Origin of the sequence: Mesorhizobium sp. LNJC405B00 (assembly GCF_000502615.1) — a bacterium.
GTDB lineage: Bacteria > Pseudomonadota > Alphaproteobacteria > Rhizobiales > Rhizobiaceae > Mesorhizobium.
This window is the reverse complement of the sequence record NZ_AYWC01000002.1, coordinates 507,241-564,911: the sequence shown is the minus strand read 5'-3', so window position 1 is coordinate 564,911 and position 57,671 is coordinate 507,241. Positions and strand designations below refer to the sequence as shown.

Sequence of the window (57,671 nt, the reverse complement as noted above, 5' to 3'; positions counted from 1 at the left end):
TCCGGGCGGCCTCGAGATAGAAGCGCAGATTTGGCGGAGCAGCGTCCCACAGCCATGCAGGGCGAGCCATAACCAGGGCGCGAACGCGGCGCGGCGCGATCACGGCAATACGCAGTGCTATTGCCGCTCCCATTGAAATTCCGCCGACGGCGAACTGCTCGATGCCGCGGGAATCGGCGAAGGCCAGGACGTCCTCGGCGAACACAGCAATGGCAAAACCTTCGGAAGGTCCCGGCTCCGAGCGCCCATGCCCGCGGCACTCGAGCGTCAGCCGCCGATAGCCGGGAAGGAGTGGAAAAACCTCCGCGACCTGCAAGTCGCTGGCGCCAAGGCCATGCTGGAAAATGACGGCCGGCCCGGACCCTTCGTCCACGCCGCTCAACACGGCATCGTCTCGTACGATCAGGTGCCGGCTCATGACTCCGCCCCCTCGCCACCTTGGAGGATGCCCGAGAGGTACCTGGCCACTTCGCCAGCCTCGTCAGATGCGAGGCCGTGCGTCACAAGGGGGCCATCAAATCCGACATGCTTCAGCTGGGAGATGAAGTCCCGAAAATCGACCACGCCCTTGCCGGCGGCTGCGAACGATCCATCCAGGCCACGATCCTTAGCGTGGGCTATGGCGATCCGGTCTCCGAGCAGATCAACCGCCGAGGCGATGATAGACTTGGGGTCTTGTCGGCTGGCGCACTCAAACAGGTTTGCAGGATCGAGGACAACAACAAGCCTCGGCGAGGCAAGGGCATCGATCAGCTGGCGCGCGCGCTCCGGCGTCGAGACGACATTCGCCAGTTCGGGCTCGATCGCGAGATCCACGCCATGCGTCTCGGCAAGGACAAGGGCCTGCTTCATCGAAAGGATGAGGTCGCGCCAGGCAGACGAATCCTCATTTTCAGGATGATGACGCCATTGGTCATCGGGATCCCGGGTTCCGGTGCACAACGTCACCAGGCGCGTGCCCATGCGAGGCGCGGCGGCGATTATCGCGCAGAGACGCTGCAGGCCATCCCGGCGCACCGAGGCGTCGGGATGGATCATGTTGTAGGTGCCGGATAATGCTGCGATCTTGACGCCGGTCTGGGAGCTTGCGCTCACGATCCGGTCGATTGCTGCGTCGTCGATCTGGCGGGGCAGCGAAGGAAGGCCGGCGCATGCCATATTGAATTGAACACAGGCATAACCCGCGTCCCTCGCCTGGGCGAGCACCGAGAGCGGATCGCCGCCCGGAAATGTTTTCGCGAAAATTCCAAGCTGCATCACACTGGCCCTGAAACATCGGCGAGGGCCACCGGGCACCTGGTTGCAACAGATCTTTCTATCGCCGCCATCGCCCTGACGGATGCGACACCGTCGTCGATGCTCGCCCCAACCATCTGCTTGCCATGGAGTACGACGTCGGAAAATGCCTCGACCTGGCGGCGATAGAAATGACCGTCCGCGCCCAGAGGACGATAGCTGGTCGCGTCGCTTTCACGGAAAATCTCGACATCGCTGGTCTTGAAGTACCAGGGGTTGTAGGTCTTGCCGACAACGCTTCCGTGCTCGCCATAGATTTGGAACCCTTCGTGCCAGTCCATGCGGACGGCCACGGTCAAATCGAGATGGCCAATGACACCGCTGGCAAAGGCCACATCGACGAACCAGCAATGGGCACCAAATCGTTCGTTGAGACGTGCTTCCACCTCAACGATATCCCCGGCGAAAAACCGCGCGGTGTCTACCAGATGACTGCCATGCGCAAGCATGAAGTAGCGCCTGAGATCGGCCTTGGGATTTTCCGTCGGTTTTCTGGCGAACGCGCTTTTCACCAGGAGCGGCTGCACTGCATCAGTCGTCGCATAGCGGTGGGTCGAGTCGCAGTACCAGGCCTTGAGCGCGAGAAGCTCGCCCATTTCGGTGTCGATGAAGGACTTAGCCGCCTGCAGGCCGGCGTCGAATCGCTTCATATGGCCGACTTGGAAGATTCTGTTTGCGCGCTGGACCACGCTCCGCAGTCCCTCGACCTCCTCCACCGAAATCCCCAGCGGTTTTTCGCACAGCACATGCTTGCCGGCTTCGAGTGCCCGTTGCGCGGCTTGCACATGAAATGCGTCGGAGGTGGCAATGATGACCGCACCTAGATCGGGATCGGCGAGCATGGCGTCGTAGTCGCAGAAGGTCCGCTGCGGCTTGTGCGTCCACGCCATCCGCTCGACGAGATCAGGGGCTACGTCGCAGATCGCATAAAGGTCGGCATTGCGCGCCTTTGTGCAGCTCTCGAAATGTGCAGCCTGGGCGATCGGTCCGCAACCGAGCACTCCGATCCGAAGGAGACGCGCTTCTTTTTCCGTCATTCGCATGGTCCTGACAATTGGGTTGATGACAATCGGGGTATTTCGGCTAGTCCGCTGATGCCGCCTCCAGCGCGATGGAGACACCCTCTGCGGCAATCATGTCGGTGAACTTCAGATAGCGGCGTACAAAGCCGCGGTTGCCCGCCAGGTCGAGACTGGCGAAGGCGTCGATCCGAAGCGTGTCGAGCGGGTCACCATTGCCGGCGACTTGCTCGGCAGGACTGATATGTGGCTCGTCGACGGCGTAGGCCGCTCCGGCCTCGTCGCGGCCGCGAAGGTAGCGGCGAAAGCAGGCCAGGACAAAGGCGAAGCGATCAATGTCCCTGCCCTGGTCAAGGCATGTGGCGAGCGTCTTGAACAGGAATGTGGGAAGCTTGACGGCGCCGTTTGCGCAGATACGCAACAGCTGGTCTCGAATGGCGGGGTTGGCAAAGCGGCCAAGCACCATCGATTTGTAGTCGCGCAGGCTTACGCCGGACGGCGCCATGAGGAGAGGCATGACGTCCCGTTCCATGAAGCGATCGAGGAGCTTCGCCAATGAGGGATCCGACAATGCCTGGTGTACTTCCCGGTAGCCGAGCAGCAGGGCAGGAAAGCATAGCAGCACATGCGATCCATTCAGCATTCGCCCCTTGATCACCTCGAAGTCGCGAACGTCGTCGCGCAATTCGACGCCCGCTGCCGCGAGATCCGGGCGACCCGAGCAGAAACGGTCCTCCATGACCCATTGGAGAAAGGTCTCGGCCCGCACGGGAAGCCGGTCGTCAATGCCCATCGATGCATTTAGGGTCGACCGGTCCTCGGGCGTAACCGCGGGGACAATGCGATCGACCATGCTGTTCGGAAAGGTGACATGGTTCTCAATCCAGTCGCCAAGGCCCGGATCCTTCGCGCGCGCAAAGGATAAGACGGCGAGCTTCGCTACGTCGCCGTTGTGGCGGAGATTGTCGCAGGTCATGATGGTGAACGGCCCTGATCCGCTGGCCCGGCGCCGGGCCAGCGCTTCCACGATGTGGCCAAAGGCGGTCCTCGGCGCATCAGGGTGGGTGAGATCGTGGACAACGTCCGGATGGGTCAGGTCGAATTCGCCGGTCGCCTCGCAAATATTGTAGCCGCCCTCGGTGATTGTGAGGCTCACAATCCGGATGCCGGGGTCTGACAGCGCCTCCAGCACCGCCTCCGGATTGGCCGGCGCATGCAGATACCGGATGATCGAGCCGATAACGCGCGAGGATCGGGCACCGTCGGGTGCGCACTCGGTCACTGTGTAGAGGCAGGACTGCTCTTCAAGATCCTTCGCCTTCCGCGCGGCGTCGGCGCCCTTGCCAAGTCCTACGCCGACGATCCCCCATTCTTGGTGTCCCGGCAGATGTAGGCAGCGATCAAGCACAAGGGCCTCGGGGCGCGGTGGAAGTTCCCCACGCCGATATGAACGATGCCTGCTCTCACACGAGCTCGTGCATAGCCGGGAACAACCAGTTCGCGAGGCAGCCGCGAAAGAGTTCCGCCGCTCAGGGATTGAAGTTGTTTAGACACCTTGCCGATGCTCCACGCTCATGGTCCAGATGCTGCTCGCGCAAGCCCTTGCGCGACGCGTGCCAAACGCGTCCGGCCCCCGCAATGGAGCCGGACGCGGCCGCTCAAAAGTTGAAGTCGTTGATGTTGTTCTTGGTGAAAATGAAAGGCGAGCCGAGTAGCACCTCGCTGCCATTCACCACTTTGAGTTCGCCAAGGCGGCCGGCCGACACCGACGTTGCGCCAGGCGCCAGCGTACCGTCAGCAACCGCCCGCATGACAAATGTCGCCGCATAGCCAAGATCGACCGGATTCCACAGAACGACGGACTTCACGCAGCCGCTCTTGACGTAGGGCTTCATCCCGTTCGGGGTCGTCAGTCCGACCACCGCCACCTTGCCGCAGCGATTGGCCTGGCTTACCGCTTCCGCCGCCGCGGGGGTTGCGATCGCGGTCACGGCGAACAGGCCTTTCACCTCATCGCCGTATTTGTTGAGCAGCGTCGACGCTTGGTTGAAGGACAGGACGTTGTCTTCCTGGGCCTCGACTGTCTCAAGCCACTTCATGTTGGGGTGGCATTTGGCGGCATAGGCCTCCATCTCCGCGATATAGCGCGAGTGGTTGGGAGCGGTGAGTGTCGAGGTGATGATGCCGAAGCCGGCATCCTCACCCGCTTCGGCTGCGAGGCTGTCGATCAGCGCCTTGGCCACGCCGTTGAACTCGGCCTGGTTGACGAACCATTGCCTGGAATCGGAAGTCGAGTTCGCGTCATAGCCGACCACGTTTATGCCGGCGGCCAAAGCCTTCTTGAGCACGGGCGCTATGGCAACCGAGTCGAGCGCGGCAAACAGGATGCCGTCGACGCCGCTTGTGATGTAGTTGTCGAGGAAGCTGATCTGTTGGTCGATATTGGCCTGCGTCGGGCCGTCGGTCTTGATCTCGACATTGCCGAGTTCCGCCGCGGCTTCCTGCATTCCCTTGGTCGTGGCGGCGAAATAGTCGATTCCGATCAGCTTCGGAATGTCGACGACCCTGATGGTCTTGCCTTTGCGCTCCGGAGCATTGGAAACAGCTGCGCCGTCATAGGGCTTGGCCACGACGTTGCCAGGCGAGCCGTCGCAGGGCAGCGGGTTGGTCGGCAGATCGTCAGCCCCGACCCAGGCGCCGGCAGATGCTGCGCCAGCCATGATCAGAAGCGACACGGCGGTCGCAAAAGCACGTTTCAGCATTTCAACTCCTCCATTGTTGTGCCTTCCGGACAAGGTCTTTGTCCGCTTCGGCGACACGCCGAACTCAACCCTCGCCATGGCGAAGAAACAGATTGCTCAGGAAAACGGTGGCGATCAGGACGGCACCGATTGCAACAACCGTGCCGTCTCCGCGCACGCCTGCAAGCGACAGGCCGCTCTTCAGCGCCTGTATGAGCACGAGGCCAAGAATGGTCCCGATCACCGTGCCGCGACCGCCAAAAATGCTGGTGCCGCCGAGAACCACGGCCGTGATAGCGTCGAGTTCGATGCCCGTCCCCATATCCGATCGGGTCGTCGTCACGCGCGACACGAATATCACCGCGGCCAGAGCGGCGGTGAAGCCGGACAAGCCGTAGATGGCGACCTTGACACGATCGACTGCAACGCCCGAGAAGCGGGCGGCCACCTCGTTTGAGCCAATTGCATATATTGCCCGCCCGGCCTTGGTTAGGCCCAACGCAACGGAGGTCAGGACTGAGACAAGCCCGAGTATCCAGACCTGTGAGGGAACGCCCGCGAGTTGACCCTGTCCGAGCATCATGAACCACTCGGGAAAGCCGCGCACCGAGCGAGCCTGGCTTATGCCCTCCGCCAGGCCCCGGTAGAGCGCCAGCGTCGCCAGCGTTGCGATCAGCGGCGGCACCGAAAAGCGGGTGATGATGATCCCGTTCGTCAGCCCCGCCAGCGTGCCTGCCGCGAGCGCGCAGGCAATCGAGACTGGCAGCGGCAGACCGGCGTCGCGCCAGAGAATCCCGAGCAGCATAGCGCTGAGGCCAAGAATGGAGCCGACCGAAAGGTCGATGCCGCCGCTGACGATCACCAGGGTCATGGCAAGCGAAACGAGGCCGATCTCGGCCATCAACCGGGCCTGGTTGAGGAGGTTGTCGATCGTAAAGAAGCGGTCGGAAAGCGTCGCCAACACCACCAGCGACAGGCAGGCCAGCAGCAGAAGGCCAAGCTCGTATTTCGCGAAAGCTGAGATTCTCATGAAGTGGCCCCGCTTCTCATTCGACGCGGCCGCGACGGGCGATGTCAGCCAGAACCGTCGCAAGGATCAGGAGCCCAACGATCGCCTTGAGCCAGTAGGCTGAGACGTTCACGAAGATCAGCGAGGAGCCGATCGCGGCGAAAAGCATTGCGGCGAGTGTCGAGCCGATCACCGTGCCGCTGCCGCCGAGAATTGATACGCCCCCGATCACGGAGGCGGTGATTATCGTCAGTTCCAGCCCGCTCGGCACGCTCGACTGTATGACCTGCAACTGGGTGGCGAAGAGGAGCGCCGCGACGCCGGCGAAGAAGCCATGCAGCGCGAATACTGCCAGCAGCGTTCGTGGCACGCGAATGCCCGCCGACCGCGCCGCCTCGGCGTTCCCGCCGACCGCATAGATGGCCCTGCCAAGCGCGGAATGGCGCATGATGAGTGCGGTTAGGATTGTCAGGCCGACCATGAGGACCACCGGCGCTGGCAGGCCCAGGAACTGCATGCGCGCCAGGAGAAACTCCTGCGGCAAATCCGTGATCCACACGCCATCCGTGACGGTAATCAGGGCGCCTCGCAGTATCGACAGCATGCCGAGCGTGACAACAATCGAAGGGATGCGCGCGTAGGCGACCAGGGCGCCCATGCAGGTGGTCGTGAGCATCCCCGCGACAATTGGCGCGGTCCAGCAGATCCAGACAGGGTAGCCGCGAACCGCGAGCGTTCCGGCAATAGTCGCTAGGACGCCGATCACAGCCCCGACCGACACGTCGATGTTTCCGGAGATGATTACGAGCGACATGCCGATCGCGGCAATGGCGACGTAAGCGTTGCCCGAGAAGATAGTGTTGAGATTGCTTTCGAGCAGGAACCTTGGATTGACTAAGGACGCGGCGGCGAAGATGGCGACCGTCGCAAGCGCGACGACAATCTCCTGCCCGTGGCGCATGCCGGCCATGGCGGACCAGGGCGATCGTGATGACGTTCTCACGCGGCCACCCCAACCGGCATCGCTGTCATGGCGGTGCCAACCGCCTCCGCGCTGGCCTCCTCCGCACCAAGGTCTGCAACGATCCGGCCGCAGGACATGACCAGGATGCGGTCGCTCACGCCCAGCACTTCCGGGAGATCGCTCGAAATCATCAGGATCGCCATGCCCTGATGGGCGAGCTTGTCCATCAGGGCATGTATCTCGGCCTTTGCGCCAACATCGACGCCACGCGTCGGCTCATCGAGGATGAGTATCCTGGGGTCCGTCTCCAGCCATTTGGCGAGGACCACCTTCTGCTGACTGCCGCCGGAAAGGCCGTTGACGATCTGGGCCGGTCCGCTGGCGCGCACCTTGAACCGGTCGATCGCGCGTGCCGCCAGCGTTTTCTCCTTGGCGAAAGGCAGCAGCGGGCTGCGGCCGCCAAGGCGGTCGAGCACAGCCATGCTTACGTTCTTCGCGACCGACATGCGCCGCACCAGCCCCTGCTGGCCACGGTCCTCCGGCACGTAGGAGATGCCAAGGTCGCGCGCCTGACGCGGACTGCCTATGCGAACCTCCTTTCCGAGCACCGCGATCCTGCCAGATTGGGCGGGCGCAATGCCGAAGACGGTAAGCGCAAGCTCGGTCCTGCCGGACCCCACCAAGCCAGCAAGCCCGGTGATCTGCCCTGCCCTGAGCGCCAGGGTCACGTCGCGAACCCGGTTGCCGCGACACAAGCTCTTCAACTCGAGCACCGTCTCGCCCGGAAACTTTGCTGACCTGTGAAAAAGCGTAGCGAGGTCGCGACCCACCATCATGGATACTAGGCGGCTCTCGCTGAGCGCCTTGGTCGCTGCGGTCGCAATATGCCGCCCGTCCCGAAGCACCGTGACGCGGTCTGCGAGCGCGAATATCTCGGGCAGACGGTGGCTGACGTAGACGATCGCCACGCCGCGCGCCTGCAGTCCCTTGACGACGTCAATGAGACGCCTCGCGTCGCCGTCTCCGAGGGCGGCGGTCGGCTCGTCCATAATAAGCAGCCTCGCATTGCGTGACATGGCCTTGGCGATCTCCACGCGCTGGCGGTCGGCGATCGAGAGCCTCTTCATCGGCGCATCGATGTCGAGATCGCCGCTGTCCAGTTCATGCAGCAGCGCGCGCGAGCGGCGGCGCATGTCCGTCCAGTCGATCGAGCCAACGCGGGTGCGCGGTGCATGGCCGAGGAATATGTTCTCTGCCACCGTGAGCTCGGCAAAGAAGGAGAGCTCCTGATGGACCGTCGAGATGCCAGCTCGCTGGGCTTCGCGCGGCGAGGCGAACTGGCGTGGCTTGTCCTCGATCATGATGATGCCCGAGTCCGGCGCATGCGCGCCGCCCATGATCTTGATCAGGGTCGATTTGCCCGCGCCATTCTCGCCAAGCAGAGCATGCACCTCGCCCTCACGCACGTCGAAGTCGACATCCTGCAGCACCGGCCTTCCGGTGAAGGATTTGGATATCCCGGCAAGCCTGATCAGATGAGACATTGGCTCCTCCCGTGCGTCGTTGCGATGGCGTGGTGACTGGACACAGTTCTTCTCCCCACCCGCGACGAGCGCGGGCGGCTGGCGGCGAAAAAGCAGGCGCAGCCTGCTGTTCTAGGTGGCGAGTTGGATCTGCAGCTTCACGTCGCTCTTGCGTCCCTCGGCTGCCCGCTCGAATGCCGTGATGCTTTGCTCAAACGGAAAGGTCTGACTGATCAGCGGTCTAAGATCCGCCTTTCCAGACGCGATCATCTCGATGGCGCGATCATAGACATTGGCGTATCGAAAAACCGTCTCAATTCGACACTCCTTTGCGGCCGCTCCAACGACATTGAACGCTACAGGATCGACAGGCATGCCAACGAGAACCAGGCAACCACCCGGCCTCACCAGGTCGAAGATACCGTCGTAGGCTTTTGGGCTGCCGCTTGCTTCGAACACCACGTCGAAACCCCATCCTCCGGTAGCGGCCTTGGCCGACGTGGCAAGGTCGGACTCCCGTATGTTCACGGTAGAGACGCCAGGATACTGCGCCGCCACGCTCAGTTTTTCGGCGACGAGGTCGGCGACCACGACGCGGCTGCAGCCACCCGCGAGGGCAGCAATTGCGATCATGATGCCGATCGGCCCGGCGCCGATGACGAGCGCGACGTCGCCTGGCCGGATGTGAGCCTTGTTCGCGGCTTGCAGCCCGACCGCGAAAGGCTCGACCATGGCGCCCTCCGCGAATGAGACATTGTCCGGCAGCTTGAACGTGAAGGCAGCCGGGTGGATGACGTAGGGAGCAAGGCAGCCATGGATCGGCGGCGTTGCCCAGAAGGTCACTGCTGGATCGACATTGTAGAGGCCGAGGCGCGAAGCGCGGGACGCTAGGTCAGGAACGCCCGGTTCCATGCAGACGCGATCGCCGATCGAGAATCCGACGACTCCCGATCCCACCTCGATGACGGTTCCAGAGGCCTCATGACCGAGCACCATCGGCTTTTCGACGACGAAGGGGCCGATGCGGCCATGCGTGTAGTAGTGCACATCGCTGCCGCAGATTCCCACCGTATGAATCTTGATCTTCAGTTGGCCAGCGGCGACGTGCTCAGGCAGATCTATCTCGCGCAGGGACAATTCCCTCTGCCGTTCCAGGACAAGCGCTTTCATGAATGACTTCCTTTTCTGCGACGCGATCAAGCAACGAGGACTTGGCAATGGAGGTTGGGAAGGCCGACTTGCCGCCGACCTTCCCGAGGCACTCAGAGGCTGGGAGGTGACATGAATGCCTTGATGGCCGGATCACCCTTGGTCAGGATCCGAACGCCGGTATCCAGATTGGCGGTCGGCACGTTGCCGAACCCGGGATTGTTCATATTGTCGAACTGGGTGGGGTGAGCGGCAGCATAAAGCATGTGGAATGCCATCACGCCCATCAGGTATGGGTTCTGCGCCACCGTTCCGGAAAGCTCATCGCTGTCGACCATCTGAAGGATAGGAAGGTCGATCGCGTAGGCGATGATTTGCACTTTGTCCGGCCCGCTGTCGCGCCCGACATTGCGGGCAGCCGCGACCGCACCGGTCGCGGGATTGCCATGGAGTGTGAAGATGCCGTTGATCTGCGGGTTGGCCTGAAGCATGGCGGTGATCACTGTTTCCGCCTTCTGCAAATCGCCCTCGTCATTGACCTCGGCCACGATTTCCGCTTCCGGCGCGACGGACTTCAAGCCGGCGATGAATCCTTCCCGCCTGGCGTTGATGGCATCGAGGCCGGGGATTCCTGAAAAGCCGATCTTGGCTTTGTTCCCCAGAAGCTCGCCCATCTTCACGCCGGCCGCGAAGCCGGCATTGTAGTGGTCGGTGCCGACGAACAGCAGGCGCTTGCTCTTCGGAGAGTCTGAATCAAAGGTCAGCGTCGCCACGCCCGCCTTCATCGCGGCATTGATCGACGATACGAGCGTGTCGGCGTCGCCTGCGGTCACGGCAATTCCCTTGACCTTCTTGGCAACCAGTTGGTCGACGGCGCGCGACTCCGCCGAAGCGTCCCAGTCCGCTGGTCCCTGCAACTCGGCGACCGCGCCTACCGATTCAGCAGCGTCCTTGAAGCCGGCGAAGCACCAGTTGAAGAACTCCGAGCCTTTCAGGAAAACCACCATCCCGTAGGTCTCCTTGGCCTCCTGGGCGTAGGCGGTGGTCGCCGGACCTCCGAGCGAAATTGCAGCTGCCAATGCGTATCGGATAAGCTTTCTCATGTTCTCACTCCCGTCAGGATTGCTTTGCGATTGGATATTTTCTTCTGTCGGATCGACAGAATTTTCACGTTGCTCCTCGCCTCGAAATATCGGCTGAGGAGGATTGCCACGAGGAGCATCCCGCCGTTGACTACGTCGTAGAGGAACGTGTTGACCGCCGACGTGACAAAGGCGTTGTGCACCGTGGCGAGAAAGAGGATCCCCAGAAGGGTTCCCCCTAGTGAGCCGCTGCCGCCGTTTATGTTGGCCCCTCCGATGGCGACCGCGGCAATGGCCTTGAGCTCGGCCATGTTTCCTTGACCCCAGTGCGCCGCGCCGTAGCGCGACGCGGCAAGAACGCCGGCAAAACCGGCGAGCATTGCCGAGGCGGTGTAGACGACAAGCTTGACCCGCCCGACATTGACGCCGGAAAGGCGAGCAGCGCGCTCGTCACTGCCAACGAAATAGACCTGGCGAAAGCTTCTATGGTTGCGCAGCAAAAAGCCGAGACCTGCAGTCAGAATGACGAGCGCCCAGATCGGCAAGGGCACGCCGAGGAGCTTCCCCTGTCCAAGGAAGAGAAACGCGTCGTCGAAGCCTGCGATCGACTTTCCGCTCGATATCGACAGGTTGACGCCCCGCATCGTCAGTAGGGTTGCCAGCGTGACGATCAAGGGATGCACGCGCAGCAGGTTGATCAGGAGTCCATTGGCCAGGCCGACCGTGCCGCAAGCCACAAGCGTGATCGGAATTGCCGCGCCGATCGGAAGTCCAGCCTGCACCATCAGCTTCGCGACCAGGATCTCCGCGAAGGCGAACACCGCGGCGACGGACAGATCGATGCCGCCCGAGATGATCACGAATGTCATGCCCACGGCGATGATCGCCTCGAACACCATGTTCATGGCCAGCACTTCCATGTTGGCGGCGCTGGCATAGCCGGGATAGGCAGCCTGCATGAACGCCAGGATGAGCAGCGTCATGAACAGCAGGCCGGCGCGCTGGATCGTCGTCGGATTCTTGACGAGCTGCGCAAGCCGCGAGAACGGCTGGGGCTGGAGGGCGGTCATGCCACTGTTGCCCATCGCATTACCTCCTCCTGCGCAAGCTTGGCCGAATTGTTGTCCAGGTCCGCGCTGAGCACGCCGCCACAGAAGACCAGGACCCGGTCGCTCAGCCCCATCACCTCATTGAGTTCCGACGAGACGACGACAACCCCGATTCCTTGATTGGCCAGCGCGCGCAACTTCTTGTGAATTGCCGCCTTCGCTCCGATGTCGACGCCCCGGGTGGGTTCGTCGACAATCAGAAGCCTGAGCTTCGACGCCATGGCCTTGCCCAGCAGGACCTTCTGCTGGTTGCCGCCCGACAGCGAGAACGCCTTGGCTCCTGGATCGGCCGGGCGGATGTCGAGATCCGCTATGAAGCCGCAGGCGAAGGCATCGATGCGGGCCGAACTGACGAGGCCTGCCCGCCCGGTCAGTTGTCCAAGCACGGACGCGCCGATGTTGTCGCCGACATTGAAGGCGAGAAAGATGCCGCTGCGCTTGCGGTCCTCCGAGACGTAGCAAATGCCGTGGCGAAGCGCTGCCGCCGGATCCTGGATCGAAATTTCACTCCCTTCCAGAAAGAAGCGTCCGGCATCCCGGCGATCCGCGTTGACGATCCCGCGCATCGCCTCCGTGCGACCGCTGCCGATCAGACCGGCGATTCCGACGATCTCGCCTCGCCGGACTGAGAAGGAAATGTCTTCGTACATGCCGAACCGGCTGAGACCCTCACACCGGAAAAGCACGTCGCCGATCTGATCGGAAAGTGGGGGATAAAGTTCATCGAGGCTTCGACCCACCATGAGCCGGATGAGCTCTGCCTTTTGAGTTTCCGAGACGGCGCGGGTCGCAACATGCCGTCCGTCCCTGAGCACGGTTACCCGGTCACAGATTGCGATCAGCTCATCGAGCTTGTGCGAGACGAAAATGATGGCGACGCCGTTTCGCTTCAGGTTCTCGAGAACGAGAAAGAGATCGCGCACCTCGCTTTCCGCGAGCGCCGAGGTCGGCTCGTCAAGAATAAGAATGCGGGCATCGAGTGCCGTCGCCTTTGCAACCTCGACCATCTGCTGCATGCCGACACTAAGCCTGCGCACCTCGCTTGCGGGGTCCACATCCAGTCCAAGCCGGGCGAAATGCTTCTCGGTGGCCTCGCGCATGGCCCTCCAGTTGTTGAGGCCGAGGCGGTTGGTGATCTCGCGCCGCAGGTAGATATTCTCGACCACCGTCGCGCTTGGTATCAGGCTGAGCTCTTGGTGTACGACGCTGATGCCTGCGTTCATCGCAGCCACGGGCGTGTCGAAAACGGCCTCTTCGCCATTGACCAGAATGACGCCGGCGTCCCTTTGGACGATGCCGGCGATGATGTTGATGAGTGTCGACTTGCCGGCGCCGTTTTCTCCAATGAGGCCATGTATCTCGCCGGCTCGCACCTCAAACGAAATGTCGCTCAGGACCGGGTTGCCGGCATAGGCCTTCGAGACGCCCTGTATGTTCAGCATGCTGCTCATCACCCACGCCCCCTGTAGGAGCGAAGGGCGTCGACCCCGACCGCGACGATAAGAATGATGCCGATTGCAGCCTGCTGCCAACTCGGATCGCCATTGAAGAGCACGAACCCGTTGCCGATCAGCGCGATCATGAGGACGCCGAGCGTTGTGCCCAGGATGCTGCCTGCCCCGCCGGACATGCTGGCGCCGCCGACAACGGCGGCGGCAAGCGCCCGCATCTCTGCTCCTACCCCGTAGTTGGCATAGCCGATGCGGGCATTCGCGATCATGAAAACGGCGGCAAGCCACACAAAGGCTGCGCAAATGATATAGCCGCTGATCGTGATGAGGTTGACGCGCAAGCCCGACAGCAGGGCCGCCTCCCTGTTTTCGCCGACGAAGAAGAACTGGCGCAGCGGCACCCAGCGCCGCAGCAGGAATGCGAAGCCAAAGGTCACGAAGATGACTATCAGCAGAGCAAGCGGAAGCCCGTAGACGCGCTCGCTGGTCCGCCAGAGCGGGACTTCAAGGCGCCCGAATTGCACGAACCAGGCAGGGGCGCCGGTGAACGAAACATACTGGCCCGACGTCATCACTGTGGCGGTGCCGCGCGCCAGGGTCATCGTTGCCAGCGTGACAAGAAACGGAAGGATTCCAAATCTGACGGCGAGATAACCGTTGAGCGAGCCAATCCCGACCGCCACTGCGAGTCCGATCAGGAGCGCGGCTGGCACGGGAACGCTTGCCTGAAGCGCCAACGCCATGACGACGGTCAGAAGCGCGAAGCTGGCACCTATCGAAAGGTCAAGTCCCCGGATGATGAGGACGACCGTCATTCCAAGTGCAAGCAGCAGGTCGTAGGTCATCAATGACAGGATCGCCTTGAAATTGACCCAACTCAGGAAAGCCTGCGGCTTGCCGATCGCGATGGCGGCAAAGATGACGAGGTTCAGAATGACGAGCCCTGCCTCGCGCGAGATACCGGGGATTCTGACCGGCAAGGCCTGCGTGACAATTGGCGTGATCAGGCGGCTTTGCAGCGACATGGGCGTCGTCTCAGCCGGCACAGGCAAAAATATCGGATCGATGCTCTGCTGAACTCACGATCTTCTCCTCCCGGACTTTTCTTGGTCTTTTGATACCGAGCCTCGCCTTTGCGGCTGGTCGATATGCTGCGATTGAAAACCAATGGAGGCGCAGCAACTAGGAGCCAGCTTTCCCAAAGCTGATACGCAATTTCCGCTGCTTCGCAAAAATCGCGGCAAATTCGTGCCCGGGACGAAATAGTTGACCAGCGAGCGCTTGAGATTGAAGTTGAGCCGATGCTAACGTTGTTTGACGGGGACGTATTCCGGATAGGACTTCGCTTGACGCTCAAGGTACTGCATAGGCAATCGACGCAGACGCCAGAGGTTGGCCGGCCCGGTCTCGAGCAGATTCTACGGGAACCGGGCGAGAGCTTTGTATGGCGGATGGACGACTATCCATGCGCTCTGGGCCAGTGGAACTATCACCCCGAATTTGAGATCCACTTGGTCCGCAAATCCGTCGGCCGGGTGTTTGTTGGGGATCATATTGGCCATTTCGAGCCCGGCTATCTCGGCGTCGTCGGGTCAAACCTCCCACACAATTGGGTGACCGACATCAAGCCGGGCGAGGTCATCCAGGGACGTGACATCATCGTACAGTTCGATGCCGACATGTTGAGATCGGCGGTGGCTGTTTTTCCCGAGATGGCCGAGGTTGAGGATTTTCTGTCGGCGGCCGCCCGCGGCCTTCACTACTATGGCACTACGGCCACCAAAGCGGCGGCCATCATAGAAGCGATGGGCGGCCTGCTCGGACTCAAGAGGCTCGTGCTCTTTTTCGACCTGGTTGGCCTGCTGACGACGTCTGCAGAGCGCGACACCCTGTCAAGCGAGCACTTCTCGCCCGACCTGCTGTCGCGCAACTCGGCGATGGTCCACAATGTCGTGGAGTACATTCTTCAGAACCTGCATGAAACCGTCAGCATGACCGAGGCGGCAGGCATCGTCGGGATGACCGCCCCCACTTTCTGCAAGTTTTTCAAGAAGAACACCGGCCACAATTTTCGTGACTATGTTCGCCTGCTGCGTGTCGGCCATTGCTGCCGGCTTCTTGCCGAGACCGAACTCCCGGTTACTGAAATCTGCTACAAGGTGGGCTACGGCAACCTGTCCAACTTCAACCGGCATTTTCTGATGGAGAAAGGCGTCACGCCGACGCAATATCGCCGGCTTCTCAAGGAGCGTTCGGGCGGAGGCTTCGAACAGAGTATGTCAAGAACCATGGGACAATTCGCTTCGTCCGCCAACTCTCGGGACGCGCAAGGCCAGTAGTCGCATTTGGTGCCTGGAAGCCGATACCAACGACCACGGATCGGATCAAAGCCCAGGCGGCTATCGCAGCGCGCCTCCAAAGAAGCCCCAAACGTCTCATCTTCCGTTCAAAGCGCGGCGTCAGTCCTTCGAGAACATGATGTGCGCCACCCCTTCCTGCGGAGGACGCTCGCTCATGATTGGTGATGCTCAATGAGCACTCTTGCCTCGACTAGAGTCCAGCCTGACCAGGCGCCGCAGTCACGTCGGGTGGCGCTAATCACGCGATCGCATTCTTCATGCAATTTCTCGACAGCACGATCATCTCCACGTCGCTACCGCAAATGGGTGTGTCCTTCGGCGTTCAGCCGGTTGTCATGAGCATCGGCATCACTGTCTACATGCTGGCCATGGCGGTGTTCGTTCCGATTTCCGGCTGGCTCGCCGATCGCTTCGGCGCGCGCAACATCTTCCTGTTGGCCATCGCGGTTTTCACGCTGACATCGTTGGCCTGCGGACTGGCGCAGAACCTGTCCGAGTTCGTTGTCGCGCGCGCCGTGCAGGGGCTGGGCGGCGCACTGATGACGGTCGGCCGTATTCTCGTACTGCGCAATGCGCCAAAGTCGGAACTTCTAGGCGCAACGGCCCTGATCACGTGGCCGGCGCTGTTCGCACCGGTGGTCGGACCGGTGCTTGGTGGCTTCATCACCACCTATCTGTCCTGGCGCTGGAATTTCTTCGTCAACCTTCCGCTCGGCGTCCTGGGCATCCTGCTTGTCTTGCGATTCATCTCGGATCAGCGGGTAGAGGAGCGTCGGTCCCTGGACTGGGCGGGGTTCGCATTGGCGTCCGCCGGAATGGCTAGCCTGTTGTGGGGGTTCGAACGTGTCGCCCACCCGGGCGACACCCTTCACATGACTGTCGGCTTGATCGCGACAGGGATTGCGCTCGGTTCTCTTGCCATCCGCCATCTCAGGACAACACCTTATCCGCTCCTCGACCTGTCCGCTTTCAAGGTCCAGACCTTCGCGATTGCCACGCTCTCGGCGGGCACTTATGCGCGCATGGCGATCAACGTCATGCCTTTCCTGCTGCCCCTTTCTTTTCCAGGTCGGTTTCAACCATGACCCCGTCGAAGCCGGCATGCTGATCCTCGCCTATTTCCTGGGCAATCTCGGCATGAAGACGGTTACGACGCCGACTCTGAGGCGGTTTGGCTTCCGCCAGGTTCTGGTCGTCAACGGACTTGTGGCATCCTTCTCGATCTTCACCTGTGCGCTGATCTCGCCGCAGACTCCTCATGCGCTCATCGTCCTGCTGATGCTGATTGCCGGGCTGTCGCGGTCCATGCAATTCACGGCCCTCGCTACGATCTCATTCGCTGACGTGCCCCCAGAGCAGCGCAGTTCCGCCTCGACGTTGTCCAACATGCTGTTCCAGGTCGCGATGCTGCTTGGCGTGGCAGTCGGCGCCGCGACGCTTAACCTGTCGCTATCCTTTCGGGGAGGTGACGTTCTGGCCCTGTTTGACTTCCGCGTCGCTTTTGTCGCCATCGGCGGGATCGGGTTCGCAGCTTCATTGCGGTTCCTGAGCCTGCCGCGCAACGCTGGCGCCGAGGTCTCCGGACATGCATGGTGAAAAACAGGATCCCATTCTTCGACGCCGTGTCGACGTTGACCGAAGAGACCAGGGATGCCAGGCGCACCATCCCGAAGGCGATCCTGATCGTCGCGTGCCCGGGTTGCCTTTGCTCGGCAATCTGGGTTGTCCCCTACGATCGACTGGGATCACACCGACCTAAGCACAAAGCTGCGGTTCGAATGCGGAAGCCAAGGGTTCCTGGCAAAGGTGCGCCCGCTGCTGGAGAGTGTCGGTGGCAGTCCGATGTCGACCGAAGCCGCCCATGGTTAGGCACGCGCAGGCATTGCGTCGCGCAGCTCATGAAGTGTCGCCTGCATTGTGTGATCGCCCCTGGTGACGGGGAGACCTTACAGCGGAATGTTGCGGTAAGCCTTCTGCATGGTTCTAGTCGCCGCGGGAAAACGGGGAAGGGCCGACATAGGACCTGTCTTGTGTCGACGGCAGTATCTTGGTCGGTGCTGCTCCGGCGTTGCCGCTCTTCTCCTCTTTAAACTCATAAGGGGGAACATCGCGCGTTTCCGCTGCCTGGGCTGAAAACTTCAGATCCACCCAACGGCGAAAATTGAAAATGCCACCCGCAAGCTGGAGTGAATAGTCGAGAGACTGGGTCCCGGCGACGAAAGGTTCTGTGGGTGCGCGATTCTTGAAATAATGCCTCAGGGCCTGTTCATCGTAAGGATTGATGGTGAATGGCAAAAGGCCGTTCATTTCATCAAAAACAGGGCCTTCAGGCGGAATTCCCCGACCCCAATCGAGGGCACGCGCATGGCAGGCGATGCATGCAGACTTGAAGTTGTCGACAGGCCCATTGAGGCGCCCAAACAAGCCAAGATGGTGACGAGGCAGCGAGAAAAACCGGGCGGCTACCGTGGGATTGACCCAGCTCTCCTGCACGGTGCCTCCATCTTCCTGATACTTCTTGGCTGTCAATTCAGGGTCGTTTCCCCACATCAGCCCGACGGGAACGAGCTTTGACCAGACATCGTCACCAGGTGCATAGGCGTCGTACATGAAAGTGCCAAAGACCCAGCCTGTCAGGGCGCCAGCCGCTGGATCCTTCACCGCAACATCTACCTGCAAAAGGCGCATTTCCTGGACGGAGCCGCCTTCGCCAATGGCGGCGTTCCATACCTTCGACCCGGTTAGATATGGCACCCGCGAAACCGGCGCGGTGGTGAAGAGCAGCTTGATTGCAAATGTGTTCGGCGGGAACATCATGCCCTTGGTCTTCGGTCGCGCGGGGTCCCCCCAAACCTGACCGAGCGCATAGCATCCAACCCCGTTGTAGAACCCAATTGCCCAGTTTTCGGCGCGAGAGCGTTGATGCTCCGAGAGCTCGAAGAGGCGCGATCCTCGCTCACGGGTCATGCCGTGAATGCGCTCGCGAAGATCCTGAAACCACGGCGCGTGGCACCAACTTTGCGATCCTTTCTCGATCCTCCAGTCGATAGGGACATTATCCTTCAGCCCATAGGCAAGAAGAGTGCGAAGGTAACGCTCAGGCTGTACGCGAAAGTCGATTCCACGCCATGGAGTCTCCACGGCTGGGAGGGTCTTCGGAAAGGAAAAATTGGCAACGAACTCTTTGTCCCCGGCAGGCATACCAGCAAGAGCCATTGTGCTTGAGCAGTTGAAGAGGATACTCGCCGCCGTATCGAGAGAGGTGTTCTCCGCAACGTCGCAGGCGGCGTGAGCCGGCCGAGGCGCAATAGCAAAGATGCCGAGCAACATCCAAATCAGCGTTACAGCATTTGCACAGACACGCATCCGCGTTCCCCATTGGTGTAGTCACCGGCTGCCAAATCATGTTATACTTGCAGTGATTGTATCTTCTGATACCGCAAATTCCCTCAGTGTCTTCAGGCATAAAGTCTGGCAAACCGTTGCTTCGGGCGACGGTGTTATACCTTAGGTGATCGCTCTCGCCTTCGACGATACGCCGTCCCACTATCCATTGTCTGGGCGATCTGGTTTAGGTCGACAGTACGGTCTCAATTGCATCAGCAACGATGTCGGCGTGATGTGGTTCATGGCCGTCGTGGAACACTATCTGCAACGAGCTTTCGATCCACCTTTCAGCTTCCGGGCAGTGTGTCTGCTTATAGTCAAAGACAGTGTCGGGGATATCCGAGAAGACTTGTCGCGCAACCAACTCGGCCGGCCAGATTGGAGTTTCGTTGTTCGGTTGTCCGAAAGTGTCGAAAAAGTTCCGGTTTTTGAACACCCCAGTCCGATAAAGGGTCTCATCGCCGTAGGACCTACCGACGCCCATGCCGACAGAAGTCGCAGCGGCGCGCATCGCCTTCAGCACATCTTCCCGGCGCGCCACCAGATCCGGCTCTAAGCGAAACATTTGAAAGAAATAGCTGGAGGTCGCTTTGCCGTGGTGTTGCTGCGGCCGCACACCCGGAATCTTTGACAGCCGCTCATCAAGCCGTTGGCCAACGGCTGTAAAGCGAGCCGCTACTTTAGCCAATTTGGGCAGCTGCGCCAGGAGCATGGCGAACTCCAGGTCGCTCATCCGGTAATTTACGCCTGACCCGTTGTATATGTAGTGCTCGCTATTTGGATCGGTCACGCCGGTCCGGTTGCGGTGCTTGTCGGAGAAGTTGAGGCACCGCAGGAAATCATCCTCGCTCCTTACGAGGACAAAGCCGCCCTCGCCACAAGTGATGTGTTTTTGGGAGTTGAGGCTGAAGCAGCCAGCATCGCCTCGCGTTCCCGCGGGACGTCCTTTATAGCTGGCCCCCTGAGCCTGCGCAGCATCTTCGATCACTTTGATCTTGTGTTGCCGACAGAAATCAAGAATCGGATCCATATCTGCAGGCGAGCCCCCCAGGTGCACGACAATGACCGCCGAAGTGCGACTGGTCGCGACGCGCGCGATCGTTTCCGCCGTCAACAATCCGGTATTCGGATCAAGATCGGCGAACACGGGAATCGCATTCTGAAAGATCACCGGCATCACCGTTCCCATGTCAGTGATTGGTGGAACGATAACCTCGGTTCCGGCGGGAATTTGGAGGCCGCCAAGCGCGACATGGATGGCGGCGGTGCCAGATCCCGCTGGCACGGCGCGGAGACGCTCTCCGCTCGTGTCGCTGTAATAGTTTTCCAGCGCCTCACGGGCCTCCTTCCAGAAATTCCGTACTGGATTGCCGCTGCTGGAATAGGGCCACAGTTCCTGCCCTGCCAACGCGGCGTCAAGCAGTTGCCGCTCGACACTGTCAAATCTAATTCGCTCAGGTGCGGTCACAGGCTGTCCTTTCTGGTCTCGGGTTGTCGAGCGCGACACCGAATGCGTAGCGTTCCTCACGCCCGAAGCTATCGGGACGTCCGAGCAGTTTATTTGTCCGTATAGGCAAGGAGGCCTCGAGGTCGACGCGTTTGAAACTTTCGTTGAGTAAATGCGCTTCAGGAAAAAAGGATAGTGGGGCGGTGCGGACTCTTCAGGGTGTCGAGGCCGAATTCACGACGATTTCACGGAACGGCGGAACGACGCCAGACCGATCGCTCGGGGGGGGCAGCTACGCTTCCAGCCAATCATCGGTCCGGCCCGTGGCCTTCTTTTCTATCGCTGCCATGATCGGCAGCCGCCGCAGCGTGTTGACCGGATAGGCCGGATCAAGGAGCGTCGCTGGAGCAAAGCCGGACTCCTGCTGCCGCATGGCCTTGACAGCTTGGCGAAGCTGTAGCGCCTCATCGCGGCGAAGGTGCAAGGCCACCTCATAACGCCGTGTTGAGACAAAGTCTGGGCGGAAGCGAAGGGCCGTTCTAGCGTGCAACAGCGCCTGATCGTAGTCAGCCAGAGCGGTTGCGGCCATGCAAGCGAAATGCTCGAAATAGAACTGAAACGGACTGTGTTTGGTAAGTTCCAGCGCGCGCCGGGCTGTTTGGTATCCTTCTTCTAACTTGCCGTTTGTGCTCAGGGCGTTGGAGAGCAGCGCCCATCCCAACGGGTCGGTCGGATTGCGCTCGACGCCGCGCTGCGCCATCACGAGCGGCGTCCGCAGATTGCCTTGGTGAACATACTCGATCTGCGAACTGATTGTCTGAACGACGGCATCGTCGGGCGAGTGGCGGAGCGCCTCCACAGCGAGCTCAGTGACCGACACAACGTTGTCCAGGAATGACATCGTTCGATGCTGAAAGAATGCGGCATTGCGCAAGAAGCCGCGCCACACCAGGTACCGGCCGCGCGGCTCAATCTCGAACGCACGCTTGAACAGGCTGTCAGCTGCAACGAGGCTTTTCTTGTCGAGACGAAAAAACAGGTTCCGGGCTTGGTGCGCCAGGACGGATGCGCAAGCATCCGCTCCTTCAATCGATGCCGCTTCGGCGAAAGCAGCGGAAACGTGTTCGACGGTGTTGAGTGCAAGCCTGTCCAAATCGACCGACTCGTGCATCGCGCCGATGGCGCTGGGTACGCATGCATTGTCGGACCACAGCCGTCGGTCATTCTGAATTTCGCAGGACAGGAAAACGTCATTGCCAACAGCAACGGAAAGCACTCGGATCAAGAGCATTGCCTGCGGCTGGCCTCCGTGCGCATCGAGATCATCCGCACCGCCGGCCCCGTCCGCACTCATGATCTCCAAATCGTCCATCTGCCGCAATGCACCCAGAATCCGATTCTGCAACAGTCGTGCGCCGACATCGGCCGCTGGCGCTCCTCGAGCATCGCTACGCACCAGCACGATGCGTCTTCGGCGCGGCGCTGCCCTACGCTGCTGCATCCATCTCTCGAGGACATGGCTGCGCACGTCGCGGATAACATGTTCGAATTCATGGTCGTGCACGTCGACGTCTTCAAAGGCCTCGACCGTGCCTCCCCGCCTCATGTCGACGGACGCTTCGTACACGACCTTGAAGCTCGCGGGGTCTAAAGTCACAGCATGCCGCGAGGCCACCAGCAGTTGACCGTGTGACCCCAAGGCGCGGCGTATCTCACTGAGGGCCGCTCGCAAACTGCCTGCCGCCTGTTCCGCTGCCCGGTCGCTCCACAAGCGCTGCTGCAGCCATGCCCGCGTGCGAGTGTGGCCGGGCGCGACGGCCAGAAGCGCAATCGCCCCGCGCGCCTTGCTGCCCTGTGGCGCGAAATCACGCCCCTCCTCATCGGTGAGGGTTAGCCTGCCGAGAGCATTTAGCTTTAGCATGTCCGCCCCGCAGAAGTATTCTGTTCCCTATATTTACTTACTGCAATTTTCCGCGTTCCGCCATCCATTAGAAGACGCAAATGTTCATGCGCCCTTGCTGATCCTCGCGGGGAAAGCAAAATCATGTGGCTGAAGAGAGCGAAGTCCCTTCGGCAAGAGTTGCTTCGTAGCCGGCGCTGACGGGCGCGCAATAGCGGCTCCATTCCCGCCCCTTAAACTCACATCGAAGTATTTCACGGTGTTTTCACGCCCACGCTTTTTCCCGTGGTCTAGGATTGCGAGCATCTTGTCCGCACCAATTTTGCAAATCCGGATTGGTGAGGTCGTTCGAACGATTGAGTTGCCCGTCGAAGGAGGATGCCTTGGATAACCTGGTACCGAAAACAAAGGTCAGATCGAATGCCGGCTCGCGCGGGGCAACCGGTGCGGCATCCGCCGATCCGTTGGGCATCATTGTCGACCTCTTGCCACCGGGTTTCCCGACACGGCCTGGAACACGGATACGGCCGACCACTATTACCATTCACAACACCGACAACCCCGGTCCGGGCGCCGATGCCGAGGCGCACAATCGATACATTCGCGGCAGCGACGCAGTCGCCCGCAGGGTATCGTGGCATTTCACGGTGGACGACAACGAGATCTACCAGCATCTCCCGGTCAACGAGATGGGATGGCACGCCCATGCTGCCGCCAATGCATCTAGCATTGGCGTCGAGATCTGCATGCATCGCGGCATGAATGAAGCAACCGCATACGACCGGGCGGCGCAGCTTTGCGTGTTTCTGGGCATGCAGCTCGGCATTACCGTGCCCGAGGGCCTGCGCCAGCATCATGACTGGACAGGCAAAAACTGCCCCAGCGTCCTGCGCGGGCGGCCAAATGGCTGGCAGACGTTCCTCGACCGCGTGACCTTCTACAGCAGGGGATCGCGCAGGCGCGCAATGCCCGACGTCACCTTTGTCGCAGCGGCAAAGGCGGGAGCCGCGAGCAAGCAAGCTCCAGAGGCTATCGACGACGCGCTCACGTCCATCGATCATCACTTTGCAGCGCATGCCGACGCCGGCACTGCTGCCGAGCAGGCCTTGCCTATCCCGACCGGGGACCCGATTGCGTTCGCCGCGTCCACGGCAAGCACAGCCTATTGGCCTGTTGTGACGCGCCATCCGCGCGCCTTGGAAGTCAACACGCGACTGGTCGGAGGAGGCGCTTCGGGTGCCAATGCCTCCCGTCGCTTCCTTGCCGATCGAAGCGGCGGCGCCCGCTATCACTGCGCGATCGATCTCTATTGTTCTGAAGGGGACGCGATCGTCGCCGTCGAAGACGGCAGAATAGTCAATTTCTACCATTTCTATGAAAGCACCAACGCGCTCCTGGTGCAGCACGATGGATATGTGGTCAACTATGGCGAGGTCTCGCCCAACTCGCTCTCATCGCTCGGCCTAAGCATCGGCGACCGGGTGAACGCCGGGCAGCGGATCGGCACTGTCGGCCGATTGAACATGCTGCATTTTGAAACCTATTCGAGCGGCACGACCAAAAACTATTCCTGGCAGAAGGCCAATCCCCGCCCGAGCCGGCTGCGCAATCCAAGCCAGCTTCTTCTCGACCTCGCCATATCCGCCGTGCGGCTCGACGCCGACCAGGCCGTGACTGCCCTCAGTGTTGCAAGATCGGACCGCATGCAGACTGTCAGCGCACCCTCGATTGATTTCGCGCCGGCGGCCGTGCCGCCGATGGATGAGAAGGATTGGCATTCGTTCGGCAACGGGACGAGGGAATGGCGATACGACGAGCGTGGCCTTGCCACCCGCGAGAACGGCACCGTTGAGCAGCAGCGTTGGGAGCAAAGCCTCGATACGATGCGCAAGATCATGGAATACATGGGCTCCGAGCTGCTTGCCGCGAGCACCAAGCACGGCATACCGCCGGCGCTGCTCTTGATGACGGTAGCGACAGAGACGCACATTTACAAAGCCGACAAGTTCACGGGCCCGAAGACATTCCGCTGGGAGGCGCATGTCGAGAACGATGACGTCAATCCGCCGACGCTCGGGGACTACTCGGCGGGGCCCGTGCAATCGCTGGGCACAACGGCGCGCTGGATCATCCGCTCGAAAGGCACGGCGTTCGGCCTCAACTACGATCCTTTTGCGGTCGCACCTGTGTATCCGGCCAAACCAAACCCTAAGCCGGCCAATCATCCGCTGTATGATTTCGCGACCAATCTTGATCTTGGCGCTGCGGAAATCCGGATCCGGCTCAACAAGAGCGGCTTCGATCCGATCTTGGTCGCGGCTGCGTTCAACGCCGGCGGACTCTACAGCAGTGCGCATAGCCCGTGGGGTCTGCGTGCTTATGGCGATCATCTCGACCGGGCCGCAAAATGGTACGGCGACGCCTGCGTGTATCTGATTGAGATCGGGATTGTCTAGCCGGCGGATCGGTTTGGTTTCCAGAAGATCGGAAGGGGCGGGGGATGTTTCTTGCTTTCAGGCTTTTCGGTAACTTTCATTGGCCGCCGGTCCCGGCGCGTCCGCTGGAGGAACCGGCCGACACGCAGGCGGGCGTCGTCGAGATCTACTTTGCCGACAAGCAGGGGGGCGCAGCCGACAAGCAGACGGCGCTGCTGAGATGGCTCCCGGGCCGCATCGATCCCGAGAAAGCAGGAACACCTTCCCCCGACGCCAACGCCGACTCGCTGTTCGACAAGACGCAGCAGCAGGCACTCAAGTGGTTCACCGACCGGCGCACGCAAGGGGGCATCATCTGGCTGGATGGCGCCAAGGCACCGAAGATCGCATTTCGCGGTGCCTTCCTGCTGCAGCAATTCAAAACCGGCAAGGGTCAGGTCCGACCCTATGAGAAGGAGTTCGACTGGCCGCTGGTGTCGCAAGTCAAATACGTCAATGACAGCATGACGCATTCGGCGCTGGTGCTTTACCGCTACGAAGCACCGCTGTTCCGCTTCAACCTCCATCTGCCGCTTCCGGTGATGCGCAGGGTGGAGACGGGAAACTATACGGATGCGCCAGCCTTTCCGTTCTGCGCGGTCTATGACGTCCTGCGCGAGGCCGGAACCGATGCGCCGTCGCCACACACGCTTGTCGCCGGCTGGATCAAGGACGATGCGACGGCTGATACGGATGGGACCCAGTCCTACGTGCTCGATGCCTCCGAAATGCCGCGTGATCGCCGGCTCGGAAGATTCGGATTCGCGACTGAGCGCGACGCCAACAGGGATTTTGCGGCGGTCTACCCCAGATCTAGCCTTGTCGACCCTGCCCCGCAAACCCGGTTCTGGCCCGCCAACCTGAAGAAATCGGCCAGGCAGATACTGGAGAATTACGGGTTCTTCTTTGGCGGCGACGGGGCGGCTGCCACGCTTGCCAAGGAACCGGCCACCGCGCTCAGCCTGCGCTTCGACGGCAACAGGCTGATCTACCGGGTCAAGGTGCCGTCGGGCTTCCTTGCGTCAGGCAGCGATCTCACCGCCGCGCCATCCGGCGGAAAGCTGCAGCTTCGGCTGGCCACCGAACTGGGAGGTCCGGTCGCGGCCGAGGTGCATTACGACGCGTCCGCCGTGCCGGTGACGCGGCTTTCGGTGGGCAAGCCGCTCCTGGTCGATTGCGAGCTCGCGTGGAACATCAAGCCTGACAACACCTGGCCGCCGGCCGTGGTGGACGGTCAGACAGATGACGGTCGCGACTGGGGGGCAAGCGTCGCGCTGCGGCTGGTCTGGGAAGACACGATCGACGAGATCGACGCGCAGGAGGCGGGCAGCGTGGCCCCGCTGCCGGCTGGCCTGCTGCCGCTTGCCAATCACAGCCTTGCCACGACACGCGACGCGCTGATCGCGGGCGAGGCCGGGATGCCGCATTCCTTCCTGCCCGAAATCACCAATCTGAAGGCGCAGAAAGTCTATTTCTGCCTGTATGGCTCGCCGGTGCCCCCCGCATTCGCTGCCAGCGGCCTGGTAGCCTGGGGCCGGGCCACGGATGGCAAGGGCTGGTCGCGACGGCCGATGCGGCTGTCGCTGGCCGATCAGAAATCGCTAGTTGCGAAATTCGAGACCGAACAAAAGCTGACGGTCAGGCTGGGCAAGATAAGCTTCTTCCAGACACCCGGCGTGACGCTGGATGCAGCCCTCGAGCACGATCCGACCTGGCCGCCTTCCACCGCGGCCAGCATCCGCGACGACGACAGCTACCTTGCTTCCTTCAAGCTGTCCTTCACCGCGGTGCGTATTGCCGGCGCTGCCACCGGCTGGCGCGGCAGGCTGGGCGCGCTGCAATTCTCGGGCGACGCGGGCGCCATCCTCGCGCATCCGGACTTGCCGCCCAACGGCTCGCTGCGCATCGGCCGCGAAGGCAAGGGCAGGGCGAGCGGCGTGCCGGCGCTGATCTATCCGCGCGGCGGCGCCGCGGTCGAGATCACCCTTCCGGTTCCGGCGAAGGCGGTCGACCAAGTCACCGTCGACATGTCGCGCGGCGACCGCTCCGGCCGCCCCGGTCCGCTGCTCGTGCCACTGGCGCCCGGCGCCGCCAGCACCGGCAGCCAGGGCGGACCGCCATACTGGCTGACGGTCACCGAGCGGCTGGCGCCGCGCCAGGACCGCTGGCTGGAGGCCAATGTCTACGACCTCACCGAAGCGGCCGGCGACGGCGCACGCAAATCCTATGTCGTGCTGTCGCACGAGCCGTTCTCGGTCCTGAAATACACGCACAGCCCGCTCGGCGCGCGCGGCGACGCGGCGAGCGCGTCGGTTGCCACCTATTCCGGCGACACGCGGCTGTGGCAATACAAGGTCGTCGCGCAGGACTATCACTACGTGCTGCCGCCGCAGGCGATCGGCGAAAGCGCCGACAAGCCGCGCCGCCTGGAAATCCACGACCTCACCAGCGAGCATGAAGAGCCGCCGCGGCCATTCAGGCGGATGTTCAAGACGGACGCCGAAGGCAATGAAATCCTGGACGGGAATGGCCAGCCGATCTTCGACGAGGACGGTTCAAGCCTGAGGCGGCGGGCCGTCGAATTCCGGCTCACCCCTTCCGCGGAAATCTGGATCAGGCCGAGCGACGTCGAGCGCGGCTATTTCATGCCGGAATCGACCAGCTACGAGATATTCCGCCAGTATGGCGAATACGGCCTCGGCGCCCAGCTCTCCTACCTCCGTGCCGAATTCCTCTACGGCATGCCGGTCGGCATCGACGTGTCGAAGGAGACCGGCATATCGCGCGGCGCGCGCATCGCAGAGATCGAGGCGCTGACCGGCCGCCTGCCCGGACGCGGAGGCACCAGTGCGGCCACCGACCAGCTCAATCGCTGGAACGCGGTGCGCGGCGCGGTGGCGCGCCGCCCCGAGCGGTTGGAAATCTGGGCGCGCGACCTCGACTCGACGGTGGCGTTCACGCCGGCCCGCTTCAGTGACGGCGTGCGCTTTGCGCTGCGCGGCAGCGCCCTTCACCGTCACCCGATCGGCCCCGACGCGCCCGTCGAATCGACGCCGCTGATGGGCGGCAAGGAGGCGAAAGGTGAGGTCGCGGACAAGCCGCGTCATCACCCGCAGGGCCTTAGCGGCGGCGCCATCTGGCCGGTCGAATCAAACAACCTCTTCAACATCCTCGTCGACGCGCCTGCCTCCAGGGGCGGTGCCATCGAGCAGATCGCCCTTTCGCCGGGCGGCGGCGACGCCGCGCAGAAGGCGGAATTCCTCGACGGCAAGGTGACGATCATCTCGCAGACGCGCAACGGCCAGGTCGAGCGCCAGCAAGTCGAGGTGCTTGGCCGCATCGGCGCCTTCTGGCATCGCGCCAAGCACGTCGTCGTCTACGAGCGCACGGTCAACGCCTCGGCGCAATTCGCGCCGCTCCAGGAGCAAGACCCCAACAGGACACGGTCGCGCCGGCCGATCCTGCGCAAAGTGAGCGAATATATCGAGCTGCTGCAGCCTGAGCGCAACTATCCCGACTTCAGCAATGCCGAGCAGCGCAGCAGCGGCTTCCTCGACCGGGTTCGCTTCAACGCGCGCATCATCAATGTGGACAGCGCCTGGGGCAACGACGTCGGCGATTTCGGATGGAAGATCCCGCTGTGGAACCGGCTGAGCTCACGCCAGCGGCCCCAGGTCTACCCGATGCCCGACATCGCATTCGTGACGGCAGCCGAAGGCGAGGGCGAGCGGCCGGTCGTCTCGCAGGAGTGCCTCGACCCCGACCACCTGTTCTTCTTCGCCGACTTCAAGGCGACCACCAGCGACACCAATCTGTGGCCGCCGCAGCTCGGACTCGACTATCCCAACATGCCCGCCTCGCAGCGGATCTCGGCGATCGCCGACAGAGCCTCGCACGACCAGAGACCGCAGGCCGACGACGATGTCGAAGGCCGCCGCCGCGCGGTGGGCCGGTTCCTGCCGGGGCTGCGCCCGTTTACCTGGCGGCTGGCGCCGGCCGCGCAGAAGACCGCGGTGAATGCCGGCCGTGCCGGCAAGCCGGTCTATGCCGGCCTCGAGTCGGTGACCTTCATGCGCGCCACGCATGCGGACAACCAAGCGCTGCGGTCAGACCTTGCTGGCCTGCTCGAGCTGTCGGCCAAGATCGAGCGCAACAGCGACGCGGCCCGCCGCCTCGCCAAGGTCGCGTACTGGCAGAGCGTCGACGCCAAGTTCGACTTTCCAGGCAAGACGGAATTCGATGACATCACCGGCGAGAACCGGCCGCTGGCCACCGCCATCCGCAACGGAGACGTAGCGGCGGTCAACGCCATCCTGAGCAATTTGGCAACAAGCTGGAAGGCAACCCTCAAATCGGACCTCACGACCCACCTTGCGGGGCTAGTCAATCCGGACGATTTCAAGGGGCTGGAACAGTTCACCTCCAGCCTGAAAAGCGGCGGCGCCTTCTGCGACAAGCTCAAGCAGGACGCGGTCGGCATGGTCAAGCGCAAGGAGATGCTGCTACGCACGGCCATCCACGACGTGGTCGGCGACGCGGAAGAGTTTCTCGGCACCCTTCCCATCGACAAAGCCGCGCTTGGCGACAAGCTCGGGAAGCGGGCGATCGAGCAGATCCGGCCGATCCTGTCGGAGGCGAGCGCCGACATCGGCAAGCTCGACGAAGGCGTCGAGAAGATGCGCTCGATGTTGCTCGACCTCGAAGCGGAAATCGAGGCGGTGTTTGCCCGTGCGCGCCAGCGCATCGAGCAGTTCGTCGCCGGCTACGACCAGGACAAACCGTGGTCGGAAGATCGCCGGAAAGCATTCCGCAATGGTCTCGTCGCTGCCCTGAGCAGCGTGGCCGACGACATCCGGGCGGCCATCGACGAAAGCCGGCAGCGGCTCGGCGTGGAACTCGATAATGTCTCGCAAGCAGTCGGCGGCCATGTCGCCCGGATGCTCGCCGAGGCAACGGAAGCGCGGCTCGAAGCCAACACCATCACCGCGAGCGTCGGGGCCGCGGTCGACCAGACCGTCGCGCGCATCGAAAGCGCACTGGCCGACCTTGCTGCCCAGGCCGGAAGCACCGGGAAGACAAAGATCGACGACCTCTTGGCCAAGGCAGCCGGGATCACGGACGCGGTGCTGCAGAAAACGGTTGTAGACGCGCTGAACCAGATAAAGACGCTGCGAGAAGCGGCGCTGCAAAAGATCGGCAAGGCGCGCGACCTGGCAAGGCATGTCGACGATACCGCCGACCAGGCGCTCGGAAGCATCAAGGCCGCCCTCGACCAGGCGCTGGCCGCGCTTCTCGACATCGGCAGCAACCTGGCCGGACACGTCACGGCCATTGGCAAAGAGGTTGAAAACATCGCCAAGGATATCGGCGATGTGGCGGCGGCCGACTTCGATGTTCTCATTGTCGAGCGGATCGGCGGCGAATTGCTGCGGCTCACCGCATTCGCCGAGGGACCGGTCAAGACGATCGGCAACGCCATCGACTCGGCGCTTGTTCCCGCGCGCTCGGCGATCGACGGGCTCAACGCGGAGCTGCTCGGGGAAATCCGGACGATTCCTGCGACCGCGCTGCCGATCATCGAGGACGTGCGCTCAGCGCTGGCCTCGGCGCAGCACGCGCTGTTGCCTGACAATCTTGTCGAGTCGCTGATCGGCAAATCGGTCATCGGTCCGGCTGTCGAGCTGCTGCTGCAGCCCTTGCCCGACAAGATCGGCGCCGGCGAGCGCGACCTGGCGCGGGCGCGCCTGCTGCAGTTTGAGGAAATCGCCGGCGGCGTCATCCGCGACCTCAATGCAGCCGCCCTTGGGACGCTGGCCGACCTTAGCGCCGCCTGCAGCGCGGTCTATGAGGGGGTCGACGAGGTCGCGACACGTTTCAGGGAGATGGCGGATGGCTTCGAAGCCTATCTCGAAAAGCAGCTCGGCCAGGCCTACGACAATTTCCTCGCGGCGCTCGGGCCCATCACCGGTCCGATCAAGGATGCCAAGAAGCTGCTCGGGGCGCTGAAGTCATTCGACTATTCCGTGCGCCGCCTTCAGAACGACCTGTCGCGCAGCTTCGAGACCGCCGGCGCCTATGCCGACCGTGTATTCGACCTGGCCGGCAAGCTCGACGACGGCGGCCTGATGGCTGCGCCCTCCAATTTGCTCAAGCTCTATTCGGCGGTGACCTCGGCGCCCGAGATCGCGGCGCTGAAAGCCGACATCGACCGCATCCGCTCCGGCTTCGACGAGCTGTCGGACATCATCGAGACGACCAGGGCCAACGCGCTGTTCAACCGGCTGGGCGACGAGCTCAAGGGACTCGGCCTGTCGCTGCCGTTCGACAAGATCGGCGACCGCATCCTGCCGGCCGACCTTTCCGACTTCGACATCGGCAAGGTGTTCCGCAACTTCGGCGGTGCCAAGCTCGACCGGCTGTTCAAGGGCTACAAGATCCCGGCCGGCACGCGCGACGCCGTCCGGGTTACGCACGACTTCGACAAGAAGCAGGCGCGGGCCTGGGTCCAGGTCAACATCAATGTCCCGATGCCCGGGCGTCGCAGCTTGTTCTCGGTCGGCGTCTTCAAGGCCGATTTCGTCGACATGCACCTCGTCGGTCAGGTCCGGCTGGAAGCCTCCAAGGACCAGGACAAGGTCACCCAGACTGGCTTCGGCCGCATCGGCACCAAGATCGACATGGTGGCTGGCGGCCAGTCGATGGTCAGCTTCAACAATTTCGGCCTGAGCTTCACCAAGGAGAAGGGCCTCGATATCGAGTTCGACCCGAGCAACATCCGGCTTAACCCACAATTCAAGTTCATCCAGGATTTCCTTTCTACTCTGTTCGGTGGCGAGCCGGGCGGCCTCAACACCATCACCGAAGGCGGCATTCCAGTCGGCATCGAACACCAGTTCCTTATCCCGCCCGTGTCGCTGAACTTCGGCACCAGCGGCGTCCAGAACGTCTCGATCGAGAACCGGTTCAAACTGGTGGCGTATCCGGACTTCATGCTGGCTGATCGCTTCAACCTATCGACGATCGAGCGACCGTTCATCTTCGCGATCTTCATCATCGGCGGCACGGGCTACATCCAGCTCGAAGCGCAGTACCGTCCGTTCGACAGCGAGCTGACGGTGCTGGTCGAGGCCGGGGTGGGCGGCTCGGCGTCGCTGGCCTTCGCGTTCGGGCCATTCTCGGGGCAGGTGTTCATCACCCTGTCCGGCACGCTCTCCTACCGCAAGCTGATCGGAAAGCCTGGCGGCGGCCTGGCGATCTCGGTGGTGCTGGTCATCGCCGGCCATGTCAACGTCGCCGGCATCGTCACCATTGGCATCACGCTGATGCTGCGCATGACCTATCGCGACAGCGGCCAGGTCGATGCCGACGGCACGCTGTCGGTCACCATCCGCATTTCCAGGTTCTTCAAGATCAGCGCGCGCGCCAACGTCAAATACAAGCTGCGCGGCGGCAAGTCCGAGACGACGGTATCGACCAGCGTCGACGTCGAGAAGGTGCAGCAGGCTGCAGACAAGCTCAAGCAGGCGAGGAACTGACCATGGGCGAAATCGAGACGATCATCCACTGCCAGGTCGACCAGGAACCGCAGGCCTTTGCGCAAAGCGATATCGACGAGACGACGGTATCCCTCGCAGTCAACCTCAGCATCGACTGCCGGGTGGCAAGGCAAGGCGACATCGCCAGTGACGAGCAGATCGCCCGAAGCGAGATCGAGCACTTTCTCACCATGGTTGGGACATCCAGCATTGCGATCTATCGCGTTGAGCCGCAAACCCGCCTGACGCTCTACGAGCACCTGCACACGGAGGTTCGCGAGACTGACCACCTCGGTTCACCCACCGAACTCCTGGCATGGCTGGACGCGCAGAAGACCGCCGTTGCGAAAGATGAGTGGCGCTTCTGGGCGCCGCCGCCGATCAATGATGTCGAAACTCCAATATCGGTTGCGGCGGCGGGAGCCGGGGACCGCCTGCGTTCCGTCCAGTCATGGAACGCACCAGTCGGACATGGGCTCGGGCTCACCAGGATTGTCCGTGTCGACAAGGAAATCTTCGGGGAGAGCGGCCTCGTCGCACTCCCCTTCCTCAAGGGGGTAGCGCCGCCCCCGGAAATTGACCTGGCGACAGCTCCTGACCCCGTAGCGACCGACCCCATCGACGTTACCTACGAGCCCGGCGGCGTCGGCAAAGGCACGTATGTCTGCCGCACAACGCCGGCCCCGCGGGGCACCGGTCCGTTCGACCTGGCGAAGTTCACCGCGGCCGAGCTATCCAGCGAAGGCTACCTGCTCGCCAACCCATATGCCGCGGATGTGCACCGCATGACCCGCTGGTTCGAGGAACGTGCAGCCTCGATGCTGGCCAGCGCTGCGGCGCTCGGTCCGCGCGACGCCACGCCGGCAGAGCTGGGGCGTATCGAGAGGCTGTGCGCCTTCGAGCCCGTCGAGAGCATCGGCCCTGGTGGGGAGAAGCTCGTCGACTACCGCTGGGACGGCGCCGTCTGGTATGGCGTTTCGCGGTTGGTCGCCGCGCTGGACAATCTGGTCATCGCTATCGTCCAGCCGCCGGATGCCCAGCGCGAGGGCGACCTGCTAGCGCCGCTGGTGTCACTGGTGCTCGAGCGTCTGCGTGATGACGTGGAACCGCGCCTGAGCGAAAAGCAGCTGCAGCCCGAGCACATCATCAACGCGATCCGGGACGAATTTCGCAGGCTGTCGCCGTTTGCCACGGCCAAGCCCGACCCGGAAGTCGGCCTGGCGATCCGCCATGTCCACGGCATGACCCGGCCCGGCGACCTGAAGGCCGCAATCGTGGACGACGCGGATTTCGCGAGCGAACTTGTCCAGCATTTCACCGCCGCCGCTCCCGGCGCCACAGTCGGCGAGCGCCTCAAGGCATATGTCGCCGAGGCGCTGAGGACACGCGTGAAGGTCGGCGAGGCGGTAAGCCGGGCGGTCGCCGAATTCGAACAGCGCCTCAATGAGGAAAGCGGAGCGGAGGCGGCGGTGCTGCGCCTGCTGGAAACCGTCGACCTGGCATCGGCGAACGCGCCGAGGCCGCATACAGTGTTTGCCGAGCGCTTCATCGTCTTGCAGGGGGTCGGCGACGATGCCGTCAAGGCCGGCATACGCCTGGCCTTCGAACGTGCCTGGATTGAATATCGCGGCCTGCTGGAAGGGCCGTTCAACGGCGCAGAGGCCGTGCGGCGCGCGGCCGGCAACTGCTTCACCCGGGCGCTGCTTGCGACATTCACCAGCCTGCCCGCCATGACCGTCACCGACATTGCCGAGGCGCTGGCACAGTCGGACTATTTCGTGCGCCGCTTCCTGGGAACGGACGCCAACCCGAAAAGCTTCGACCCGGTCCTGGCGGCGCTCGTCATCCCGGCGGCGGGCTGGCGGGGCGCGCTCGACCCGGCCGTGCTCGGCGCGCATCTGAGCCGCAGCTTCGCCGACGCGATCGACCCTCTCGAAGCGCTGACCAGGCCGCAGCGTTTCGTGCCCGACCGGTTCCCACGGCCGCTGCCCGTCCAGATCGGCTCCAACATCGACGGCAGCAAGCTCGACGATTTCGCCAAGGCCCTGAACGGCATCGCGCTTGCCATACGCCGTGTCGACACGGCGGCCGCGCCGTTCGCGCACGCCCACCTGGCCGATCTCTTCTGGTCGTGGCCGCCAAAGGCCGAGCCAAAACTGCGGGTCGCCGCTGCGCTGCATCCGATGCTTCCCGCCGTCAGCGACGGCCGCGCGCCGATGTTCATCGAATATGAAGGCTATCCGTTCGCCGACGCCCTTTTGGACGGCCGTGTCGTCAACAACGGCAACGGGGAGGTCGACCGCACCAGCCCCTATCATGCTCCCGGCCCGCACACGGAACCTCCCGGGATCAGGACGTTTGCGGCCCTGCCGATCCTCGCCTATGGCCGGCGCTACGAGACTTTCGCCTACGTGACCAGCAATGCCGGCACCCTGCCTCTCGCATTGCAGCTGGAGCGGACCGACCTGTCGAAGGTGCCGTGGATGCCGCGGCCGCTCGGCAATGCTGCCCCGGCCGGTGCCGTGGTCGTTCCACTCGACTACCAGCGCACGACGCCGATCGCCGAAATGGCCGTCGCCGAGCCCAAAGGCCAGCCTGCCCTGTTCGGCAGGTCGATCGAAAGGGTACATCCGCTGGCGCATGACTATCCGCGTGCGGTCGTCTTCGCCACCGCGGGCAATGCCGCGCATTGCGACCTGTTCCGCTCGAAAGGCGGCTTCGGCGAGATCCCGATCCCGTCCAACCCGCCGGCCTCGACGTCGCAGGAGGTGACGCTGTCGGACATCCGTTGGGCCGGCCAGCCGAAGGCCATACGCGTCGAGATCATGGACCGCCTAAGCGACCAGCCGCATGTGCTGTCGCTGATGAGCGAGGAAGAAAAGGCACGCGACCAGCTCGTCGCCGGCAGGGCTGCGCCGAGCTTCGACATACCGGTCGATGGCCGTGCGAGCCTGACGCTGACCTTGCGCACCATCGTTCCCGCTGCCGGATCGGGCGCTTTGCCGGGCCGCTTCCTCATCATCGACGGGCACAGCCACAGCCTGCCCGACTGGCTGAACGACACGTGCTGGCTGCGCCTCACCGTTGAAGCGAAGAACGACGCCGACCTGTGCATGTCGTTCGCGGAAGTCGAGGGGAGCGCCGGCGCCAGCGGCGGCGGGCCGCTCATCCTGCTACATCCGGAAGATCCCGCCTGGAACAAGGGCCTGCCGACCCACCAGACGGTCACTGTGTCAACGCCGCGCGTCACCTATCTCGATTTCGAACGTTGGTATGCCAACCCGGACCGCAGCGCCGACCTTCCGCCACGCCTGCGCAACCCGCTCATGCTGGCATATCTGCTGCGTCACGCCGACGAGAGGCTCGCGGCAATGATTGATCGCCTGCCCGATCCGGCCGTTCGCACCGTCCGCATCGATTTCTCGACCATCGATACGCTGTCGGCCGACCAGCCGAGCGCCACGCACAAGACGGTCGACCTGTCGGGATGGCTGGCCGCATTCGCGGCCGGCCATCCTGTTCCGACGCCCTGGACCGTGGAGACGCTTGTCGACCTGCTGGCGAAGCTCGATCAGGCGTTCAGCTTCGCCATCGAGTTTGCGGCAGGCGCCGCGTTCGACCTGACCGGGGCGGGTGCAGGCCCCTACATGGCGAAAACACCGGCGGGCACGGTGGCGCGGCTCAGCCTGCATGCCCATGTGCCGATCGGGTACTTCGCGAGCGCCGGCCATCCCTCGATGTTCGACGCACGCCTGCTGCAATATGCCAACGTCATCGACAAGGGCACGCTCGCCGCATTCCCCGGCCTGTCACTGCGCATGGAAGTGATGGCCGACCGCATTGGCGAGCTCAGCGCCAAAGGCGCCGAAAAGGCAATCGCGCTCGCCGAACAGATGATCGCGACCGAGCCGGTCGAGCGCGTGCGCCGCTACGACCTCGTCACCCTGGGCGGGATCCCGGCAGGTGCGGCCAATCTCGAAGCCTGGCAATGGCGCCTGCTCTCCGAGGTCGACGTCACCACGCAAAGATGGCGGCCGTCGGGACGGCCGATCTACAGCTACGTCCGCCCGAAGGACCATGTGGACAAACCATGGTTGGCGAGCCACCCGGCGGCCATCGCGTGGCAGCTTCGCATCGACGACCAACTGGCTCGCTTCGAGCACGAGGCGTTCTTCGACCGGCTGCATCTTGACGCGCACACCATGACGCAACGGCTGGAACCGCTGCCGGCGCGCACGGCGTTGCAGCAGTTTGCCTGGGAAGCGCCCTCGGCGACCTATTTCCGCCATCGCTTCACGCTGCGCTCGCGTTATGCTGGCGCGCTGCGCAACCGGGAAAGCCGTGAATGCGCCGCCTGGCCGGCCGAGAAGAAGGCGACGGCGGGCAAATCGGACGAGAGCTCGTCGAGCTGGGCGAGCCCGTGGACCCGACGGGTCGCCATGCTGGCCGACAGCTCGCGCATCCTGCTCACCCGGCCGCAACTGCGCGCGCTGATCCCACTGACTACAGCACCGGATACCGACGGCCGGCGCCAGCCCGCGCCGCCGGTGGCGGCGATCCTGCAGGAGCCGCCTTTCGCGCATGGCGGCCTGGCCGACCGCATCGCCGCCGAGATCAAGACGGGCTTCGGTTATGGTTTCGTGAGCAAACAGCCGGACCCACCGCAGCCTCCGGTCCCCGTCGAGATCCTCGACTCGCGCAAGGAGGTAGGCCCAGCCGCACACCTGACCTACAGGCCGCTCGCTGCCGAAAGCGCGCTCGGCATGACGCTGATCGCGGAGGGTCCGATGGGCCTGACATTCGACGCGGTGAACACGCCGGCGCCGGCCTTTCCCAACACAATGTTCACGCTGCGGCCAACCACCTGGTGCGGCTCCGAGCCACCACTAGAGGAGCTGATGATGGGTGTGGCGATGCGCCGTTATATCGACCCGGCCTGGACAACGGCTAGCGTCCTCGAGAAGGATGCGTCCGGCAAGCTGCAGCTTGACCCGCAGCGTGCTTGGCTGATCGAAATCACGCTGGCGCCGGGCCCGCAACCGGGCGCGTCCGGCATCTCGGTTGGAACGGCGAACAGGCTGCTGACGCTGCTGGCCGTCACGCGGGAGCGCGGTCAGGTCAGCGCACGCGTGTCGAAGCGGCTGGTCGACGGGCAGGACACCACAAACCTGCCGGTCGAGGTCGCACGCTTCGACAGCGACCGCGCCGCCGGCATCTTCGTCCTGCATCAACCGGTGGCGGCCGGCCGCTACTGCGCCGCCCTGCTCGCCGCGCCGTCTTCGGCCGACGTTGGCGAAGGGGGCAGCAACCTGCCGGTCGTGCTCGCCAGCTTCGAATGGTCCCTGCCGAAGGACATGAGCGGCGACGCTGCCAATGGACAAGGCAGCCCACACGTCACGGCGCTTGTCATCGACGGCGAGCTGGAGCCGAAAGCCAGCGAAACGGCGGCGAGCGCCCAAACGTTCCTGAGATGGACACGCACAGGGCGCGACTTCGACTTCATTCACGTCGCGGCACGCGGCAATGGCGCATGGACGCGCGCGCTCACAGAACCAGTGAGCGGACTGGCGGCGTCGGTCAGCGGCGGTGTGCTCAGCATCGGCCGCGGCCGGGCAGGCAACATGATCTGGCCGTGCTCATCGACATTCACGAGCGAGTTTCCGCTGCATGTGCACCGCCACCTCGCGGTGATCACATCGCACCTGCTCAGCGAACTCGGCCGGCCCGTCGAGTGTTATGCGCGCAGTGCCGCATCCGGCCTGCGTCAACCGGCACTGGTGCTACCTGAAGGCGGGATGACGTCGACCGAGGATGCATGCCGCATCATCGAATTCGAGACGCCGGCGGCAATCTTGTGCGACTGGGCGTGCAAAGCTGTGCCGGACGTCTACAGGACTGCCTATTTCGACCTGCTCTCCACAGGTTTCGAGCCCGGCAACAAGGGCGCGAGGCTGCGCCTCTTCTTCCGGTTCGTCGGGCCGTTCGCGCACCAGGCAACCTTGAAGACGCTGACGCTGCGGCTGTGGACGACCGGCGGGCCGCACCAGGAATTCGTGCTCGGCGTTCCCGCCCCGGCCGACGGTATCGTCGGCCTCCACGTCACCATCACGAAATCGTCGCCGGCGACTGTGCCGCACTTCACGTTCCTGTCGGGAGCCGGCAAGGGCCTGGATCCGCTGACCGTCAAGGGTGTCGGTGCGGTTGGGCTGGAGGGCGCCACCGCGGAACGGCCTGGCCTCTACGCGCAGATCGAGAGGAACCCGGGCCAAGAGTTGTGGACCGACGTTTCGCTTCTACACACCATCGGCAACGTGGCAGGTGAACCGTTCGACTTCGACTGGCTCTTTTCGCCCACGGACGGCGCGAGCCCGGTTGAAAGTGTAAGTCCAAGTGGCCTCGACAAGATGGTGGAGGCGCAGGCGCGCATAGTCTGCGTCTCGCCACCAATTCCCATTGTAAAGCAGTGAGTTGCTGTCCCAGCAAAAATCGTTCGTCTATCACTCTAGAATGGAGTTTACGAAATGAACTCGCCCATGACTGCTTTCTTCGGTAGCGTCATAGCAGTAATTCTTCTATGCCTGTTCTCGTTTTCGGTATTCTACATGATATCGACAGTCGTAGAAAATTGTCGAGATCTGCCGGTATGCGCACCTACATCCCCGTTATTTGGAGACGGCTTTAAATATGTCGTCACCACAGTCGGCGGCTTGGTCTCTGCACTGGTCATAGCCCATCTCACGGTTGCGGAACCAGGAAACGCGCCCACTATCGGTTCCTTCGCGCCGGAAACGAAAATGGCGGTCTATGCGACCAATACAGTGGTTGTGCTCTATCTTCTGGCGTGGATCGCGACTGGCCTGGCCGCACTCGTTGTCGGCGTCATGCTATTTCCAAATGCCAGTTCGACTCTTTCCGACATCGGCTCCACTTGGCTTGGCCTGGCAGTATCAGCTGCGTACGCATATTTCGGCATCAGGCCTTCATCCGATAGACGGGAAGGCGGCAGCCTTACGGCACCCACAAGTGGCGACCTATCCCAGGGCCAAAAGATTCCCAACGCATCCGAAGTGGTAACCTGCGGTCCGATCGTCAAAAAAATCACGCGCACCGATCCCGAATTCGCGAGTCTCGTCTCAAACTCGAATGCAAAGATCGCTTTCAAGGACGAGGAAGGCACCGGAGCGGATCGCATGATGACGCCCCGCCTAAAGGGCAAACTCGATTCCCTTGCCAACGTCGTTGCATCGGAATGGCCCGGCACCAAGCTGCGCGTTACCGAGGCTTGGGATGAGGACAATGAGCACGCCGACGGCTCACTCCACTACGAAGGCAGGGCTGCCGACCTCACGACCGATCCGGTCGACGGTACAAGACTCGGCAGGCTGGCTCGTCTCGCTGTGGACGCCGGTTGTGACTGGGTTCTTTTCGAGGATTCAGCCCACATCCACGTCTCCGTGAAAGTTGCATAGGAGCGCGGCTCCAATGGCCACTCGTAAGTGCAACTCCGTAGCACGTTCTTTAGCAGGAGGCAGAAATGACGAGAAAACCGGAATACGACGGCGGGTCGCTGCAGGATCTGGTTGCCGCAGCAGACGACAGCGTGAAGATGGCGCTAGGTAACGGCCGGGGCCTTCGAGAATTCCTTGCAACCATCGACAAGCTGGCAGAACCAGACCTCGACCTCATAGTCGAGCAGGCGGTGAAGCTGCTTGAGGGCTTCTATGTGCATTTGCCGATGAAGCGGGCCATGCACGCGGTAGATCCCTTGCAGCGTTTGCGGCTGCTGCGACGGCGTATTCCGCAACTGACCAGCGAGATTGCCTTCCATCACGAGATGACCGAGATATTCACGTCGCTACGCGACCTGCATACCAACTACATCTTGCCTGCTCACTTCGCGCAGATGGTCGCATTCCTTCCCTTCCGCGTTGCGACTTGCTTCGAAAATGGACTTCGCCGTTACGTCATGGCCGAGGGGATGGGCGGATTCGCCCATCCTACATTTGTTCCCGGAGTCAACCTGACCTACTGGAACGGCATCCCCATCGATCGCGCAGTCGAGATCGCTGCCTCGTATCACGCCGGCAGCAACCCCGCTGCCAGGCATGCCCGCGGGGTAGCCGGCTTGGCCAAGCGGGCAATGAACATGTCGCCGCCACCGGACGAGGAGTGGGTGATTGTCGGCTATGACGACCTCAATGGGCAACCGCAGCAATTTCGTGCGGAGTGGACAATCACCGGACTGCCGCCTGAGGTCGATGGTGCGATGCCTGAAATGCCTACGGAGGTTGCCGCTGCATTCGGCCTCGATCTCGAAGGCGACACCTTTCGCCGCATCAACAAGATGCTGTTTGACCAGGATGTGATCGCCAAAAAGCGGAGGATGGAGAGCGTGCGCAAAGGCGCGCGGGATATGCTCGTGAGTGCCCGATCGGTGTCCGGAGACACGGTTGGCGAGGGAGAAGCTGCAGCAGCCGAGACTGCGGCGGTCTCGACCGCGGTGCAAGGCACGGAATCGATCATGCCGGATGTTTTCTCCGCCCGCGTAGTCACCGTCGACGGTCACCAGTTCGGATACATTCGCATTTCAACCTTCTCAGTCAGCGACGATGTGCCATTCGTCAACGAGTTCCTGCGTCTGATCGAGTTGCCCGAGATGCCGAAAGACGGGCTGATTATCGACGTGCGTGGCAATGGCGGCGGCCTGATATGGGCAGGAGAGCGATTGCTCCAGCTCTTGACCCCACGACCCATCGAACCCTGCCGCGTGCAGTTCATCAACACCTCGGCAAATCTGCAGCTAAGCCAAAATGTGCAGTCCCTGCAGAACTGGAACCCCTCGCTGGCGCGGGCGCTTGAAACCGGCGCAGCATTCTCGGCCGCGTTTCCGATCACGCCGCCCGAGCGCTGTAATGACATCGGACAGCGCTACTACGGTCCCATAGTCCTGGTTACCGATGCGCGCTGCTACAGCACGACCGACATCTTCGCCGCCGGCTTTCAGGACCACAAGATCGGAACGATCCTTGGCACGGAGGACAACACAGGCGCTGGAGGTGCGAACGTCTGGACACTGGAACTTGTTCGCCAGTTTTTTCAGTCAGCTGGTCTGGCGCCTCCACTCCAGTCCCTGCCCAAAGGTGCGGGCATGAGAGTGGCGATCCGCCGCACACTGCGCGTTGGAGACGAGGCCGGCACGGAACTGGAAGATCTTGGCGTCAAGCCAGACCAAGAGCATCAGCTCACTCGAAATGATGTTCTCAACAGGGACATGGATCTGATCGCCGCCGCCGCCGCAATTCTGGTCAAACGCAATCAGACGACCCCGCCGATCAGTTTCAACGTATCCGCCCTGCGTACTGGCAAGAAACTGAAACTCGAGTTTTCGACGGGCGGTGTCGACTACGTCGATGTGTTCGTAGAACAGAGGCCTCGCGTGTCGCGCAATATCGTAGCTGGCGCTCTGGCAGTCGACCTTCCAGAGAAGAATTCCGATTTTCTATTGCCAGCGGGAGCTGTCAATATAGAAATCCGCGGTTATGCCAGCAGTCGATTGGTCTGTTGTCGTCGCCTGGCTGTCTAAATCACCTTCCGCATACAAAACCTGAATTTGTACTCAACCTCTTTTCAAATCTATAAGCGTCCAAACTGAAGGAGAACTTAAATGGCTGACATTCCTTTACACCGCACTTGTGGGGCTCATGATATGCACTTGGCCTTGTTGCGGACGAACGCGGACTATGCTCGCGCCCGCTTGTCTATTGATGCCATGAGCGCCGTCTTGGGGGATAGTGCGCTGAAGGCTCTGACGGGACCCAGGGTCATTCCCGTTGTCGTTCATGTGATCCACCGGGGAGGCCTGGAAAACATTGCAGACACCCAGATCAAAAGTCAGATCGACGTGCTCAATCAGGACTTTCGCATGGAGAATGCCGACATCGGCAGTGTGCCCAAGGCCTTCAAGACGCTGGCCGCCGATGCATTGGTCGAATTTGCGTTGGCAACTCGCGACCCGGAAGGAAAGGCTACATCGGGCATTACCCGGACGAAAACAAAGGTCAAGAAATTCCACTCAGACAACGCAATGAAATTCAAAACGAGCGGAGGGCATGACGCTTGGGACTCAACACGATACCTGAATATCTGGGTGTGTCCCGAACTCATCGATGGACCGCGCCAATTGTTGGGATACGCGCAGTTTCCCGGCGGGCTTCCGGCGACAGATGGCGTCGTCATCATCCACAATGCCTTCGGAACCAACGGGACCGCGGCGGCTCCCTTCGACCGGGGCAGGACTACCACCCACGAAGTAGGTCATTGGCTTGACCTGTTCCACATATGGGGCGACTCCCCCGACTGTGTCAGCGACGATCTCGTGGCGGACACGCCGATCCAGCAAACCCAGAACTTCGGCAAACCAATGTTCCCGCATGTCAGTTGCAGCAATGGACCAGACGGCGACATGTTCATGAACTATATGGACTATGTCGATGACGCGGCGATGTTCATGTTCACGATCGGCCAAGTAGCGCGCATCCAGGCGACCCTGGCCGGGCCGAGATCGACAATTGGTCTACCAGTGGTGAGCGCTCTGGCGGGAGTAAGCGCTTCGGCCTAGGTTGGAGCGAACCAGTTCAGAAGAGTTATCGGAGTGGAGCCTATCTTACCCGACTGCCTGTTCAGATCGTGGGGGCATTCCTTTGAGGAGGACGGCGATGGCTTCACCGTCTTTCGCCCAGCAGGATTTTCCTTTCCCTTATCGCGAGGGCGCGATTGGATGGAATTCCACACCGACCGAACGGTTGTCTTTCATGGTGCAGCTCCTGACGACCGTAGCCGGACTGTGACTGGTCGCTGGGTTGTCGTGAAAGAGGGCTCTCTCGAAATCAGCAAGGGTGAAACAGGCACTCCCCGGCGTTTGGAGATCATCGAATGCACGCAATCGGTACTGAAGGTGCGCTGGCGGTGAGTCTGGTCGAAATGCTGATGCGTTTCATCATGATGGCCTCAACCACCCGAACTCCAGTCGATCCGATTCTGGACACTGGTCCTGGCTAACCCGAGGCTACGGATCTTGGAAAAGTCATGTGATGACCCCGCCGGAAGCTCTTCACCTCGGGACATCTGGGCGGCCAAGACGCCCATCCATGAGCGCTTGGCGTATATCTTATCTCGAAGTTGTCGCTGATCATCTTGCCGGTTGTACTTGATCGGCAAATAATTCGAAGGGGAACATCAATGGCGAAGACACAAGACATTTCCAAGGCGATAGCTGTTGGAAAGGCACTTGCTGAAGCAACTCTCAAACGTCGCGCCCAAGCGATCGGAAAGCGACAGCGCGTGCTGGCAGCGGCAAGACTGAATATCCAACCGACCGCAAAAGGTGTGCTCACCGAGGCCCCGGTCACGCATGCCAGCGCGGGTGTCCTGATCGCCGAGGGGGATTCGTGGTTCAACTATCCGTTTCACGATATCCTGAGCGAACTTGAGGATAGCTACGGGTTCGATGTAGAGTCGGTAGCTCACCGCGGCGACACGGTCGAGGGCATGGCTTATTCAGATGGACAACTCGACGCCTTTTCAAGGCGGGTCGAAAAGGTACTTCGGACGGGCGTTGAACCGCGAGCGATTCTCCTGTCAGCAGGTGGCAATGACGTGGCGGGAGACGAGTTCGCAATTCTGCTTAACCACGCGACATCAAGCACCCCTGGCCTCAACGAGTCGATCGTTACCGGCGTTATCGATCAGCGCGCGCGCCAAGCGTACATAACTATCCTGAGTGCGGTCACCGAAATCTGCATTGCGCACCTTGGCCATCCCATCCCCATTGTAGTCCACGGCTATGACTATCCAGTACCTGACGGTCGCGGGTTCTTCGGTGGCTGGGGCCCGTTTCCGGGTCCTTGGCTTGAGCCTGGCTTTCGCCGCAAGGGATATGCGGTGATGAGCGAGAGAAAGCAAATCTGTGTCAAGCTTATTGATCGTTTCGATACGATGCTCGCTGGCCTCGCCGGCAAGGCCCCTTTCGGACATGTTAAATTTCTGAGTTTGCGTAACACGCTTTCGACAGGCACTTCGTACAAGACCTGGTGGGCAAACGAGTTGCACCCCACAAAGAAGGGATTCGAAGCAGTTACAAAAAAATTTGCCGCCGTCATCTGACGGTTTCCAGTACAAACGCCTTGAGCGGAGGACCACATGCCGCTCTTCCACACCTACATTCCGGCCAACCTCCTGCCACCAGGTTGAAAGACTTGGAGGCGTTTCTTTCATTGCTGTTCAGGCGCGAACCTGTTGCGGCCGCCGCCAAAAGCGAGTTGCCGTCCATGAGGGAGGTGTGCAGGCGAGCGCCCAAGGCGCAGGCGGTGACCGAGCGTATTCGTTGTCCGGTCCCGGAGAGTTGTCCAGCAAGCTTGCCAAGCGCGTGTCCCCCAACACGATCGATTTCGTCAGCCTTCGAACTGCAGGCGCAAGGCCCATTCAGGGAAATATACCAGGGGATTGCGGTTGCCTTGAAGCACGTATGTCGCCGCGTTGCGATGTCTTTCCCACTCGTCGGGGGCATATTGCTCATGCCAGGCCAAAAGCGTTTTCAACCGTTGGCCGGCATAGCGCCTGCCGACATAACCGGAATGGCGGAGCATGAAATAGAGCGTCGCCCGCGCGACAGCGCCCTTCCCACCTTTGGGCTCAAAGGCATCGTCTTCGACCCGCCCGCAATCCAGCATCGTTCTTTCGAACTCGTGCTGGACCAGCGGGTGGTTGGAGCGGAAGCTGTTGCAGCGCGGCTCGCACGAGAAGAGGTGGTGAAGGTCGCCGCGCATCGCTCCTTCTTGCCGAACCAGCTTTGCGGGACGACATGCTCGCAATTGTACTGGAACTGCGCCTCCAGCATCGCCTCCATCTCTGTGGATTCCAGCACGCCGCGCTCCAGAAGCGCCTCGCGCGCTTGGGTTCGCAGCCGCTCCACTTCGGCGTCGGACTGGATGAAAAATTCAGGCGTGGCTTCGAAGCCGGAATAGATGCTCTGTACCATTCCGTTCGGGCGGACATCGACCCAGGGATAGACGTGTTTTGAAGGCTCGTAGGTCAAGGGCGTGGTATGGGTTTGTTTCAGCGTCCCGGCCACTGCCTGGGTGAAGCCGGCCGCACCGGCCGAAATCCCACTCCAATAGGCCTCGCGGACGACCACGTCGGCCGCCGCGTCGTAATAGGTGCTCCTGTCGGCAAGCCGTGCACGCGCGTCCGCCAGCGTCAGGGACACGGCCACCGGCGCGTTGCGCCGTCGTAGTCCGCGTGACAGGCGCCGCACCTCGTCTTCGCTCAATGGCTGCCCAGCGGACGGCGCGGCGTCCACCGTCCCCGTCATGGCCAGGCGCAAGAGGATCGGGCGGTGGTCGGACACTTCCAGGAAACGGTCGATGGTTCGGTCGAGTGCGACAATCATGAAATCGCGGCCGTCCGGCACGAGATTGGGCGAGATAAAGACATGGTCGATCAGCGACTTGAAAGGCGCCTTGACGTAGGTGATCTGCTTGTCCGAAGCGTCTGCGCGGTGAGCGCGGTCAGGCCGGCGGAGGTCAGCGCGTCGAGGTCTCCGGACGCCAAAGTCGCGTTGGCGTCGCCGCCGATGATCCAGTCGTTGTCGAAGCCGGGGTCCTGAGCGAGTTCGGCGACAGCTTCGGCGAGCAGGCGCGCCGCCATAGCTGCCCTCGTCCTTGGCCTTCAGATGAATGGGGACGAGGTTGAACGTCGAATCCATCCCGCGGATCTTGGTCGTCACTTCGTAGAGCGCCGGATAGCGGTCGAACACCTTGCCGTGGACCGCCTCGAGGCCGAGATCAGCGAACTGGCGGTTGTCGACTTGGAACCAGCGCTCGATCTTTTCGGGCCAGGTTTTCGCCCCCACCCCAACTGTGCTCTGGTTCCACATCACCGTCGTGATCTGCCGCTCCGACGCCGCGTCCTGGCTGGCTAGCACACCCCATGGCTTGGTCTGATAATCGGTCTCCAGGTGCCGGGCCAAGGCCTCGGTCGCCTCGAGGCTCGATTCCACGAACACCCAGACGTCGAGGTTCATTTCGACGATGACGCGCGCGACAGGATCGAGCTTGTCCTGCCAGCGCTTGTTGAACCATTCTATGTTCCAGAAGCCGATATCGAGGTCCTGGTCCTCCCCTTTGTAAGCATCGACGACCCGTTCCATGCCGCTGTCATTCTGGACAACCGCGCGACCGAGCGTGCCGAAGAAGCCGATCAGTTCGTCCGTGCCGGTGAAAAGTTCGAAAAGCCGGGCCGCATCCGCGTTACCGGTTTGCGCCTCCAGTTCCAGGGCAGCGGCGATCGCGGAGAACTTGATGCCTTCGTTCGACTTGTCTTTCGCCGCATGGTGAAGCGCGACAAGTTCCCAACCGTCATTCATCACCGGTGCGCCCGAACTGCCCGCCTCGGTATCCGACTCGTAGTGGATGACCTGGGTGTTTTGGAACACCACCTTGTTGTTTCGGATGGCGACCTCCTTGAGGCGTCCGTTCGGGTGCTGGATGACATTCAGCTTGTCTTCGTCAGCAACCACAAAGGCCTGGCGCAGTAGCGGGACGCTGCCGAAGCTCGAGCCGGGTTCGCCTTCGACGGCGACGAAGGTGACATCGAGACCGCCCTTGCCGCCGGCGGCGACGACGGGGCTGGTCCAGAACAGGAGATCGGGACGCAGGCGGAAGGTCGAGACCTGACGTACATTCCCATCGGGAAGGGCCGCGAAATCGAAGAGCGCCCGACTGCGGGCCGCGACTTCCTTGCTGTTGAGGACGTGATGATTGGTGCACAGTATTCCCCGCGCGACCAGAAAGCCGGACCCGCTCCAGGTGCCAGGGCGCCCTTTGTAATCCATGCCAGAGGCCTCGATCTTGCAGACGGCGCGCGAGCGAGCCGCTCCCTCTTCCAGCCACCAAGCCGGGCGCAGATCGTTTGAACCGACAACCTGTTCCAGGGTGACGGACAGATCCTCGAACATGGTGCTTGCTTCGGGTGGCAGGCCTTCGAACTTGGGGCCGCGAAGACGCCGGGTCTTCTGGACATCGCCGGGCAGGATGGCCAGGTCCTTGATGCCCCAGTCCGCCGCGCTCTTGGGCCCTGGGCCGGTGTCGGGGCGTTCCACCACCATCTGCTGCTCGAACGAAAGATTTGCCTCTTGCGCTGAATCCGCCATCTGGTTCCCGTGGTCAGAACTGAGAGTACGTTTAATCTATAGTCGACCAACAACGGTAGTGATGTACACGCCGTCAAAGTATCATCGCATTACCTTTATTTGAAATGGCGTCAGGTTTGAGTTCCGGCCGAGTTCCAATGACCTGTTTCGCCCGTCGCCTAGCGACCGACTGCATCACCCGGCCGATCGACCTTCTGGATTCGGTACTCCGCCTCTTCGGCAGCGGCTTCAGAGCTGGCAGCGGCTTCCGAGGCCAGCTCTGGCCCCGCTCCCTGCAGCGCATCGGTGAACACCGCCACGATCGGTCGATGATCGGAGAAACCTTGGGCGTCCTTGTCACAGTATGATGCCTCGGCGAATTTGATCTCCGCTGTCGCCGCGGCCGCAAGGGAGGTCGGCGCGTATACTTGGTCGAGCATTGAATTGAAGTTGGGGTCGCATTGCGTCTTGATCGGATTGCGCGGCTTGAGCCATACGAGCCCGGAGCTCGAAGTCAGGTTGTTGAACGCCTCGCGGTTTGCCCCGTCTGCACCATCCGCGCCAGGCTCAATTGGAATGTTGGTATCTCCAAGCAGGATTGTCGGAACCTCGCCACCTTGAACGATCTCCGCGGCGAGCAGCGCCGCCTGGTGAGCACGTACTCCCGGCTCATTGCAGCATTTGAGGTGGAGCGTCGCAATTTGGAACTCTGCTTCAGAATTGATGTCCTGAAGCCGAAGGAGAAGCGCTCCGCGCAGCGACCAGTCAGGTTCGCCATAGGCCGAGCCATCAGGACGCGACCGTATCAAGTGTATCTCGGTGGTCTTGAGCTGCCGAAACTTGTCCGTCCGATAAACTATGCCGAGGAAGTCCGGTTCGCGGCTCGAGTTGAAGCCGCTCTCGCTGATCACATAGCGCCATCTCCCGCCCTGGGATGCGACTGCCGCGTCAGCATATGCTTTGAGCGCCTGTGTGCTCTCGACCTCCTGGAGAGCGAGAATGTCAAATGAGCCAATCTCTGCGATTGAAGCCGCAACCTTCGCCGGTTGCGTATCAGCATCAGACTCGGTGTTGAAAGTGGCCACGGTAAGGTCCGCAGCTTGCGAGATCGAAACAAGCGACGAGATTATGGCTGCAACAAGCAATCTTGGCATTGAACCCTCCTGATTTATTTCGCAGGCAGCTATCGAAAAGCACGCTCACCTATCCTTGTCGGTTTGTGCGCGCCCGTCGCTATGATTGGCCCCATGGGAGTCCAGCCGCCTTCTAGACCCGAGCCCTTGCCATTTGTTTGAGTTGCCGTCTTGCCGCCTTTCGGGCTGGTTGGGCGAGGCTCAATTCAACTGGCTCGTTGACAGCCGACGCGACCAAGCCCGCCGGACTCGCAAAGGCGACATCAATTGCTATCTCAGGGTCGCCCGCATTCCCGCGTACCTGAATGGTAACACCGGTCCAGCGGTTGTCCGGCAAGTTGAGCGGCGGCTGTGTCGTCTCTCCCAGCGTGCGGTTGATGAATCCTTGGTCGTTCGCATACGGGTAAAGGTCGTTTGCATCGCCACGATTTCCGCCGCCAAACATCTGCGCGAGCTGACGCTGGTTGTCAGCCTGGATCAACTCGATCGCAAGATGCCGTTCGTCATTGACGTTGGCGATCGCTTCATCAACGACGTAGACGGCAATACCCTCGTCCGGCAGGAACGCGTCCTGACGCCGGCGGCGCCGATATTCCACTACGATGTATTGATCCTGGGTCATGGTGGCAGGATTGTTGATGACCACGACATCGCCACCTTCCGCCGCCGGTTTCAAACGGATGTCGGCTCGGTCTTGCTGCACGACAAGCGGATTGATCCAGCCATGGAACATGCGAAGCATGCCGTTCGGGAGGCTGGGTGTGAGTCCGCCATCGCCCCATGATCCCGATGCCATCAGGCAATAGTCTCCAAGCCCGTTCGACCGGAAATTGGCTGATCGGCCTGTGTCGTAGTAATCAGCCCAACGCGCCGCCAGATGCCCCCATTCGTGGGCACAAACACCAACCCGGCAATCCTCGGGGACAGTCAGGTAGGTTGTTGCCCTTAGGCCGGCCTCAAGCGCGACGCCGCCCCCCGGAATAACCCATTTGTGGCTCCAGATTTCGTTGCGGTCACCGGTAGTCTCGGCTCCTCCACCAGCATGAATGACGAAGAGTGCCGTCACGGTGTTTTCGCCGAAAACATCGTAGCCCGAGAAGTCGACACCTGCATCCTTGGCCGCTTGAACAGCATCGCGCGCCATCCCCTGCGCGTTCCGGGGAAACGTGCCGTCCATGCCGGAACTGTCGTCGGCATAGAAGCTCAGGGGATTTGGCAGGCGAAACCATCCCTGGACGGCGCCCGTCACATCGATGCCGTGCCCGGCGTTGTCCCAACCGCTGATCGAGCGAAAGTAGTCGCGCATGCTACCGGTCGGGAAGATCGATTGGCTAAAGAGCATCTGTTCGAAGAAACTCGGGCTGCGATCGGCTGCGTGAGGTCGATCGGGGAAGTCGACGAGCAATACGAGGGTCCGAACCTCGCCTCTGAGCTGTCGAGGGGGCCGATCGATGAGTTCGGCGTTCGGATCGGCGGGGCCGGTCGTTACCGCGCCGTCATCAAGCCCGACATAGCGACTGCCGCGCCGGCTTGAACGCCATACACTGTAATATTGCTCAAATGTCATTTCAGCGGGCAGCCGATTGTCTGCCCTGAGCGCAAGATACCGGGCCCGAAGCTGAGCTAACAGACCAGGCGACGGCGGGACCTGGCACATGCATTTCGTGCAGCCCGTCTTTGACCATGATTTGAGCGAGTACCGCATTGATATATCTCCAACCCTTGTTGACGAGTAGTCCCTGATAGAGACGCTGAGCCTCTCGACCGCTTCATTGATAAACCGCTCCATTGTGGAATTGCGGGTTCTCCTTCCCCTTTCAGAGTGGAACGTCCAAGCTGGAGAAGCCGCGGTGATCGGAGGGCGGATCCTCCTCCTCGACTTCCGGACAGCGGTCTCCGTCGTCGCTGACAATCTGGAGCGCGGTGCCGTCCTGGAGCACCATGGCAACTTCGGGATCAACGCCGGAGAAGTCCGGTTGTGTCTCCCAGGCCGTCGCCTTGTGCCCCGGCACCCCATCCCACCAGTAGAGCGCGTAGCCAACGGTTGCCGCGTCACCCGGCTTGCCGGCGACAATCAAATAGCGGTCCCCGACCCTTTCGAGACTGCGAATGCCGCGCCCGCCCAGGTCGAGCATCGCCGTCTCGCCGAATGCAGCCTGATTGGTCTTGGCGGCGAGCACTTGATCGGCGTTTTTCAGCTTCACAATCACCGCCTTGTCATCGACGAGATTACGGAAGCCGAACAGCAAGCCTCCATCTGGCGTGACGGCAAGCCCCTCGACATTGATGCTGTCGTCGGATGACCCCGACAGCTTGACCAACTGCGGCTTCAAATCCTCGCGCACGACTCCTGTTGGCTCGAGCGTCGTGCCGTCATCGCCCTGCACAATTCGGGTTGCGAAGATCACCTTTCTCTTTTTGTCTTTGCCGCCTGAGCTTTTTGACTGAGAGGCGCTCCAATAGACGACGTCGCCTCTCACCGTGGCGCCTTCGAGATCTGACTTCTCGTGACCCGTGAACGCCCTCAGGTCCACGGACGCCGCGATGGTGGGCGATCCCCGCTCGTAGATCCTGATCACGTTCGACTCGTCGCTTGCGACCGCGAACCTCTTTGCATCGATAAATGCACCGGCGGACGCCTCGCAGATGCCACTGTACCGCTGCGGCGTGGCGGTCGAATCCGCCGATGCGGCCGCCGCTCCGCAAAAGACGATCGCGATGCCGATGCTGACGCGCTTGTCCATAGCTACCTCCTTGCTGCCGCCTGTCGAATAAGCCGGCTAGACGACCCCGATCTCGATCAGCACACGTAGGCGTCTCAGCACCATTTGGCGACGCGGTCCAAGTGATGGTCGCAGGCGCGTATCGACGTCACCTCCCTGACGAGAAGCTCGATCGTTCGAGCAACTTTGCCTTCTTTGCCTGGCGGCCAAGAAATCGGCTCCAACGAGATGTCAGCGATCCTAGATCAGGAAAGGGGATCGTGGCCGTGAAAACACCGTGAAATCTTCCGGCGTCCAGCGCCAAGCTTGCACAAAATAGATAGTCACGTGCTAAAGTTCGCAGCCTGCTGGGATGCAGTAGAAGTGGAGACTGTCGATGGGACTACGTCGGGTATCAATCGTCACGTTTGCCGCATCGTGTTTTAGTTTGGTCGCTGGCGAGTCTAGCTACGCTGCGGCGAACTGCAGCCCGTCGATCGCACCATCTCCTCCAATACCATTTGGCCCTCGAGGGAGCGGAAACTCCACTCGCTGTGAGGGTTTCTTCAAGGCACCGATCGCTGGACGGCTATTCGACCTAGTCTCGTTCACGAAAGGATTGCCCGCAATTCCTCCGCAGAACGTGTCGGAAATTCAATTATCGCCGGACGTCCCGGTCCAAAGCGAACTTACAATTGTGGCAAGGTCGATCTCGGCTTCCGAGTTCTACTTGATGTCGGCCTCTGTAGCGCCAGGCGACAAGCTCGTTTGGCCCCTTAATGACGTGGTTCTACAACAGAACGGTCCTCGGTCACAAATTGGCCTTCTCGGCCACTTCATCGACAGCTACGGCACTCAGGTCTTTGTCGCGTTAGCGGGCGCAAACGCGTCCACCAGCGACATCCAGTTCAGAGTGCGAACAACGGCGACAGTGCTAAACTTGAAGATGAGATGGCGGCCCGACGACGCATCCGGTGTATTTGTCGCTTGGAATCTCACCAAGAAGAAGGCGCAGGCAGGCGAGGTGATTGATCTCAATCTCTCCGCCCTACCTGTTGGCCGCCAATTTATAGAAATCGCTGGAACGCCATCGAATTCTCCAGTCGCCACATCAATCGGGATTCATCTGGTTCGATGAAAGACCCGCAGACAGATTGGTTTCGAATGGCGCGGGGCAACGCGACGGCTAAAGCCGGCATGGCCGAGCAAAACACGGCACTGAAGCGCGCACGCAGCGAGAAACTGGCGAGGCTTGTTGCAACGCTGGATGGCGCGACTTCGCCACCGTCGCTAGACAAAGACATTCAAGTCATCAACGGGCTGCAAGACGTGATCGACGCCGCACCTAAGCCGTGGGCTGTCGATTTCTGGTGGACTTTTGCGACTGCGGCCGTGTGCGTAGCGCTGCTGTGGTGGCTTAGCAATTCACGACTTGCGGAAGCTGAGATCCGGGGCACGATTGATACGTCTGACGTACTTGCCGTCTCGGGTGGAACATGGGCTCCCGGCAGCAACCTGTCTCTTGCGACAAAGGGCGCCGTCGTGATCCGAGGCGCGTCCGGGATCGACTTTCGAGGATTCGACCCGTCAATCTCTGTAGCAGCTGCAGTGCCGGAAATCGACGTAAGTGCCCCCGGGATCAACATATCGCTTCCACAGCTTGTAGGTGGCGACACGATATCGATTTCCTGCCCCGACAACACACAGGTGGAACTCGGCTTTGCGTGGCAAAGATCAACCGACCTAACTATTACGACGACTGGGAATGCTCATGCAGCGGCCGGCAGTCCTCTGATTGCAGCTGACGCAGCCGATGACCCCTCCACGCTGACAATTCATCAGAAATCTGGGGCGCCGCTTTACATCGTTGGCCCATATGCCGACTTGCTGCCAATTCTTTCAGGGCCGGTGACGAGCCTTTCCTTCGATCGCCTCGCTTCCGCCGCCGCCGATCCTGTGCCGCTATTCGAGTCCTCCATTTCGTCAGGGTCGCTGAAGTTTCTCGAGGTCGGCCAAAGCATCCCACTGGCCCGCTACGATCACCTTTTGCTTGACAAGTTCGTCGGGACGGCCGGGATTGTGCAAACGAAAGCATGCGTGAAAGTTGCCCTTGCCGGACGGGCGGCCGGTGTGAAGGCCGGCCGCTTCGAGGGCAAGGACAGAATGCCCACCCTCCTTGCTTATCTTTTCCGACCTGACGGCCTGCCTTTCTTCGTGACGGCGTTCGGCGCCCTCTGGGGCATTCTATGGGGAGTAGTGCGATGGCTGAGACGAAAACCCGCAGCGTAGTTGCGCTCGCTAGCCTTCTATTCTGGCTGCTGGCGATAACCACCGTCCACGCGCAGGACGTCACGGGGGCACTCGAGGCTGACACGGTTGCCATCAGCAATGGTGCCGGGTCCAATGGTTTTGGGCTAGTCGTCGCAAGTCGAGGTGGTCTGGCGACCATCGTGACAGCGGCCCACGTCGTGCGCGACGACAATGGCAATGCCCGCAGCCCGGTAATGGTGAAGTTCGCAGCATCAAATTCAACCATCCAAGCCGCCGTTCTTGACGTTGCGTTCGATGGTTTTGATCTCGCCGTAATCCAAGCCAAAGAGCCAGCCGGTTTTGCCCTTCAGACTAATATCGTGGGAAACTCTGCAGATCTTAGGAGGGGCGAGCGGCTCTGGATCGTGGGGGCCGTGACAGACGATATTACAGCGAGCGTCATCCCCGGGGCGTTCGCCAAGTTCGCCCTTGACGGCACTATCGTTGCTCAAGGCCTTGGCGCGGTCGAGGGAAACTCGGGTGGCCCGCTTTTCGGGACCTCTGGAGTCGTCGGCATCATCTTTAATGCGTTCGGGTCAAACACTGGCGCGGCAACTATTGAGACAATCGAGAACGCTTTCTCCCGGGACAATTTGAATCTGCCTTGGGACCTCAGAAGCGCGAAAGCTCGCAAGCCGCGCACGGTTTTCTCGGACTGCGAAGACTGCCCCGATATGGTGGTGCTGACGCCGGGAAGCTTCGATATGGGCGCGAATTCGGGAGTCGATTTTCCCGACCCATCGTTCATGCCTGCTCACAGAGTTACTATTAGTTACGATTTTGCTGTCGGACAGGTCGAAGTCACCGGCCCTCAGTGGCTTCGATGCGTGAGGGAGAAGGGATGCCCCAAGAATATCGGTTACACGGTTGATCCTTACACAAGGACGCCAGTCGAATTCATTTCCCACAAGAACGCAGTCGCATACACGAACTGGCTCAGCAGTAAGACGGGAGCTAAGTACCGGCTCCTCACAGAGGCAGAGTGGGAGTACGCTGCTCGAGCAGGCACTACTACAGCTTTTATTTGGGGCGACGATATGACGGCGCCCTTGCCGGCCGTTTGTTGGGGGTGTGGCGGTGACACTGATGGGTCGAAGACCAAGGCTGCGGCGCCCGTTGCACGATACCCGTCGAACACTTTTGGCTTAGCCGACATGGCCGGAAACGTTTCGGAGATCGTATCCGACTGCTGGCAGCCAGACTACTCTGGCGCACCGGACGAGGGTTCTGCGGTTCAGGCAGACGGTTGCTCTCAACGAGTAGTAAGGGGAGGCTCCTACATGGACCCGCCCCTCAGCCTCCGCTCATTCGCGAGAACGTACATCAACGCGGAGGACGCATCTCAGAGCGTAGGATTCCGTGTCGCAAGAGATCTGCATTAGGCGTCGGTGGCGACTAGCGCCGACCTGGAGGTTCAACACTAAGGCGGATGTGAGCTTTGGGGCGCATTGCTGGTCCGGCTAGTTCCAGCGAAGCGTCCGCTTCTGGGCAGAGGCAAGCTTACCTCAACGGCTGATATGAGGCGCATTACGGTCCCGGCAGCCTTTGGGTCAGATCCGAAATGACCGCCTCCGGGGCGAAATGTGCTGTACGTGCGCGGATCGTTGGTTTAACGAAAGAAAAGCAGGCCCAGAGGGCGATGGACTCTTCGATCGACAGCTTCGCCGAGTACGCTAGAAACGTCGGAACGACGTTGCTGGTAGGAACTGCGATTGTCGGCTCACTTCAGCTCATCAAATCCGATTCGTTCTACGACGATTTGATCAGAGAAATCGGAGAGATTTCAAACTACTCCGCGTTGGTTCAGCGCTCACCCGACACCGTTCTCTCCTCGTTTGCGACGCAGATGGATCCGTCCAAATACGCCTTGCGCACTGACGGATATGCACTAGTTGACAATCCGGAATTCGCGCAACTTGAGATTCCAATCGACTCTGACCACGAGAAGGAATGGTCGCAAGCCTCCGATGTTCAAGCTATGTGGAAATCGCTTATCGTTGGCGGCGTCGGTGTAAAGCAAATAATAGGCACAGTTCCGATTAGCACCGAGAATGTAACCCGTCCGGTGACCATCCGCTTACCTAAGCAAGAACTCGATGGTCAAGCTACCTCGCATTATGCCGACGGCGAGCTCTTCTACACAATTGAGGAGAATTCAAACGTCAAAGGTAAGCAAGTCACGGCCCGCTATCCGAGTTTTCGAGCGCCAAGAACCCTGGAAGAGTTTAAGGAATTTTGGAGTTTGATGCGGGCGGGATTTGAGGTGCGCTCTATAGCGGGACCGCAGGACTTTGGGAGCGCGTCAATCAACATGCGCGTCATTCGCTCAGATTTTTACTATCATCGTGACGACGAAGTCGCAAACGGCGGGATTCACTATACTCAACTGGGCAAAGGATTCTTTCGCCTTGTCACAAAACCGGATGATCCGACGACGAAGGTAGGAAATGGAGTCATTCTGCTGGCTGGATCCGGCAAGTTCTCCTACGGCGACCCTGCTATATATCAATTCACACTGTACTACGACGGAAAGGAATACGTTCCGATCTACAAAAACGAGATCACAGTCGCAGCCACTCCAATGAGTGTGGATGAGCATCTGGTTTATCCCGAGCCGACGGCTGGGAACTACGGCTATCTGCCCATCTACGAACTCGACCTTAGCCTGCCAGTAAAAGAGCGGCTTGAGCGCCTGTCTGTTTCTGACATCGGGGGCGAGCCGGTGGATTTCTTGGTGGATTTCGACCAGCGGTTTCCGACTGTCGCATCCGCAGGCAAGTCATTTCTGAAGGTGAACTATTCAACTGTGCGCGAGATGGCATCGACTCTTCGCGGCCTTGATACTGGCAGTTCGGAAATCCTCGGGATCAAAATCCCGAACAGTTTCTTGCGCGGATGGGGCGCCACGATTGTTGTCGGATTGCAGGTGTACTTTTTCTTGTACCTGCGACAGTTTCGCCAGCGCATATCTGACGCGCCAGCGCCCCCAAATGTACCGTGGAGCTTGTTGGACAATGGCGCACTGGCACGCGCGTTTTCCATAGTGGGGTATGTTCTCTTCCCGATAGCAGTTTGTGTCACCGGATACATTACTATGCGCCCCGACCAATCGATGTGGATCGTACCGGCTGTCGGGGTTGCGTCTCTAGTTTTCGGAGGATGGTCAACTAGGGAGTCGATGTTGATTTGGAAGATCACTGCCGACTACGCTAGAGCTAAGAGTGCGACCCTTCCAGACGTTCCGACCAGTTAGACGGGCCAGGCAAAGTCCGAGTCTGCTATTCGGCGCAGAGCCCGGTGACGCACCCGAGTTGGCCGATCATGTCTGCCGACTGTCGTTCGTGTTCGTTGCTCGCTACTCGCAAAACATTCAGGTCTCGCCACTCATTAAAATACCCATGTACGGCGTATCGCGCTTCTTTGAATGACAGTAATCCTGTTTCCCTCAGCACAGACCTCGAATATAAGTTGGGGTTGAACATCACGGTTGCTGCAAAGCAGGCAAGGGGGAAGCTTGGCCAGTCAGTTCGAAGCGCCCAGATGGGGCGAGCTCGCGGAGCGCATAGCAGAAAAGCTTGGCCTCGACCGAGCGCGATCACCGACCCTCAAGACCACGATCGAACGCGGCGTTCGCTACATCAAGGTCGATGATGAGGCGCGTCAGCTGGTCTTCGACATCCGCGCACTGTTCATCGGCCTGCTCGCCGCCGGACAGGAAGATCGAGACTCGATACGATATGGGAACACGGCTTCGTGGTTTGTAGACTGGCTGCAGCGCCGAACCGGCCAAGGGCAGGTGTCCGAGATGGTTATTGCCCAACTTGGCAATCAGGATGCGATCTTTGCGGCGCTTGGCACTGGCTACGAGGTGCAGATTTCCGTTTCCGTGCACG

Annotated in this window: 36 protein-coding genes and 1 pseudogene (2 of these 37 only partly in view); 17 read left to right on the top strand and 20 right to left on the bottom strand. The window is 61.3% G+C overall.

From position 1 onward, the window contains the following. From X756_RS158945 to X756_RS159000, 13 genes are all read right to left on the bottom strand, one after another. A protein-coding gene (locus X756_RS158945; protein ID WP_023728927.1) for an alpha/beta hydrolase crosses the window boundary here: on the bottom strand, positions 1 to 418 show its 5' portion. 416 nt of this gene lie to the left of the window's left edge; 418 of the gene's 834 nt are visible here — the first part of the coding sequence; its start codon is at positions 416 to 418; its stop codon lies beyond the left edge, outside the window. Next, positions 415 to 1,257, bottom strand: coding sequence for a sugar phosphate isomerase/epimerase (locus X756_RS158950; protein WP_023728926.1), 843 nt, complete (start codon positions 1,255 to 1,257; stop codon positions 415 to 417). Before X756_RS158950 ends, X756_RS158945 begins: the two co-directional genes overlap by 4 nt. Next, on the bottom strand, positions 1,257 to 2,333 hold the full coding sequence (locus tag X756_RS158955; RefSeq protein ID WP_023728925.1) for a Gfo/Idh/MocA family oxidoreductase: 1,077 nt from the start codon (positions 2,331 to 2,333) through the stop codon (positions 1,257 to 1,259). The genes X756_RS158950 and X756_RS158955 overlap by 1 nt, the downstream gene beginning before the upstream one ends. A 46-nt stretch (positions 2,334 to 2,379) precedes the next feature. Further along, the gene (locus X756_RS01000000165215; RefSeq protein ID WP_198019998.1) at positions 2,380 to 3,723 is read right to left on the bottom strand and encodes a mannitol dehydrogenase family protein; all 1,344 of its coding nucleotides are present in this window, start codon (positions 3,721 to 3,723) and stop codon (positions 2,380 to 2,382) included. A 250-nt stretch (positions 3,724 to 3,973) separates the two neighbouring features. Beyond that, the gene (locus X756_RS158960; RefSeq protein WP_023728924.1) at positions 3,974 to 5,077 is read right to left on the bottom strand and encodes a substrate-binding domain-containing protein; all 1,104 of its coding nucleotides are present in this window, start codon (positions 5,075 to 5,077) and stop codon (positions 3,974 to 3,976) included. Positions 5,078 to 5,141: 64 nt separating this feature from the next. Beyond that, a complete protein-coding gene (locus X756_RS158965; protein ID WP_023728923.1) occupies positions 5,142 to 6,086 on the bottom strand; it encodes an ABC transporter permease in 945 nt (314 codons plus the stop codon). Between the two features lie 16 nt (positions 6,087 to 6,102). Further along, a complete protein-coding gene (locus X756_RS158970) occupies positions 6,103 to 7,035 on the bottom strand; it encodes an ABC transporter permease (protein ID WP_023728922.1) in 933 nt (310 codons plus the stop codon). 29 nt (positions 7,036 to 7,064) lie between these two features. Next, positions 7,065 to 8,573 (bottom strand): sugar ABC transporter ATP-binding protein, encoded by a 1,509-nt coding sequence (locus X756_RS158975; RefSeq protein ID WP_023728921.1) that lies wholly within the window; start codon positions 8,571 to 8,573, stop codon positions 7,065 to 7,067. Positions 8,574 to 8,684: 111 nt separating this feature from the next. After that, a complete protein-coding gene (locus X756_RS158980) occupies positions 8,685 to 9,722 on the bottom strand; it encodes an NAD(P)-dependent alcohol dehydrogenase (protein WP_023728920.1) in 1,038 nt (345 codons plus the stop codon). Positions 9,723 to 9,814: 92 nt separating this feature from the next. Next, positions 9,815 to 10,804: a substrate-binding domain-containing protein gene (locus tag X756_RS158985; protein WP_031237857.1), complete on the bottom strand. Its 990-nt coding sequence runs from the start codon at positions 10,802 to 10,804 to the stop codon at positions 9,815 to 9,817. Beyond that, positions 10,801 to 11,868 carry an ABC transporter permease gene (locus X756_RS158990; protein ID WP_050589221.1) on the bottom strand — a complete coding sequence of 356 codons (1,068 nt, stop codon included), beginning with the start codon at positions 11,866 to 11,868 and terminating at the stop codon, positions 10,801 to 10,803. Before X756_RS158990 ends, X756_RS158985 begins: the two co-directional genes overlap by 4 nt. Beyond that, positions 11,850 to 13,343 (bottom strand): sugar ABC transporter ATP-binding protein, encoded by a 1,494-nt coding sequence (locus tag X756_RS158995; RefSeq protein ID WP_031237855.1) that lies wholly within the window; start codon positions 13,341 to 13,343, stop codon positions 11,850 to 11,852. Before X756_RS158995 ends, X756_RS158990 begins: the two co-directional genes overlap by 19 nt. Further along, positions 13,343 to 14,191, bottom strand: coding sequence for an ABC transporter permease (locus X756_RS159000; RefSeq protein ID WP_348529817.1), 849 nt, complete (start codon positions 14,189 to 14,191; stop codon positions 13,343 to 13,345). The genes X756_RS158995 and X756_RS159000 overlap by 1 nt, the downstream gene beginning before the upstream one ends. A 46-nt stretch (positions 14,192 to 14,237) precedes the next feature. On the opposite strand from X756_RS159000, the gene X756_RS1000000169280 reads away from it, so the two are divergent. The 3 genes and pseudogenes from X756_RS1000000169280 to X756_RS01000000165210 all read left to right on the top strand — a co-directional run bounded on the left by X756_RS1000000169280 (position 14,238) and on the right by X756_RS01000000165210 (position 17,299). Next, positions 14,238 to 14,420 carry a hypothetical protein gene (locus tag X756_RS1000000169280; protein ID WP_198019996.1) on the top strand — a complete coding sequence of 61 codons (183 nt, stop codon included), beginning with the start codon at positions 14,238 to 14,240 and terminating at the stop codon, positions 14,418 to 14,420. 269 nt (positions 14,421 to 14,689) lie between these two features. Continuing rightward, positions 14,690 to 15,682 carry an AraC family transcriptional regulator gene (locus X756_RS159005; RefSeq protein ID WP_198019995.1) on the top strand — a complete coding sequence of 331 codons (993 nt, stop codon included), beginning with the start codon at positions 14,690 to 14,692 and terminating at the stop codon, positions 15,680 to 15,682. Positions 15,683 to 15,874: 192 nt separating this feature from the next. Then, positions 15,875 to 17,299, top strand: a pseudogene (locus tag X756_RS01000000165210) (DHA2 family efflux MFS transporter permease subunit). A gap of 387 nt (positions 17,300 to 17,686) precedes the next feature. On the opposite strand, the gene X756_RS159010 reads toward X756_RS01000000165210, so the two are convergent. From X756_RS159010 to X756_RS159015, 3 genes are all read right to left on the bottom strand, one after another. Next, complete coding sequence (locus X756_RS159010; RefSeq protein WP_198019994.1) at positions 17,687 to 19,069, bottom strand: hypothetical protein; 1,383 nt, start codon at positions 19,067 to 19,069, stop codon at positions 17,687 to 17,689. A 205-nt stretch (positions 19,070 to 19,274) separates the two neighbouring features. Next, positions 19,275 to 20,558: a DegT/DnrJ/EryC1/StrS family aminotransferase gene (locus tag X756_RS0133635; protein ID WP_023728912.1), complete on the bottom strand. Its 1,284-nt coding sequence runs from the start codon at positions 20,556 to 20,558 to the stop codon at positions 19,275 to 19,277. Positions 20,559 to 20,829: 271 nt separating this feature from the next. After that, positions 20,830 to 22,458 carry a hypothetical protein gene (locus X756_RS159015; protein WP_156941334.1) on the bottom strand — a complete coding sequence of 543 codons (1,629 nt, stop codon included), beginning with the start codon at positions 22,456 to 22,458 and terminating at the stop codon, positions 20,830 to 20,832. Between the two features lie 317 nt (positions 22,459 to 22,775). Between X756_RS159015 and X756_RS1000000166555 the strand changes: the two genes are divergently transcribed. From X756_RS1000000166555 to X756_RS159050, 9 genes are all read left to right on the top strand, one after another. Beyond that, the gene (locus X756_RS1000000166555; RefSeq protein WP_156941333.1) at positions 22,776 to 24,893 is read left to right on the top strand and encodes an N-acetylmuramoyl-L-alanine amidase; all 2,118 of its coding nucleotides are present in this window, start codon (positions 22,776 to 22,778) and stop codon (positions 24,891 to 24,893) included. 44 nt (positions 24,894 to 24,937) lie between these two features. Beyond that, positions 24,938 to 32,446, top strand: a complete 7,509-nt coding sequence (locus X756_RS159025; protein WP_023728908.1) for a hypothetical protein — start codon at positions 24,938 to 24,940, stop codon at positions 32,444 to 32,446. Between the two features lie 2 nt (positions 32,447 to 32,448). Beyond that, complete coding sequence (locus tag X756_RS159030) at positions 32,449 to 38,913, top strand: hypothetical protein (RefSeq protein WP_023728907.1); 6,465 nt, start codon at positions 32,449 to 32,451, stop codon at positions 38,911 to 38,913. A gap of 66 nt (positions 38,914 to 38,979) precedes the next feature. Further along, complete coding sequence (locus X756_RS159035; RefSeq protein WP_210164339.1) at positions 38,980 to 39,915, top strand: hypothetical protein; 936 nt, start codon at positions 38,980 to 38,982, stop codon at positions 39,913 to 39,915. 65 nt (positions 39,916 to 39,980) lie between these two features. Beyond that, complete coding sequence (locus tag X756_RS159040) at positions 39,981 to 42,029, top strand: S41 family peptidase (RefSeq protein ID WP_023728905.1); 2,049 nt, start codon at positions 39,981 to 39,983, stop codon at positions 42,027 to 42,029. Positions 42,030 to 42,110: 81 nt separating this feature from the next. Beyond that, a complete protein-coding gene (locus X756_RS159045; protein ID WP_031237846.1) occupies positions 42,111 to 43,064 on the top strand; it encodes a zinc metalloprotease in 954 nt (317 codons plus the stop codon). A gap of 97 nt (positions 43,065 to 43,161) precedes the next feature. Further along, positions 43,162 to 43,293: a hypothetical protein gene (locus X756_RS1000000170320; protein ID WP_280806605.1), complete on the top strand. Its 132-nt coding sequence runs from the start codon at positions 43,162 to 43,164 to the stop codon at positions 43,291 to 43,293. A gap of 85 nt (positions 43,294 to 43,378) precedes the next feature. Then, the gene (locus X756_RS1000000170315) at positions 43,379 to 43,504 is read left to right on the top strand and encodes a hypothetical protein (RefSeq protein WP_023728903.1); all 126 of its coding nucleotides are present in this window, start codon (positions 43,379 to 43,381) and stop codon (positions 43,502 to 43,504) included. Between the two features lie 180 nt (positions 43,505 to 43,684). Then, positions 43,685 to 44,608: an SGNH/GDSL hydrolase family protein gene (locus X756_RS159050; RefSeq protein WP_023728902.1), complete on the top strand. Its 924-nt coding sequence runs from the start codon at positions 43,685 to 43,687 to the stop codon at positions 44,606 to 44,608. 430 nt (positions 44,609 to 45,038) lie between these two features. On the opposite strand, the gene X756_RS1000000168620 is transcribed toward X756_RS159050, so the two are convergent. The 4 genes from X756_RS1000000168620 to X756_RS159060 all read right to left on the bottom strand — a co-directional run bounded on the left by X756_RS1000000168620 (position 45,039) and on the right by X756_RS159060 (position 51,510). Beyond that, positions 45,039 to 47,654, bottom strand: coding sequence for a trypsin-like peptidase domain-containing protein (locus X756_RS1000000168620; RefSeq protein WP_023728900.1), 2,616 nt, complete (start codon positions 47,652 to 47,654; stop codon positions 45,039 to 45,041). 158 nt (positions 47,655 to 47,812) lie between these two features. Beyond that, a complete protein-coding gene (locus tag X756_RS159055; RefSeq protein WP_023728899.1) occupies positions 47,813 to 48,787 on the bottom strand; it encodes an endonuclease/exonuclease/phosphatase family protein in 975 nt (324 codons plus the stop codon). A 112-nt stretch (positions 48,788 to 48,899) separates the two neighbouring features. Further along, on the bottom strand, positions 48,900 to 50,333 hold the full coding sequence (locus tag X756_RS01000000165195) for a M6 family metalloprotease domain-containing protein (RefSeq protein WP_245264450.1): 1,434 nt from the start codon (positions 50,331 to 50,333) through the stop codon (positions 48,900 to 48,902). Between the two features lie 250 nt (positions 50,334 to 50,583). Then, positions 50,584 to 51,510: a DUF3616 domain-containing protein gene (locus tag X756_RS159060; protein ID WP_023728897.1), complete on the bottom strand. Its 927-nt coding sequence runs from the start codon at positions 51,508 to 51,510 to the stop codon at positions 50,584 to 50,586. A gap of 691 nt (positions 51,511 to 52,201) precedes the next feature. Here X756_RS159060 and X756_RS159065 point away from each other — a divergent pair. From X756_RS159065 to X756_RS159080, 5 genes are all read left to right on the top strand, one after another. Beyond that, positions 52,202 to 52,606, top strand: a complete 405-nt coding sequence (locus tag X756_RS159065; RefSeq protein WP_156941332.1) for a hypothetical protein — start codon at positions 52,202 to 52,204, stop codon at positions 52,604 to 52,606. Next, positions 52,603 to 53,757, top strand: coding sequence for a hypothetical protein (locus tag X756_RS159070; RefSeq protein ID WP_156941331.1), 1,155 nt, complete (start codon positions 52,603 to 52,605; stop codon positions 53,755 to 53,757). The genes X756_RS159065 and X756_RS159070 overlap by 4 nt, the downstream gene beginning before the upstream one ends. Next, complete coding sequence (locus X756_RS1000000166545; RefSeq protein ID WP_023728894.1) at positions 53,730 to 55,160, top strand: SUMF1/EgtB/PvdO family nonheme iron enzyme; 1,431 nt, start codon at positions 53,730 to 53,732, stop codon at positions 55,158 to 55,160. Before X756_RS159070 ends, X756_RS1000000166545 begins: the two co-directional genes overlap by 28 nt. Positions 55,161 to 55,417: 257 nt before the next feature. Beyond that, the gene (locus X756_RS159075) at positions 55,418 to 57,031 is read left to right on the top strand and encodes a hypothetical protein (protein ID WP_156941330.1); all 1,614 of its coding nucleotides are present in this window, start codon (positions 55,418 to 55,420) and stop codon (positions 57,029 to 57,031) included. A 261-nt stretch (positions 57,032 to 57,292) separates the two neighbouring features. Next, positions 57,293 to 57,671, top strand: partial view of a P-loop NTPase fold protein gene (locus X756_RS159080; RefSeq protein WP_031237843.1) — the beginning only. It continues 3,269 nt past the right edge of the window; the window shows 379 of its 3,648 coding nt (coding positions 1–379); it begins with the start codon at positions 57,293 to 57,295; the stop codon falls past the right edge of the window.

Excerpts from the sequence above, each read along its gene's own strand:
- X756_RS1000000170315 (WP_023728903.1), top strand. The coding sequence starts at position 43,379 with ATGCACGCAATCGGTACTGAAGGTGCGCTGGCGGTGAGTCTGGTCGAA.
- X756_RS158950 (WP_023728926.1), bottom strand. The coding sequence starts at position 1,257 with ATGCAGCTTGGAATTTTCGCGAAAACATTTCCGGGCGGCGATCCGCTC.
- X756_RS159045 (WP_031237846.1), top strand. The coding sequence starts at position 42,111 with ATGGCTGACATTCCTTTACACCGCACTTGTGGGGCTCATGATATGCAC.
- X756_RS158985 (WP_031237857.1), bottom strand. The coding sequence starts at position 10,804 with ATGAGAAAGCTTATCCGATACGCATTGGCAGCTGCAATTTCGCTCGGA.
- X756_RS159055 (WP_023728899.1), bottom strand. The coding sequence starts at position 48,787 with ATGCCAAGATTGCTTGTTGCAGCCATAATCTCGTCGCTTGTTTCGATC.
- X756_RS159070 (WP_156941331.1), top strand. The coding sequence starts at position 52,603 with ATGAAAGACCCGCAGACAGATTGGTTTCGAATGGCGCGGGGCAACGCG.
- X756_RS159075 (WP_156941330.1), top strand. The coding sequence starts at position 55,418 with ATGGACTCTTCGATCGACAGCTTCGCCGAGTACGCTAGAAACGTCGGA.
- X756_RS159025 (WP_023728908.1), top strand. The coding sequence starts at position 24,938 with ATGTTTCTTGCTTTCAGGCTTTTCGGTAACTTTCATTGGCCGCCGGTC.
- X756_RS158960 (WP_023728924.1), bottom strand. The coding sequence starts at position 5,077 with ATGCTGAAACGTGCTTTTGCGACCGCCGTGTCGCTTCTGATCATGGCT.
- X756_RS158975 (WP_023728921.1), bottom strand. The coding sequence starts at position 8,573 with ATGTCTCATCTGATCAGGCTTGCCGGGATATCCAAATCCTTCACCGGA.
- X756_RS158995 (WP_031237855.1), bottom strand. The coding sequence starts at position 13,343 with ATGAGCAGCATGCTGAACATACAGGGCGTCTCGAAGGCCTATGCCGGC.
- X756_RS159015 (WP_156941334.1), bottom strand. The coding sequence starts at position 22,458 with ATGCTAAAGCTAAATGCTCTCGGCAGGCTAACCCTCACCGATGAGGAG.
- X756_RS159035 (WP_210164339.1), top strand. The coding sequence starts at position 38,980 with ATGACTGCTTTCTTCGGTAGCGTCATAGCAGTAATTCTTCTATGCCTG.
- X756_RS1000000168620 (WP_023728900.1), bottom strand. The coding sequence starts at position 47,654 with ATGGCGGATTCAGCGCAAGAGGCAAATCTTTCGTTCGAGCAGCAGATG.
- X756_RS158970 (WP_023728922.1), bottom strand. The coding sequence starts at position 7,035 with ATGGCCGGCATGCGCCACGGGCAGGAGATTGTCGTCGCGCTTGCGACG.
- X756_RS1000000166545 (WP_023728894.1), top strand. The coding sequence starts at position 53,730 with ATGGCTGAGACGAAAACCCGCAGCGTAGTTGCGCTCGCTAGCCTTCTA.
- X756_RS159040 (WP_023728905.1), top strand. The coding sequence starts at position 39,981 with ATGACGAGAAAACCGGAATACGACGGCGGGTCGCTGCAGGATCTGGTT.
- X756_RS1000000170320 (WP_280806605.1), top strand. The coding sequence starts at position 43,162 with ATGGCTTCACCGTCTTTCGCCCAGCAGGATTTTCCTTTCCCTTATCGC.
- X756_RS159030 (WP_023728907.1), top strand. The coding sequence starts at position 32,449 with ATGGGCGAAATCGAGACGATCATCCACTGCCAGGTCGACCAGGAACCG.
- X756_RS159065 (WP_156941332.1), top strand. The coding sequence starts at position 52,202 with ATGTCGGCCTCTGTAGCGCCAGGCGACAAGCTCGTTTGGCCCCTTAAT.
- X756_RS159060 (WP_023728897.1), bottom strand. The coding sequence starts at position 51,510 with ATGGACAAGCGCGTCAGCATCGGCATCGCGATCGTCTTTTGCGGAGCG.
- X756_RS158990 (WP_050589221.1), bottom strand. The coding sequence starts at position 11,868 with ATGGGCAACAGTGGCATGACCGCCCTCCAGCCCCAGCCGTTCTCGCGG.
- X756_RS159050 (WP_023728902.1), top strand. The coding sequence starts at position 43,685 with ATGGCGAAGACACAAGACATTTCCAAGGCGATAGCTGTTGGAAAGGCA.
- X756_RS158980 (WP_023728920.1), bottom strand. The coding sequence starts at position 9,722 with ATGAAAGCGCTTGTCCTGGAACGGCAGAGGGAATTGTCCCTGCGCGAG.
- X756_RS159010 (WP_198019994.1), bottom strand. The coding sequence starts at position 19,069 with ATGCGTGTCTGTGCAAATGCTGTAACGCTGATTTGGATGTTGCTCGGC.
- X756_RS01000000165195 (WP_245264450.1), bottom strand. The coding sequence starts at position 50,333 with ATGACATTTGAGCAATATTACAGTGTATGGCGTTCAAGCCGGCGCGGC.
- X756_RS158965 (WP_023728923.1), bottom strand. The coding sequence starts at position 6,086 with ATGAGAATCTCAGCTTTCGCGAAATACGAGCTTGGCCTTCTGCTGCTG.
- X756_RS158955 (WP_023728925.1), bottom strand. The coding sequence starts at position 2,333 with ATGACGGAAAAAGAAGCGCGTCTCCTTCGGATCGGAGTGCTCGGTTGC.